The 43345-nt window shown below is 57.2% G+C and carries 36 protein-coding genes; 10 read left to right on the forward strand and 26 right to left on the reverse strand.

Features of this window, described 5'->3' with window-relative positions:
* Positions 1-299 precede the first annotated feature (299 nt).
* The gene (locus tag Q672_RS29950; protein WP_022986214.1) at positions 300-830 is read left to right on the forward strand and encodes a glycine zipper 2TM domain-containing protein; all 531 of its coding nucleotides are present in this window, start codon (positions 300-302) and stop codon (positions 828-830) included.
* A 57-nt stretch (positions 831-887) separates the two neighbouring features.
* Here Q672_RS29950 and Q672_RS29955 read toward each other — a convergent pair whose 3' ends face one another.
* The 3 genes from Q672_RS29955 to Q672_RS29965 all read right to left on the reverse strand — a co-directional run bounded on the left by Q672_RS29955 (position 888) and on the right by Q672_RS29965 (position 4281).
* Positions 888-1796: an oxidoreductase gene (locus Q672_RS29955; RefSeq protein WP_022986215.1), complete on the reverse strand. Its 909-nt coding sequence runs from the start codon at positions 1794-1796 to the stop codon at positions 888-890.
* 110 nt (positions 1797-1906) lie between these two features.
* Positions 1907-2509 (reverse strand): DNA-3-methyladenine glycosylase I, encoded by a 603-nt coding sequence (locus tag Q672_RS29960; protein WP_022986216.1) that lies wholly within the window; start codon positions 2507-2509, stop codon positions 1907-1909.
* Positions 2506-4281, reverse strand: a complete 1776-nt coding sequence (locus Q672_RS29965; RefSeq protein ID WP_022986217.1) for an alpha/beta fold hydrolase — start codon at positions 4279-4281, stop codon at positions 2506-2508. The genes Q672_RS29960 and Q672_RS29965 overlap by 4 nt, the downstream gene beginning before the upstream one ends.
* Before the next feature lie 146 nt (positions 4282-4427).
* On the opposite strand from Q672_RS29965, the gene Q672_RS29970 reads away from it, so the two are divergent.
* Positions 4428-4868: a thioesterase family protein gene (locus tag Q672_RS29970; RefSeq protein ID WP_022986218.1), complete on the forward strand. Its 441-nt coding sequence runs from the start codon at positions 4428-4430 to the stop codon at positions 4866-4868.
* A gap of 6 nt (positions 4869-4874) precedes the next feature.
* Here Q672_RS29970 and Q672_RS29975 read toward each other — a convergent pair whose 3' ends face one another.
* The 10 genes from Q672_RS29975 to gltS all read right to left on the reverse strand — a co-directional run bounded on the left by Q672_RS29975 (position 4875) and on the right by gltS (position 13765).
* A complete protein-coding gene (locus tag Q672_RS29975) occupies positions 4875-6065 on the reverse strand; it encodes an NAD(P)/FAD-dependent oxidoreductase (RefSeq protein WP_022986219.1) in 1191 nt (396 codons plus the stop codon).
* Positions 6066-6138: 73 nt separating this feature from the next.
* Positions 6139-6405 (reverse strand): hypothetical protein, encoded by a 267-nt coding sequence (locus Q672_RS29980; protein ID WP_022986220.1) that lies wholly within the window; start codon positions 6403-6405, stop codon positions 6139-6141.
* Between the two features lie 116 nt (positions 6406-6521).
* Positions 6522-7490 (reverse strand): cysteine synthase A, encoded by a 969-nt coding sequence (gene cysK / locus Q672_RS29985; RefSeq protein WP_022986221.1) that lies wholly within the window; start codon positions 7488-7490, stop codon positions 6522-6524.
* 31 nt (positions 7491-7521) lie between these two features.
* Positions 7522-8544: a CNNM domain-containing protein gene (locus tag Q672_RS29990; RefSeq protein WP_022986222.1), complete on the reverse strand. Its 1023-nt coding sequence runs from the start codon at positions 8542-8544 to the stop codon at positions 7522-7524.
* A 72-nt stretch (positions 8545-8616) separates the two neighbouring features.
* Positions 8617-9357 carry an S-methyl-5'-thioinosine phosphorylase gene (locus Q672_RS29995; RefSeq protein ID WP_022986223.1) on the reverse strand — a complete coding sequence of 247 codons (741 nt, stop codon included), beginning with the start codon at positions 9355-9357 and terminating at the stop codon, positions 8617-8619.
* Positions 9357-9929, reverse strand: a complete 573-nt coding sequence (locus Q672_RS30000; RefSeq protein WP_022986224.1) for a hypoxanthine-guanine phosphoribosyltransferase — start codon at positions 9927-9929, stop codon at positions 9357-9359. The genes Q672_RS29995 and Q672_RS30000 overlap by 1 nt, the downstream gene beginning before the upstream one ends.
* Positions 9916-11070: a mechanosensitive ion channel family protein gene (locus tag Q672_RS30005; RefSeq protein WP_022986225.1), complete on the reverse strand. Its 1155-nt coding sequence runs from the start codon at positions 11068-11070 to the stop codon at positions 9916-9918. Before Q672_RS30005 ends, Q672_RS30000 begins: the two co-directional genes overlap by 14 nt.
* Positions 11067-12086, reverse strand: coding sequence for a beta-N-acetylhexosaminidase (nagZ, locus tag Q672_RS30010; RefSeq protein ID WP_022986226.1), 1020 nt, complete (start codon positions 12084-12086; stop codon positions 11067-11069). The genes Q672_RS30005 and nagZ overlap by 4 nt, the downstream gene beginning before the upstream one ends.
* 21 nt (positions 12087-12107) lie before the next feature.
* Positions 12108-12578: a L,D-transpeptidase gene (locus Q672_RS30015; RefSeq protein WP_022986227.1), complete on the reverse strand. Its 471-nt coding sequence runs from the start codon at positions 12576-12578 to the stop codon at positions 12108-12110.
* Positions 12579-12580: 2 nt separating this feature from the next.
* A complete protein-coding gene (gene gltS / locus Q672_RS30020; protein WP_022986228.1) occupies positions 12581-13765 on the reverse strand; it encodes a sodium/glutamate symporter in 1185 nt (394 codons plus the stop codon).
* A 93-nt stretch (positions 13766-13858) separates the two neighbouring features.
* On the opposite strand from gltS, the gene nth reads away from it, so the two are divergent.
* Positions 13859-14497 carry an endonuclease III gene (gene nth, locus Q672_RS30025; RefSeq protein WP_022986229.1) on the forward strand — a complete coding sequence of 213 codons (639 nt, stop codon included), beginning with the start codon at positions 13859-13861 and terminating at the stop codon, positions 14495-14497.
* Here nth and Q672_RS30030 read toward each other — a convergent pair.
* Positions 14478-16400, reverse strand: a complete 1923-nt coding sequence (locus Q672_RS30030) for a DUF748 domain-containing protein (protein WP_022986230.1) — start codon at positions 16398-16400, stop codon at positions 14478-14480. The two genes, nth and Q672_RS30030, sit on opposite strands and share 20 nt — an antisense overlap.
* Before the next feature lie 130 nt (positions 16401-16530).
* Here Q672_RS30030 and Q672_RS30035 point away from each other — a divergent pair, with 130 nt between their 5' ends.
* Positions 16531-16998: a hotdog fold domain-containing protein gene (locus Q672_RS30035; protein WP_022986231.1), complete on the forward strand. Its 468-nt coding sequence runs from the start codon at positions 16531-16533 to the stop codon at positions 16996-16998.
* Between the two features lie 205 nt (positions 16999-17203).
* The gene (locus Q672_RS30040; protein ID WP_022986232.1) at positions 17204-18532 is read left to right on the forward strand and encodes a rhomboid family intramembrane serine protease; all 1329 of its coding nucleotides are present in this window, start codon (positions 17204-17206) and stop codon (positions 18530-18532) included.
* On the opposite strand, the gene Q672_RS30045 is transcribed toward Q672_RS30040, so the two are convergent.
* From Q672_RS30045 to Q672_RS30080, 8 genes are all read right to left on the reverse strand, one after another.
* The gene (locus tag Q672_RS30045; protein WP_022986233.1) at positions 18507-19913 is read right to left on the reverse strand and encodes a tetratricopeptide repeat protein; all 1407 of its coding nucleotides are present in this window, start codon (positions 19911-19913) and stop codon (positions 18507-18509) included. The genes Q672_RS30040 and Q672_RS30045 overlap by 26 nt on opposite strands.
* A gap of 20 nt (positions 19914-19933) precedes the next feature.
* Positions 19934-20551, reverse strand: a complete 618-nt coding sequence (locus tag Q672_RS30050; RefSeq protein WP_031226840.1) for an alpha/beta fold hydrolase — start codon at positions 20549-20551, stop codon at positions 19934-19936.
* Positions 20548-21171 carry a TetR/AcrR family transcriptional regulator gene (locus Q672_RS30055; RefSeq protein ID WP_022986235.1) on the reverse strand — a complete coding sequence of 208 codons (624 nt, stop codon included), beginning with the start codon at positions 21169-21171 and terminating at the stop codon, positions 20548-20550. The genes Q672_RS30050 and Q672_RS30055 overlap by 4 nt, the downstream gene beginning before the upstream one ends.
* On the reverse strand, positions 21168-21929 hold the full coding sequence (locus Q672_RS30060; protein ID WP_022986236.1) for an SDR family NAD(P)-dependent oxidoreductase: 762 nt from the start codon (positions 21927-21929) through the stop codon (positions 21168-21170). Before Q672_RS30060 ends, Q672_RS30055 begins: the two co-directional genes overlap by 4 nt.
* 106 nt (positions 21930-22035) lie before the next feature.
* The gene (locus tag Q672_RS30065; protein ID WP_022986237.1) at positions 22036-23100 is read right to left on the reverse strand and encodes a PA0069 family radical SAM protein; all 1065 of its coding nucleotides are present in this window, start codon (positions 23098-23100) and stop codon (positions 22036-22038) included.
* Positions 23101-23210: 110 nt separating this feature from the next.
* Positions 23211-28010, reverse strand: coding sequence for an NAD-glutamate dehydrogenase (locus Q672_RS30070; RefSeq protein WP_022986238.1), 4800 nt, complete (start codon positions 28008-28010; stop codon positions 23211-23213).
* 116 nt (positions 28011-28126) lie between these two features.
* The gene (locus Q672_RS30075) at positions 28127-28441 is read right to left on the reverse strand and encodes a DUF2288 domain-containing protein (protein ID WP_022986239.1); all 315 of its coding nucleotides are present in this window, start codon (positions 28439-28441) and stop codon (positions 28127-28129) included.
* Positions 28442-28687: 246 nt separating this feature from the next.
* Entirely contained in the window at positions 28688-30100 is a 1413-nt protein-coding gene (locus Q672_RS30080; RefSeq protein WP_022986240.1) for an alkaline phosphatase D family protein, read from the reverse strand.
* Positions 30101-30182: 82 nt separating this feature from the next.
* Between Q672_RS30080 and Q672_RS30085 the strand changes: the two genes are divergently transcribed.
* A complete protein-coding gene (locus Q672_RS30085; RefSeq protein WP_031226844.1) occupies positions 30183-32981 on the forward strand; it encodes a hybrid sensor histidine kinase/response regulator in 2799 nt (932 codons plus the stop codon).
* A 112-nt stretch (positions 32982-33093) separates the two neighbouring features.
* Here Q672_RS30085 and Q672_RS30090 read toward each other — a convergent pair whose 3' ends face one another.
* A complete protein-coding gene (locus Q672_RS30090; protein ID WP_022986242.1) occupies positions 33094-35169 on the reverse strand; it encodes an ATP-binding protein in 2076 nt (691 codons plus the stop codon).
* A 187-nt stretch (positions 35170-35356) separates the two neighbouring features.
* Here Q672_RS30090 and metG point away from each other — a divergent pair, with 187 nt between their 5' ends.
* The gene (gene metG / locus Q672_RS30095; RefSeq protein ID WP_022986243.1) at positions 35357-37393 is read left to right on the forward strand and encodes a methionine--tRNA ligase; all 2037 of its coding nucleotides are present in this window, start codon (positions 35357-35359) and stop codon (positions 37391-37393) included.
* Positions 37394-37698: 305 nt separating this feature from the next.
* Here metG and Q672_RS30100 read toward each other — a convergent pair whose 3' ends face one another.
* Positions 37699-38538, reverse strand: a complete 840-nt coding sequence (locus Q672_RS30100) for a polysaccharide lyase family 7 protein (RefSeq protein ID WP_022986244.1) — start codon at positions 38536-38538, stop codon at positions 37699-37701.
* Between the two features lie 316 nt (positions 38539-38854).
* Entirely contained in the window at positions 38855-39550 is a 696-nt protein-coding gene (locus tag Q672_RS30105; protein ID WP_022986245.1) for a Crp/Fnr family transcriptional regulator, read from the reverse strand.
* 128 nt (positions 39551-39678) lie between these two features.
* On the opposite strand from Q672_RS30105, the gene Q672_RS30110 reads away from it, so the two are divergent.
* The 3 genes from Q672_RS30110 (at position 39679) to Q672_RS30120 (ending at position 42654) form a co-directional block, all read left to right on the forward strand.
* Positions 39679-40464: a class II aldolase/adducin family protein gene (locus Q672_RS30110; protein ID WP_022986246.1), complete on the forward strand. Its 786-nt coding sequence runs from the start codon at positions 39679-39681 to the stop codon at positions 40462-40464.
* Between the two features lie 11 nt (positions 40465-40475).
* Complete coding sequence (locus tag Q672_RS30115; protein ID WP_022986247.1) at positions 40476-41069, forward strand: HD domain-containing protein; 594 nt, start codon at positions 40476-40478, stop codon at positions 41067-41069.
* 226 nt (positions 41070-41295) lie between these two features.
* The gene (locus Q672_RS30120; protein WP_022986248.1) at positions 41296-42654 is read left to right on the forward strand and encodes an oxygenase MpaB family protein; all 1359 of its coding nucleotides are present in this window, start codon (positions 41296-41298) and stop codon (positions 42652-42654) included.
* Between the two features lie 37 nt (positions 42655-42691).
* Here Q672_RS30120 and Q672_RS30125 read toward each other — a convergent pair whose 3' ends face one another.
* On the reverse strand, positions 42692-43123 hold the full coding sequence (locus Q672_RS30125) for a hypothetical protein (protein ID WP_022986249.1): 432 nt from the start codon (positions 43121-43123) through the stop codon (positions 42692-42694).
* Between the last annotated feature and the right edge of the window lie 222 nt (positions 43124-43345).

Here is a 43345-nt window from a genome sequence, read left to right on the forward strand (position 1 = left end):
GCGCAGCAGATGGGCGCTCCAAGCCGCGCCTTTATGCTCGTCAGGGTACGTAGGGTCTTCCAGGCTGGCCCGCACTCGTTGTTGCGCTTCTTTCGAAGGTGAAGAGCCGATGGATGGACATACACCTTCAAAATCGCGCCCCTCTTTACCTTTTGACCCATACAGGGGCGAACCAGCCTGAAAGACTGAGCACACAAGGAGCTATTCAGAGGCTCCTTAACATTCTTTTGCAACTGTCCACGAACGGATTGCTCCGCCCTGCACTCCAAACCGGAAATAACCGAAATAAGGAGTGAGCCATGAAAAGCGCAGCTATTGCCGGTCTGGGTATCGCAGGTGCCGTGGCTATTGCAGGGGTCGGGTACGGCGCCTACGAGGCCATGACGCCAGCAAAATCCGGATACGCCACCGTCACCAAGGTGGAACCCATTGTTGAACGCTGGGAAGAACCCCGGGAGGTTTGTCAGGATGTCACCAGCACACGGCAGAAACCCGCCAAAGATCAGCACCGCGTGACGGGCACCGTTGTTGGCGCCGTTATCGGCGGGGTGGTTGGTCATCAATTTGGTGGCGGCAGCGGCAAAGATGCTGCCACGGCCGGCGGGGCCATTGCCGGCGGCGTGGCGGGCAACCAGATCCAGAAAGGGATGCAACAACGCAACACCGAAACCGTGACCGAACAACAATGTCGCACCGTCATGGAAAGCCGTAGCAAGACCGAAGGCTACGAAGTGACCTACGTCTTCAATGACAACGAAGACACCATCCGCCTGGACAAGAAGCCTGGCAAACGCCTGCGGATCGAAGACGGGGATGTGGTCACCCCCTGACAGGCTGTTGAACCCTCGTTCGAGAACCTGACCCGGTTCTCGAACGACGGACCGCAATCAGGGGTTCAGATAGTGAACCCCTGTCATATTCTCCGATACCTGCCACAACCGCTGTGCCACTTCCGGGTTATCGGCGATCCGGCGGGCATAGGCTTTGGCCGGATAGCCACGTAGCTCCAGCAGCTTGCCATCGGGTCCGTAATATTCCCCGGCCTGCACATCCGCACTGGTCGCCGCCATCACACCCGGCAGGCAACCCATCTCAGCGGGTTGCGCTATCATCGCGTTGAACAACCCTCCGCCAGGTACGGTATCCTGCAAATGGGTCGCGGAGTAACCGGGGTGAGCCGCAAAGGCCCGGATAGGGGAACCGGCCGCCAGTAAGCGTCGATGCAACTCACGAGCAAAGATCAGGTTCGCCAGTTTGCTCTGCGCATAGAACGGCCAGCGCCAGTAGGATTTCTCGGCATTGAGGTTATCCCACATGATCTTGCCGCCCCGATGCACCACACTGGATATCTGCACGATGCGTGGTGCCGGTGCCGCCTCCAAGACCGGCAGTAGCTGCCCGGTCAGCGCAAAATGGCCAAGATGATTGGTGCCAAACTGAATCTCAAATCCGTCTTTGGTGCGCTGCAGTGGTGGCGCCATCAAGCCGGCATTATTGAGCAGCACATCCACCTTGTCGAAACGGCCACTAACCTCCTGCGCAAATTCTTTAACGGAGGCCAGATCAGCCAGATCCAGCGCCATGATCTCCAAACTGGCGCCCGCGGTTTCGGCCATCACCTGCTCGGCCGCAGCTTGCGCTTTGGATGCATTCCGGCACGCCATGATCACCTGCGCGCCATTGGCCGCAAACAGCTTGACGGCCTCCAGCCCAATACCACTGTTCGCGCCGGTCACCAAAATGGTCTTATTGCTCAAATCCGGAATATGGTCCGGCCGCCAGGTGGATCTTCCCATCTCATGCTCCTTGCAGAGACTCGTGTCTCGTCCGATTTCGGTAGCGCTATAGTGCGCATTCAGCACACCAATCAAAACCACCCAAACATGCATTGTCCCGGTATAACCGGTCAGTCAGGTTTCACGAACACTCGCCGGGCAGAGACTACCTGGCCGCGCACCGCGCAGTCCGGATGATGATCATTCACCAACCCCATGGCTTGCATGAAGGCATAGCACGTCGTGGGACCAACAAATTTCCAGCCTCGGCTTTTCAGTGCTTTAGACAGTGCTTGGGACCGGGGTGAGGTGGTTCGGGTAACGGGCTGCGCATTGGTCGGCTCCTCAAAGCGCCAGAAGAACGCGGCCAGTGAGCCCTCCTCTTTAATCATGTCCCGTGCGCAACGGGCGTTGTGAATAGCCGCTTCTATTTTTCGGCGATTCCGAATCAGGCCACTATCGGTCAGCATTCTCTCAATCTGTACTGGTCCGAAAGCCGCCACAGATTCGATATGGAAATCGCAGAAGGCACGGCGGAAGTTTTCCCGTTTCTCCAGGACGGTGCGCCAGCTCAAACCACACTGAAAGGCTTCAAGGCAGACCTTTTCGAACAGGTGACGATCCTCCTTCACCGGAAATCCCCACTCGGTATCGTGATAGCGCTGAAAATCCGGTGCAGCAGTGACCCAGGCGCAACGACACAGGCCATCGCTTCCTACAACGGTCGCTGTCATCCTGACGCCTTGTACGTGGGTGCTGCGGTGGCAGGGAGCTCAAGCAACTCGACAAGAAAATCCTGCCAATGGGTATAGACCATAAACCGGCCATAGCCAGGAAAACTGCGGAAGCGGACATTGGGAATAGAGGAAGCCAGTCCACGGGCACTTCCGATGGAAATAATGCGGTCGTCTTCACCATGCCATTGCAGAACCGGTATTGAGATAGTGCCCAAGTCCACTTGCCAGGGTTCCTGCATTCTCAGATATTCCTCCAGATGGACCCTGGCACCCTGAAACTGGCTGTGGCGCATGCGCTTGATGGTGCGGGACAACAGCTCCTCATCCGCAAAGATTTTTTGATCCGCCAGGCAAAGATTCTTGGCCATGCGAACATAAAACCTTTCCGGGGCCTTCTGTACGCCACGGATCGCTAATCGGCCAATCAGCAGAAACAGCCGAGGGTCTCGCCGAAATACGCGCAATAACATCTTGTGTAGCCGGTCCAGCTTATCGAGCTCGAAATGCTCAATCGGGACAGTACTGGCAAGAATCCCCAAGCGACTGAACAACTCTGGATCCTGTGCAGCTGCACACAGGGCGTAAGGCCCGCCACCGCAATAGCTGGCCATAGGAGGGCGTTCAATCCCGAGGTGCTGGCAAAGGAAGCGGATATCCGCCCCCAAATTGCCGAACTGCAGGTCGGGATTGTAGGTAGAAATCCCATAACCGGGACGCACGATCAAAATTACCCGCAGATTCTGCTCCCGATACCAGCGATCAAACCAGGCATGGTCCGGAAGCGACGAACCGAGATTATCCAAGGTCAGTACCGGCGCGCCATCCGGGGCGCCGTATTCCATCCAGCTCAGCACCCGCCCGTCCGGCAAGGTCACCGTATATTCCTGCTCCGTCTGTTCGGCGGGCAGGTTAGCCCCCTGGACAAGCGCATGCCCCATCACACGGCTGACCAGCTGCACCTGGCTGTTGGCCTCCAGCTTGGCCATGGTCGACTTCAACTGGGTTCGCGCTGTATGCACGCTGATATCGAGAAGCGCCGCGCTCTGATTCAGATTGCCGACTTTGCACAGCACGTGCAGCAATCGTGCTTCTGCTGGTGAGATGGCAAACAACGACTGCAGCCTCTCTGCGGATGGGGTGACGATACTGTGACCGGACAATACCCAGAGTATCGTGCGTACTTGAGAAATGTTGCCGGGAGCATCGGATTTCTGCACTGGAACACAAAGCAGTGAGACGCTCTCTTCCGGCGCGCTCAACAGCTGGGTGTTTCTACCTTCCGCCAGTTTATTGACTTGCACCAGAGCCTGACGCAATTTTCGATCATGAATGACTAATTGGCCGCTACTTGTCAGTTGCACGACCCCTTCCGCCAGCACCTGATGGGCAATCGCATTACACTCCACGACCTGCATCCATTCATCAAGCATCAGCATGGGCCAGGGCATCTGGTTATATAAGGTATTGAGCACCTGACACCGGTCTTCCAGCGCATGCATATAAGCACTGCTTTTGACAGCTCGCTCAAGATGCTCGATCAAGTGCTCCACTTCCGGCCTGACGGAGGAGTTACCCACTACGGCCCTGGTCACCGCAGGGCGTCCAGGGTTATCTCCTGCTGGGCTTTCCTCCTCAGAATCCGGTGTTGCCTCACCGTGGCCAGCCCACTCTGCCAACGTATCCAACAGGTCCACCCAGTCACCCGGGGCAAGCGCGGTGTCATAGATCTGGGCGATCACATCATTATCGTTCTTGTTTTTCTTGCGCACGGCGGCATCCACTCACGGGTATGCAGTTATAGTAAAAAGCCCCGACCGAAGGTCAACCTCTTACAACAATTCAAAATATGGAACTAAGTTTCACAAAATGATGCCCTCGGCGTAACATACCGCCTCACCGCCCCGGAGGACGCGCTATGGCACGAGTTCAACTGGAGCTGCCCGAGCAGTTTCTGTATACCCACACCATTAATGTTCGCATGACCGACCTGAACACAGGCAAGCATGTGGGCAATGACCAGATGATCTCGTTACTCTCCGAGGCCCGCTACCGGTTCTTCTGCGACGTTGGTTTCGACCAGTTTGAGCGTCAGGGACAAAGTATCGTGGTGACGGACTTGGTGGCGACTTACAAGGCGGAAAGCTTTGCCCAAGACGATCTGCAATTTGAAGTCGGCCTGATGGATTTCAACAAGTACGGCGCGGACCTGATTTTCAGGGTGACCAAACAACCATCTGGCCAAGTGGTGGTTCTGGCAAAACAGGGCTTCGTTTTTTTTGATCATGCCCGGCATGGAGTCATTCCGGTACCCGATAACTTTCGCCAGCAGTTTGCCTCGATTGCTGACCAGGCCTGATGGTGGCTACAACGCCATCCCGGTACACCAGCCACTGGCCCAGGCCCATTGGAAATTAAATCCGCCCAGCTGACCGGTGACATCCAGAACTTCACCGATGAAGTGCAGTCCCGGGACCGTTTTGACTTCAAAGTTTCGGGAAGAGAGACCGTCGGTATTCACCCCCCCCAGCGTCACCTCTGCGGTACGGTACCCTTCTGTCCCTGAGGGCTTGAACTGCCAGCCCTTGAGCACTGCGGCCACCCCGCCAAGACGGTCATTGCTGAATTGCTGAAGGTGGCCTTGCCAGCCGAATTGCTCCACCAGCGCAGCAGACAAGCGCTGGGAAAAATACTGGCGCAACCAACGCTCCAGCCCCCGATTGGGGTGCGCATTGCGTTCCTGAATCAAGACCTGAAGTGGGTCTTCCAACTGTGGAAGCCAGTCCACGGTGACCGCGGTGCCCGGCGCCCAGAAGCTGGACACCTGCAACATGGCCGGCCCGGACAGCCCCCGATGGGTAATCAGCATCGGCTCAGCGAAACGTGCCTTTCCCGCCTCGGCCACCACCTCCGTGCTGATCCCTGATAACTCCGACAACCAGGCCTTGTGCTCGGGAGGCAGCGTAAACGGCACCAGACCGGCCCGGGTGGGTAACACCGACAGACCAAACTGCTCTGCCAGCTGGTAACCAAAACCACTGGCGCCCATGGTCGGAATCGACAAGCCCCCGCAGGCCACCACCAGTGACTGGCATCGCACCGTTTCCCGGGTAGTGGTCAATTCAAAGCCAGAGTCTGTCCTGACTACCCTGCGGATTCCGGTATCCAGCTGTATCTCTGCCCCGGCCCACTCACACTCCGTCAATAACACCGCCAGCAAGGCCTTGGCACTGTCGGCGCAGAACAATTGCCCCGGCGCCTTCTCCACATGCTCTACACCATGGCGTTCCACCAGTTCCAGAAAGTGCCAGGGGGTGTAACGCTTGAGCGCAGATTTACAAAAATGGGGATTGGCAGAAACGAAATGTTCCGGCGTGGTATTCAGGTTGGTGAAGTTACAGCGACCGCCGCCGGACATGAGAATTTTCTTGCCAGCCTTGTTGGCATGGTCGATCACCCGCACGCGATGCCCTTGGTAAGCCGCGGTAGCGGCACACATCAGACCCGCCGCACCGGCACCGATCACAACAACATCAACGACACTGGAAACAGTCATGTAAGCTCCAAAATCAAGGAGCGAAGGATAGCGGGATCGGGCTATACCAGAAAGGTATAGCCCCGGAAAAACATTAGCGGATGACCGACGCCTCCATTGATGCGGAATAATTCTCGCTGCTGGCGTCGTTTACGGTCGCGGCTCCGTTCGCGATCTGAACCTGACTCCGGTAACGACCGCTTGCCATTACCTGTTCGCCGGGCAACAAGCGGGACGACGGTGGTTCAGATTGCCCATATTGCGGTTCAGCCGGACGATCACTGCTGCTTATATCATCTTCCTCGAAATAACAGCCTGCCAGCAAACCGGCAATGATTGCACTCAAGATCAGTTGCTTCATCTTTCCCCCACGGTCTGCCACGACCAAAATGTCCGTTTCCCGGATCGTCTGCTGTTATACCCCGGCGCGCACTGGTCCGGCAAGCCAGCCGGTCAGAGCTGGCTTGACGAAGCCTGTTATTGGCTGAGTTCCTGCTCGCTGAACATGTCTGCGAACAGCGGCGAAGTCAGGTAGCGCTCCCCGGAATCGGGCAAGATCACCACGATGGTCTTGTCCTTGAACTCGGGCAGCTGGCTGATACGGTCCGCCACACACATGGCCGCACCGCAGGAAATACCGGCAAGGATGCCCTCTTCCTGCATCAGCTTGTGGGCCCAGGCCATGGCGTCCTCGTTGCTCACTTGTTCCGCGCGGTCCACCACACTCAGGTCCAGATTCTTTGGCACAAAGCCGGCACCGATGCCCTGAATCTTGTGCGGGCCGTGGGTGGGCTCTTCACCGTTCAGCCCGGCGGTAATCATGGTCGAAGAGTCCGGCTCCACAGCGATACTGGTAATGGCCTTGCCCTGGGTCTGCTTGATATAACGGGACACGCCAGTGATGGTCCCGCCGGTACCCACACCCGCCACCAGCACATCAATATCGCCACCGGTGGCCTCCCAGATTTCCGGGCCCGTGGTCTGTTCGTGAATAGCGGGATTGGCCGGGTTCTCGAACTGTTGCAGCATCAGGTGCGTATCAGGGTTTTCCTCAACCAGCTCCTGCGCCCTGGCAATGGCACCCGGCATGCCTTTCGGGCCGGGAGTCAGGACCAGTTTGGCACCCAGTGCCTTGAGAATCTTGCGACGCTCCAGACTCATGGAGTCGGGCATAGTCAGCACCAGATCGTAACCACGAGCAGCGGCCACGTAGGCCAGGGCAATACCGGTATTGCCGCTGGTGGGTTCCACCAGAGTCATGCCTGGCTTCAGTTTGCCGCTTTTTTCCGCATCCCAGATCATGGAGGCACCGATCCGGCACTTGACGCTGCCCGCCGGGTTACGCGACTCCAGCTTGGCCAATACATTGCCCTTGGTAATGCGGTTAATTTTCACCAGCGGGGTTTTGCCGATGGTCTCGCTGTTGTCCTTGTAGATCTGTGTCATGTTGTCTCCTTGGTATGCGATAAGCGCAAACTCAATTCCCGGAATCTTTTTTCAGCTTGCGGCTCCAGCGCTGTCTGGCGTAAAGACGCATATCTGCCACATTGTCCGTTTCATCCATGATCTCGCGGCCAAGGATGCTTTCCAGAATATCCTCAAGGGTGATCAGTCCCACCCAGGTACCATGCTCGTCGTAGACCACAGCCATATGCTGACGTTGGGTCAACATGGCATGAAACAAGTCCTCAATACTCAACGAGGTGCTCACCATGGTAACTTCGTGAGCCAGCACCGTCATGGACTGCTCCAGAGGAACCCCCAGCAAGTCAGACTTGTGGATATAGCCCTGCGCTTCGCCACTGGCCGTCATCACCGGGAAACGGGAAAAGGGCTGGCCTTTTTCTCTCTCGATGAAATCTGCGACTGACATGTCCGGGCTGACAACCCGGCACACGGTACGCGGTGTCATGATCGCTCCCACCTTCACGTCATGCAGGCGGAGAATGTTCTTGATGACCTTGTACTCATCTTCCTGCAGGGCCTCCTGATCCTTGCCCATGGCCGCCAGCGCACGAATCTCTGCCCGCACATCCACATCATGCTCGTTACCACCAATCTGGCTGGTGATCAGTTTCGACAACCAGACAAAGGGCGCCAAGGAAACCATGATGAACTTGAGCATGGGCGGCAAAAGGGGGGCCAAGGACCGCCAGTACTTGGCGCCGATGGTCTTGGGAATAATTTCTGAAAGAATCAGAATCGCCAGGGTCATCACCCCCGATGCCGCCGCCAGCCAGGTTTCACCAAACACCACAGCAACCTGTGCTCCCACCCCTGTGGCACCCACCGTGTGGGCAACGGTATTCAGCGTCAGGATCGCGGACAGCGGTTTATCGATATCGTCTTTGAAGGCCCTTAACGCCTTGTGGAGCGCCGGGCGTGTATCTCGCAGACCGGCAATAAAACTTGGCGTAATGGACAACAGTGCAGCTTCCAGCACGGAGCACAAGAACGAAAAACCAATGGAAATGGCGGCAAAGATGATCAGCAGGGTCAAGGGAGCAGACTCCTTCTGCAACTGGCGGCAGCCCCTGACACGCAAGGCCTGCCGTTTGCGAGAACGGTTAAATCAGGGGCGATAATCACTGGCAAACTCTGCCAGCAACTGGCACACATTCGCCATCCCATCATGAATCACCGCCTCAATTTCTTCCATGGTGATTTCATGGGTGGATTTGCCCGCGCCGGGGTTGACCACCAGCGACAGCATGGCATAGGGAATGCCCAGTTCACGGGCGAGTACCGCTTCCGGCATGCCGGTCATGCCGACAATATCGCAGCCATCACGCTCCATGCGGGCGATTTCTGCGGCGGTTTCCAGCCGGGGCCCCTGGGTGGCACCATAGCAACCCCCATCGCTCCACTTGAGATCAGAGGCGGCAAGGCGGGCTTTCAGGGCATCGCGCAGGGCCGTATCAAACGGCCAGCTGAAGTCCACATGCACCAGCGGGTCAGCCGGATCGTCAAACAGGGTGCTCTCGCGACCCCAGGTGTAATCAATGATCTGGTCCGGTAGCACCAGCGCACCGGTGGGCGCCAGCGTGGTGATGCCACCTACCGCATTGGCCGCCACAATCGCCGTCGCACCGGCCTCTTTCAGCGCCACCATGTTGGCCCGGTAATTCACTTGGTGAGGCAACAGCACATGGGGGTCGCCATGACGGGCCAGAAACAGTACCCGCTGGCCATCCAGTTCACCTTCCACCACCGGGGCAGAAGGCTCACCAAAACGGGTGGTAATGGCATGTTTGTCGACAATGCGCAGGTTATCCATGCGCGTCAGGCCGGTGCCACCGATAAATGCCAGCATCAGCTGTCGCTCTCCTTCACTGCGTAGATACCCGGCGCGTTACGCCAGAAGCCCTTGTAGTCCATGCCCATACCGAACAGGTAATAATCCTCGGCTTCCAGAGCCGTGAAATCGGCTTTCAAACCCGGTCGGGCCTTACGGTCGTGTTTCTTGTCGACCAGCACACAGGTCTTCACCGACGCCGCGCCCTGGGCGTAACAGGCTTCGATGATCGACAACAGGGTCGAGCCCACATCCAGGATGTCATCGACAATCAACACATCGCGGCCCGCCAGACTGGCATTGGGGGTGACGATCCATTCCACGGCACCGCCGGAGGTGGCCCCGAGATAGCGGCTGGCATGCAGGTAATCCATCTCCAGTGGGAAATCCAGGCGTTTGACCAGCTCGGCCGCGAAAATCATGCCGCCATTCATGATAGTCACGAACACTGGCACTTTGCCGGAGTAGGCCTCGGTCACCTCGAACGCGAGTTTGGCGATGGCTTCCTGAACTTGATCGGACGAATGCAGCTCGATGGCCTCGCGGCGTACCCGCATCAGTTCCTGTTGTACGTCGTTAGCGCTGGACATGTGTAGTTTCCTCGGCGTTGTCGTCCTCCAGCCCGGTGGCCGGATGGTCGTTGTCGCTGATCAGATGCAGGGTGCGGGTCGGGAAGGCGAACTCGGCACCGTGCTCATGGACAATGTTCATGATTTTCATAAGCACGTCCTGCTTGATCTCATGGTAACGCACCCACTGGGTGGTTTCGGTGAAGGTGTAGATGAAGAACTCCAGGTGTGACGCCCCATAACTGTCGAAATTGACAATCAGGGTACGCCCCTCAGTATCCAGTTCTTCATGGGCAACCAGCATGGCTTTTACCGCTTCCACGATACCCGGCATTTTTTCCCAGTCGTCGTAACGGATACCAATCTTCTCGTAGATACGGCGATTGAGCATGCGGGACGGGTTTTCCAGCACAATGGAGGTAAACATCGCATTAGGGATATACAACGGTCGCTGGTCAAAGGTGCGGATGCGGGTCAGACGCCAGCCGATATTCTCCACCGTGCCTTCAATGGAACGGTCTGGCGAGCGCACCCAGTCGCCGACACGGAACGGCTTGTCCAGATAGATCATCATGCCGCCAAAGAAGTTGGCCAGCAGGTCCTTGGCGGCAAAAGCCACCGCCATGCCACCAATACCGCCAAATGCCAGCACCCCGGAAATGCTGTATCCGAGTGTCTGCAGAATAATCAGTGCAGCGGTAATGATCACCGAGACCCTCAGCAGCTTGGCAATGGCCGCTGCGGTGGACTGGTCCATGGGCTTGCGCATGCGCTCCGGATCGATGAGGTTTTTCTGGGTATAGGAGATAAACCGGTTCAGGAACATGGCAATAATGATGATGAAGGCGATCCGCCGCGCCTGGGGCACCATGTCAAAGATCAGATTTTCTTCTTCGCTGACGCTCTGCATCAGCTCAACGCTGATCGAGAGGCCCACCACCCAGAAGAACAGCCGCACCGGGATCCGGGCCGCTTCCAGCAAGGCATCATCCCACAAGGTATCGGTTTTGATGATCAGACGTTCGATAACATCGATCGCCCGCATCAGGATAAAATTCACCGACACAGTACATAACACCACAATAAAAAGCTGTGTCAGCCAGATATCCGAAGGGGTATCTAGCGTCGGCCAGACCAGCAACTGCTGCCAATCCCAGTTCATGTGTTCTCCTCAATCAATCGTGTTGCCACTGCTTCAGCGGCCTGCCGCCGGCCGATGTCCATGGCATGCCGTGGTCGGCAACGCAGGCCGCCGACCGCAACCTGCCCCTGATGGCCAGCGGTTTCCAGATAGCCAAGCACCTCTTGTGCCCCTGACTGGCAATTGCAGGCCAGCACCATGTCGCAACCTGCCTTGAGCGCCGCCTCGGCACGTTGGGCATAACCGCCCGCCCCATGGGCCCCCGCCATGGACAAGTCATCGGAAAAAATCACGCCACGAAAACCGAGACGTTCTCGCAATACGGTTTGCAACCAGAACGGCGAGAACCCGGCGGTCTGGTTCTCCACTGCACTGTAAATCACATGGGCAGGCATGATGCCATCCAGCCGCGACGCCAGTGCCGCAAACGGACGCAGGTCCGCTTGCTCAATCTCATCCATGGGGCGCGGGTCTACCGGCAGCTCCAGATGGGAATCTGCTACCACATGGCCATGACCAGGGAAGTGCTTTCCGGTCGCGGCCATACCGGCAGCATTCATGCCATCAATAAACGCCCCGGCCAGCGCTATCATCGCCTGCGGATCACCATGAAAACTGCGATCGCCGATCACCGTGCTGGCCCCATAATCCAGATCCAGCACCGGCGCAAAACTGATATCGATATCCAGCTCGGTCAATTCGGACGCCATCAGCTCGCCGATAAGTTTGGCATCCTGCAGCGCCTGCTCAGGCCCGCACGCGTAACCCCGCCCCAGTGCAGCCATGGGAGGCAAGCGCACAAAGCCTTCCCGAAAACGCTGCACCCTGCCCCCTTCCTGATCGACAGCGATCAGCATGTCTGGGCGGATTTCGCGAATCTGGCGCACCAGCTCAGCCAGTTGCTGCCGGTCCTGATAATTGCGGGTAAATAGAATCAAACCACCGGCTCCAGGATGAGCCAGCATGTCTTTCTCCACCGGGGAGACCGACAGGCCTTCCAGGTCGAGCATTAAAAGCGGGGAAACCGTGTCAGACATGACAACCCTGATTGGTCACTGTTATTCCGTGATAGTCACGGCGGTACCCACCGGCACCTGATCGAAAAGCTGCACCACATCCGCGTTGCGCATACGGATGCAGCCGTGGGACGCCGGCACCCCCATAGGCTCGGAGTCCGGTGTGCCGTGAATATAAATAAAGCGCCGAAAACTATCCACGTTACCGCCCTGATTGTGCTCTGGCTCCATCCCACCCAGCCAGAGAATACGGCTGAGCACCCAGTCGAGGTCAGGATGCGCCGCAGACAAGGCTGGGCCATGAGTTTCACCCGAAAACTTGCGGCCAGTCAGCACGGCGCCTTGCGGCAAACCGGCACCAAAACGTGCCCGTACCAGGTGGCGTCCCAGCGGGGTCGCTTCACTGCCCATGACCTGGCCGGCACCATTGCGGGCCGTGGAAACCGGGTAACGGACAGGCTGCGGGCCTCGCAGCTCCAGCCACTGCCCGCTGAGATTGATGATGATGTCCATCGTTAACCTGACAACACGCTGACAAAGGTCTGAATGATGGTGGCGTTGGCAATATCGACTATAAAGCCCCCCACCACCGGCACAATGATAAACGCAAGCGGCGACGGACCATGGTGCTGTGTCACCGCCTGAATATTGGCCACCGCCGTTGGCGTCGCGCCCATGGCAAAACCGCAATGCCCGGCACACAGTACTGCAGAGTCATAATTGCGGCCCATCAACCGGAAGGTCACAAAGGTAATAAAACTCAGCGCAAGCATCACCTGCACCAGCAACATGGCGAGCATGGGCAAGGCCAGATCCACCAGCTGCAGCAACTGCAAACTCATCAGGGTAATGGCCAGGAAAATACCCAGGGCAGTATTACCGACCATGTCGATGGTGGCATCGTTCACGTGCCACAAACGCCGTGCGGTATTGCCCAGCAAGATGCAGACAAACAACACCCAGACAAAGGTGGGCAGGCGAAAGACCTCGGCAAACTGCTCAGCCGCCACGGAACCCACCACCACCCCGACAGAGAGCAGCATGAGAATGCGGATCACACTGGCTGCCGCAATGGGGCGTGCTTTCTCGGCCTGGTCATAGCGTTCATCGCCCTCCCCGGCACCATGGGCTGGAGCGGACAACCGATAACGGCGTATCAGAAACATGGCAAGAGGCCCGCCCAGCAAGGCACCAAACACCAGCCCGAAAGTGGCCGAAGCCGCCGCCAGTTCCGACACCCCGGTGAGCCCGAAGTCACGCTGGAACACTTCTGCCCAGGCAGCACCGGTACCGTGCCCGCCCGTCATGGTCACTGACCCGCCGATCAGGCCGTAATACGGCTCCAGCCCCATCACGGTGGCCATGGTCACACCAACCAGATCTTGCAGGGCCACCAGCACGATCACCAGAATGGCGAAGATCAGCATGGCCCAGCCGCCCTGCTTAAGCAGACGGAAATCGGCCGCCAGCCCCACCGCCCCGAAGAAGAAAAGCATGGCCGGGGTTTTGAAGCTTTCATCGAAAGTGAGGTTAATCCCAGCCAGTTGCAGACCGGTCACGATCAGGGTGGCCAGCAGTCCCCCTACCACCGGTTCAGGCATATTCAGTCGGGAGAGAATCCCGACCTTGTGCACGATCCACTGACCCGCCCCCAGCACCAGCAGGGCGACCATCAGCGATTCCATGGCAGAAAACTGCATCTAAACTCCTTATCCGGCCCGATTGAACGCAGGGGCCAGGCGCCACACAACGGAATGGATCCGCTATACTGCCCGCGAAATCAGGATACGGCCATGAATCGCGAGAAACGGACTGAAATTTTTACCCGATTACGGGATCAGAACCCCAACCCCACCACCGAACTGGAGTACAGCTCCGACTTCGAGCTGCTGGTTGCCGTGGTGCTATCTGCCCAGGCCACCGATGTGGGTGTCAACAAGGCCACCGCCAGGCTCTACCCGGTAGCCAACACCCCCGAAGCCATTTATGCGCTGGGACTCGAGGGCCTTAAAGAGTACATCAAGACCATCGGCCTGTTTAACTCCAAGGCCGAGAACGTGATCCAGCTGTGCAAGATTTTGATCGAGCAGCATGACAGCCAGGTGCCCCGTACCCGCGAAGAACTGGAAGCCCTGCCTGGCGTCGGTCGAAAAACCGCCAACGTGGTACTCAATACCGCCTATGGCATGCCGACCATGGCCGTGGATACCCACATCTTCCGAGTCTCAAACCGCACCCGCATTGCCCCCGGCAAAAATGTGCTGGAGGTCGAAAAACGGCTGCTTCGACTGGTGCCGGACGAGTTTCTGCGCGATGCTCACCACTGGCTGATTCTGCACGGTCGCTATGTGTGCATGGCACGTAACCCCAAATGCGGGGACTGTCTGATCGCCGACCTGTGTGAGTTTCCGCTCAGTAAACGACCGGGCTAACGGAGGCCCGGCCCAACCCGTTGAAAGGATGCATTATGAAAACCGCGTTGCCGTTGATTCTTTCCCTCGGACTGTTGTCCCCGTTCAGCCACGCCATTGAACTGACCCCTGGCAAATGGGCCATCACTGTGGAGATGAATGCTCCCGGTATGCCCGAAAACATGCGTACCCAGGTCCAACAGGACTGCGTGACCGCTGAAGAAGCCGCCAACCCGGAAGACGCCATGCGTGAAAGCTGGAAAGAAGACAATAGCGCAATCTCGTTGATGCCAACTTGCTGGTTGGCACTGGACAACGAGAGCCCCTTGATTCGGGTCTGGTTCAGTTTGAGCAGCGGGCTACCGTTCTCCAGCAGGTTCAGCCCATCCACCGCCACATCCCCTGTTACCGTGAAATCCGGTGATTCCCCTTCCACTGCGGTGTTCAATTCAAGACCCAGTGAGCCCGCCGCCAGGCGCAGCGGCATCTCCCGCTCCAGCCACGGCGACAAAGGCGCCAGCGGAAGCGCCGTCAGGGAAGCCGACGTATTGATGGACAATGGGGCGAGCTGGCCTTTCCCGGTGTGACTCAGCTTGCCTTCACCCAGTACAGTGGCCGCGCCTTCCCAACTGAACGGCGATTCTTCTCCGACCACCAGATCCTTGAGCGTAAACACGCCCTCTTCCAGCATCACGGTTTGCGCCGGATTCAGGGTGCGATCCACAAACTCGAACCGGTTACCATCCACTTTCAAGGCATCCAGGTGAAGCACCCACAGGGTTTCTGCTTCAGCAATTCTCTCTGCCGCCTGCTGGGCTTTTTCCTTGACGACCTGTTTACGCTCTTCAGCTTCATCGGGATCCGGAGGCAGAAACAGCGTCGCCAGATCAAGGCCCGCACTCCCCAGGATGGCCCGAATATGCGGTTGATTGATCAGCACCTCGGGAATATTCACCGTCTGTGAAAGGGTATCTACCGCAACACCGGACACCTTTACCTGAGGCAGCAACAGGCTTGGGGTCTCCTCGGCAGGGTTCTGAATCGCCAGATCGCGCAGCACCACCTGGCCCTTGCTGACCATCAATTGAGCATCAGGCTCGGCATTAAAGGCATATTCGGCTTCCACATCGAGCTCGCCCGAAGGCACAGTGAAGCGCACCTGTTCTGCCCCGAGCCTGGCCAGTGAAACCAGGTCTACCCCTTGCACCTGCAACCGGCCATTGGCAACAAAGGGGCTGAATTCGAAATGGCCATTCCAGTCGAACACCCCGCCATCCGGGCCTTCCAGGCGAATGGCATAATCATTCTGACCCTCGCCCTTCGATACCGTCGAGAAATTGCTGACGGTAAATGCCACGGGCAAAGTCAGTTGATGCGGCTCCTTGCCGGTGGCCTCGGTATAGCGCAGGTCACCATTGGTGAGCGTCATGGTGGCAATAGCCAGGCTCGGCAACCCGCCCTCATCCTCATCGCTCCCCACTGGCTCAGGCTCTGCCGGGTCCTCGGCAAACTGCGCCTGGGCGTGGGCGATCACATCATCGAAATTGAAAACGGATTCAGGATTCCGCTGGGCCCGTAATGTCAGGCCCTCTACGCTGATCTCGTCGAAGTACCAGGTCCAGCGGAACAGGGAAGAGAGCTGAAAATTCACATACAGACGATCAAAACCGGCCAGCACCTCAGTCTGCTCATCCGCAATGGCAAAGCCATCGACCTCTGCACTGAGTACCAGAGGGTTAAAACGCACTTCGGAAATGGTGACGTCGCGGCCCGTCAGATCAGCCAGCGCCTGTCGGGCGTTATCCTTGACCAGCCCCGGCACCACAAAGAAACCCACCAGGGTATACAGCACGAACAACAACGCCAGAACCACCAGTGTTTTGCCCTTCCAGCTGGCGCTTTTCCAAGATTGCGTGACCTTCACTACCCCACCTCTTGTACTGATTCTGATCCTGACGCCATGGTAGCAGTTGAGCGTGACAATGGCGCGCTAAACCCATTGCAGCCCTCCCCTTGGCGTGGACAATGGCGGCAATATCCACGGGAGAACCGTCATGAGTGACAACTACCTGCTCAACCTTTATGAAAAAACACTGAAACTGCCTGCCGGTCGCAAGCTGTTTTCCATGGTGTTCAGCCGCAAGGCCCCCTATTTTGCCACCATCACGCCGGTCATCACGGAATTGCGCCCCAACTTCTGCGAAGTGAAATTCAAAAAACGCAAAGGGGTGGAGAATCACATCCAGACAGTCCATGTGATCGCCATTTGTAATGCCCTGGAATGCGCCATGGGGGCCATGGCGGAATCGTCGATTCCCAAGCACCTGCGTTGGATCCCCAAAGGCATGAACGTGAATTACACCGCCAAGGCCAGCAGCAACATCACCGCCACTGCCGAGGTAAAACCGGAAGACTGGAAGCCCGGTGACCTGCCTGTCACTGTCAAGGCCATGCGTGACGACGGCACGCTGGTCGTAGAAGGCACCATTAACCTGTGGGTCAGCGAAAAGCCCAAGAAATAACCTGACTCGGGCCACCCCTCAGGTGGCCCGGCTTTCCCTCCGGTTCCAGACTCAAGACCTCCACCCCAAGCCAACATAACGGTACACTGCATCGCACAAGCCTTTTAGGCACACAATAAAACTAACGTGCCAACGCCCCACAGAAAGGCATCACCAGGGTTGAACGCAGGATGCGTTGGCTCGAGACATGAGGGGAAGGATAACCATGCTGATTTTGCCCGTTGGCGAAAAAGAAGGGCATCGCGCGCCACCGTGGGTCTGCATTTTTCTGATCATACTTAACACGCTGGTTTACGCGATCTGCACCCATCAGGACCATCAGCTGGACGACCCCTTCAGCGAAGAGCAAGCCAACATACTAGCCGAGTATGAATCCGGCCTCTTGCTCGAGTGGCTTGCCCAGGGCGATGCCCGTACCTACTCCGATGCTTTAGCCATGGGCGACCGAGGCCCCGACTTCATGTGGCAATACGGTTGGTTTGATCAGGCCTTTGCCCAAGTGATCCACGCACACTGGCAGCAACAGCCGCCCACTCATCAGTGGCAGGAACTACGCTCTCAGCTGGAGGAGTGGACAGCCACCCTGTCCACTTTCCGGTGGGGACTCACGCCCAACTCGACCACACCGACGACCCTGCTCTCATCAATGTTCATGCACGGCGACTGGTTCCACCTGCTTGGCAACATGGTATGGCTGATCATTTTTGGTATTGCCATGGAACGCTACTGGGGCTCCAGGCGCTTCCTTGGCGCCTACCTGTTATCCGGGATCGGTGCCGGTGTGTTTTACGTGTTGTTGAATCAGGAAAGCGGTATCCCACTGGTGGGAGCGTCCGGGGCTATTTCCGGCCTGATGGGACTCTATGCCGGCACCTACCGCCTTAAGAAGCTGGAATTTTTCTACACACTGGGGTTTCTGTTCGGCAGCTTTAAAGCGCCAGCGCTGGTACTGTTTCCTGTCTGGCTGGGTTGGGAGCTGGTGCAATCGGCCACAGTACAAAGCAATGTAGCCTACCTGGCCCATGCCGGCGGCTTGATCAGCGGCGTCCTTATTGCCGCGGCACTTCCCTGGACCGGTCAACCTCGCCATCAGCGGGCAGGAAGCAACACTGACAGTAATGAGCGGGAAGTCCCTGAAAGCTGCCTCCAGCTTGCCGAGCAACTGCGCTTTGATGAAGCGGGTCAGCGCTGCAGGCAACTGCTGGAGCAGCACCCTCAAAGCCGGCCCTTGTTGGGCTTCTTCCTCTTGATGGGGCTGCGCCAACAGCAGCTTGATAGCAACATGAAAGATGCCATGAAGAAGCTTAACACTCTACCCGCCAGTGCCGGCACGCTTTGGTGGTTATGGGAAGAATTTGAAAGACTGGGTGGCGATGTCGCAACGCTCCCCCCCCCTTTTCGGCTCTTGCTGGCAGAACTGGCCTGGAAACAAAAACAGGTCGCCAAAGCCAAAGCGCTGGTAGCGAACCTCCAGCAGCAGCAATGGCAGCACCCACGACTGGATAAACTCAGTGCACAGATTGCGGGCTGCTGAGACGATGGAATAGCGACAGGACCTGCGTCCCCTCGTCACTTTCCAGCGTGCCAGGAGACTGACGTTTCACAAAGCCCAGCAGTTTCCCGGCAGTGCCTGCATCTCCCTCTTCCAGATACAAGTGAGCCAGCAACAAATACGCCTCCGCAAGCCCGCTGAACCCGGGAGACCATTTGTGCATGTTCACCAGTAATCGTCTCGCTTCCGGCACCCGCCCGCGCTCATGCAACGAACGGGCAAGCGACACACTCAATGCCGGATCATCCTCCAGGCGCATCCCGGACTCCTGCTGTAGCGCTTCCAGCCATATCTGCACCGCAGTCCCCTGATTGCCCATGCTGTGCTGGGCACGAATGAAACGCATAAGATGCTCTTTCCAGGGTTTCTCCTTCCCGAGCAGTCTTAGCAACCGCAGGCGCCGCCAGTTAAGCTCCTGGTGCATGGGTGCGGTGCCAAGACCGCGGTTGATCAATCTCAACGCATCATCAAGACGACCTTCCTGAGCATAGATATGAGCAATTCCAAGCGACTCGGCAACCTCATAATCATCCGCGGACAGTGAGCGCCCTCGATCTTCATCAGCCGCCAGACCGAGTTCTCTTGCCTTCTCATTCAACAGCGCACCCATCATCGCCGCAGCCACCAATGTGGTATAGGCAGAAAAGACGCCGCCCGCAAAAACAAGCGGAGCGGTGGCATCCCCGGACTCCAGCATGGCCGGCGCCGCGGAGACTGCCATGACCGCGAGCCATAACAAAAGATATGACCCTCCGACGGTTACTATCAGTTGCAGCCAGCGCAGCGGGTTTAGAGCGCTTCGCAACGACCGGCTAACCGCAAGAATCATCAGAACAGCTGGCATAATCAGTGTAGCCAACGCCAGCAAACCCAACGTCAGAACCATCGACGCCCCCGCCAACAAAGCCGGTCCAACAAATAAAACCAACATCACACCAATCTGGCGTACCAGTAGCCCGCCCTCACTAATGGCATCCATCGGAGATGGCGGCGTCCACTTATCACCGGCAACGTCTGCAATCACCAGCAACGAGTACACCGACAACAGCATGGCAACAAACAGGAACAGAAGCAGGGTGGGTAGCCCACCGATGGCCGCATTTGCGCCACCAAAGAGTAATACCAGCCATAGCGCAGGCAGCTGCACAGGGTAACGAAGAATATCTTTTGAACGTTTCCAGAACGGCAAGCCGGGCTGACCGTCACCGCGCCACTCCAGGCGTTGGCTACATAACGGGCAGCGTGGCTGGCCGGCCGCAAAGTTGGCTTCTCCACCGGGTACGCACTGGGTACAGTAGGGTTTGTTGCACCCCTCACAGACCCAGCTTGCCGGTTTACGCGAATGGTAACCACATGCTTCCATGCATGCCCCCTCAGACTTGATTATCGTTTGATAAAGGCCGCCGTTATATCTGCCGCCATGTTGATAAGATCCTGTTGATCCAAACCGCTGCGTTTGAGTGGCTTGAAATCATGATCCCCCGAAGGCAGCCAGTGTACCTCAATCCCGCCCCCCAACGGATACTCGCCAACTTCATCCGGTTTCCCAAACGGATCACGCTCACCCTGACAAATCAGCATCGGCACCGCGAGTGAGGCCAGGTGTTCCGTTCGGGTGTTTTCGGGTTTGCCGGGAGGATGAAACGGGTAGCCAAACGCGACGACACCATCGATCTCGCTCGCGCCCTCCGCTGCCAGCATTGATGCCATCCGACCGCCCATGGATTTCCCGCCGACCCACAAGGGCAGGCCTGACCGCTCAACGCTGGCCACTTGCCTGGCAAAGGCCTCCAGCAGTTGGGGGGCGCGATTCGGGGGAAACTTGCGCTGTTCCTCGCGTCTGCGCTGCATATAGGGGAATTCAAAGCGCACCACCTGAATTCCCCGGTCAGCCAACGCCTCTGCCAGCGATTCCATAAACGGGCTGTCCATGGGAGCCCCTGCGCCGTGAGCCAACAACAGGGTAGCCACGGGGTTTTTGGCGGAACTGATTAGTGTCATAGCGCGTCTTCGAGTGCTTTCAGATGGGCTTGCAAGGCTAGCCTGAAATCCACCTGGAACAGATCAAGGGGAGGTTGTTTGATAACGTCCGCCACCACGGGAGCAGGGTGACTCAGGGCCCAGCAACCGATAAGCGCCTGCTGGACCTGCAGCAGATAAGTGCCGGCCTTGTCGACAGGCAACCCGAAGTGATCCGACAACCGCTGGGCTAAAATCGTGAAATGTTGCAGTAACGACGCTTTAAACCGGCGCGCCTGATCCGCATCCAGGTTTTGCTCCAGCACACTGTGAAGAATTGCCGTCAGCCGACAGAACAGGGGTCTGCTCAGCAATAGCTCGCTGAGGCGTTCCCACATGGGGCCCGCCTGCCCCTCCGGCAATGGCACTGCCACCATGTCTTCCAGTTCACCGAGGTACAGCGCCAGAAACAGGGCTTCCTTGGAGGGGTAATACCGATAGAGCGCAGCCTTGGTGACACCGGCCTGACGTGCGATATCGACCAGACTGATGGTCTCGAATCGTTGTCGTGAAAAATATCCCGCCGCAGCATCAAGTATCTGCGCACGCCGCAGGGCCTTCTGCTCTGGCGAGCGGGCTCGCTGGAAGCGGCACTGATTCATCGCTGCAACAGACCAGCCAGCTTGCGCGTCACTGCCCGTGGCGACACCTTGCCCAGCCAGACGGTGATCAGGTTTTTCCAACCGGGGATAACAATGGCTTTGCGTCTTCCGGCTAACGCCTTGCTGACCACTGCTTGCGGGGTCATGGTTCCTGCCTTGAATAGCAGGGTATTGGTCATATTCGCTTCGCTGGCGAATTCAGAATCCGTGGCGCCCGGACACAAGGCACTGACCGCAACGCCCTCTCCCTTGAGCTCTTCATGCAGGGCTTCACTGAAGGAAAGCACAAACGCCTTGCTGGCATAGTAGACCGCCATATTGGGCCCGGCCTGAAAGGCCGCGGTAGACGCCACATTGATGACAAAGCTGTTAGGCCGGGACTTGAGCCCCGGCAGCAGCCGCCAGGTCAGATCCACCAAGGCCGTGACGTTCACCTGAATCATATCCAGCTGTCGCTGAAGTGATAACGCCTGAAAACCCCCGCGGTCGCCAAAACCGGCATTATTGATCAATCCGCCAAGGCTGATACCGCGCGTGTCCAGCTCACTCACCAGGGCCTGCGCCGCGCCGGCCACTGCCAGATCTGAAGCAATACAGGCAACCTCGATGTTATGACGCGCCTTCAGCTCACTGGCCAGGGCCTCCAATCTATCCAGACGCCGTGCCACCAGGACAAGGTGCTGTCCTTCTGCTGCCAACTGACGGGCAAATTCTTCTCCGATCCCGGCGCTGGCACCGGTAACCAAAACAGCATGCATACCACTCTCCCGAATAGACTGTCGTGGGGCAGCATGTCGACGAGTCCACCACCCCAATAAGTAACCTTGGGTAACTAATTTACCACGACAGCCCATTCACCCCCTGTCACCGTGGGCCAATCACCGCGCTTTGCGCGTCCCAGAGTGCCAATTGACCGTGGGGGCCCGGCGCTACGAAACCGCTAGTGTCCAGCGCCAGTGTCTCTCGCCCCTGTAGTCCAGCCGCACGACAGGCGGTGTCAAAGCGCTGGCGCAGCAGGTGTGACCAGGCACCCTGCCCCGACTGCCGCTGATGCCAGCGGCTGTTGTAGATGGCCCCCCCATGCAAATCACGCATCACAGACATGACCTTCTCTGCCCGGTCAGGGTAGTGCTCCGCCAGCCACTCTTCCCACAAGGGGCCCACCTCATGAGGCAACCGCAACACCACATAGCCGGCATGCTCTGCCCCGGCCATGGCCACCTGCCCGACAATATCTTCCAGTTCGTGATCGTTGATAAAAGGAATCACCGGCGCCACCAACACACTCACAGGCACACCCGCACGGCTTAACTCGCGAATGACCCGCAGTCGGTCCTTGCCGCCACTGGCACGTGGCTCCAGTTGCGCCTTGAGACGATTATCCAGGGTCGTGACCGACACCGTCACCGAAGCACGTCCAGCCCGTGCCATCGGTGCAATCAGATCCAGATCCCGCAGCACCAGGGTACTCTTGGTAATCAGGCTGAAAGGATGCTGGCTATCCGCCAGTACCTGAAGCATCTCCCGTGTCAGTCGTCTCTCACGTTCGGCGGGCTGGTAAGGATCGGTGGCAGTACCCAGAACGACGGGCAGGCATTGATAGCCCGGCTTGCGAAGGCTTTCGCGCAACACCTCGGCGGCATTTTCCTTGCAGAAAATTTCGCTTTCGAAATCCTGCCCGGGAGAGAGATCCACATAGGCATGGTTCGGGCGCGCGTAACAATAAATGCAGCCATGTTCACAGCCGCGATAGGGATTGATGCTCTGGGAAAAAGGCAAATCCGGACTGCGGTTGGTCACAATAATACTTTTGGCAATTTCCCGGTGGTAGCGGGTGGGCCGATTCTGGGGCGCCTCGTCCAAATCACTGTGACGGCTGGCGAAGCGCCCGGGAATCCGGCTAAGAGTGCCACGGTTGACAGCTGGCATAATCGCCCCCTCAATATGCTGACCATATGAACAGTATATTAGCGAGGGTCCGGGCTCAAGTCTGTTGCACCATTACGGCCATCAACACAGTCACCTCAGAGCGTTTTCACCTACAGGCTGCGTAACTTGCGCAATTCACGCACCCCTACCGCCAGTGTCATGAAATCATGGGGACTGTCCGCCTGCAGACTCTGCAGCCGGTGCATGCCGAACTGTACCTTGTTGCGGGATTTCTCCTGCCAGGCCGTGAACCGGGCATCGGCACTATCGCCTTCCTGCTCCAGTACCTTGGCCGCCACCTGCCGATGCAGGCGGTAGGTATCCTCGCGCAGATTGGCCCGGGCCAGCGCCTGCCATTTCCCTTGCACATTCAGATCAATGATCGCCGACAGCAGCCAGAGAATATTGAGCCGGTCGCCTACCGCGAAGTACACCTGAGCCGCCATGGCGAGGGGCACCTGTGCCTGCGAGGCGAGCTCGACAATATCCGGCGCGCTACCCAGCACCATGGTGTTGGCCAACAATCGGGCTTCTTTGGCAGGAACCCCATCGTCCCCCATGCCCTCTACCGCCTGCTGCCATTCTTCCCGGTAACTGCCCGGCAGGACCTCTGGCAGCATGGCTTCCAGCTCGGCGATGGGCTTTCGGTATCGATTCACCGCCTCCGCCACCGGGCGACGCCCCCACTTGTAGAACAGCAACCAGGTGGTCATGTGCTTCATGAGCCCAATCACCCGGCCGTACAAGCGCAACTGCACCTGACTGTCCACCTGCCCATCCAGACCATCCACCGGTGCCCAGTAGAGGTCGCCATCAAAAACGGCATGGGCCATGGCGTACGCTTTCACCATACGATGCCGGGACAAGCCATGCTCATCGGCGAAACGATGCACAAAGGCAAATCCCATGCGGTTAACCACAGCATTGGCCAGCACCGTGGCAATCAACTCCCGGCGCAGGCCATGTTGCAGCAAGTCGTCGCGATAGTGCTGAACCATTTCGTCCGGGAAATAGTGAAGCACATCCTGATCGAAGAACGGGTCGTCTGGCACGTCCGACGCCAACACCGCATCAAACAGCGCATTCTTGGTGTACGACAGCAGCACGGACAGTTCGGGGCGGGTCAGCCCCATGCCTCGGGTACGACGCTCACCAAGACTTTCATCATCCGGCAGGTATTCCACAGCCCGGTTGAGGATACCCTGTCGCTCCAGCGTCCGGAGGTGGTTGGCGTGCTCGTCGAGACGACTTTCGGCGTCGTATTCCAGCAGGCTTAACGCCAGGCTTTGTACATAATTATCCCGCAGCACCGAGCTCGCCACGTCGTCGGTCATGCGCTCCAGCATGGGATCACGGGTGTCCCGATCAAGGCGGCCATCGCGCATGCGCTGGTTGAGCGGAATCTTGATGTTCACTTCCCGGTCGGAACTATGCACACCACCGGAATTATCAATGGCATCGGTATTGATTCGCCCACCGTTCAAGGCATATTCAATGCGCCCGAGCTGAGTCAGCCCCAGGTTACCGCCCTCACCCACGACTTCGCAGCGCAGTTCACGGCCATTGATGCGAATCGCCTCATTGGCCCGGTCACCCACCTGGGCATGGCTTTCATTGCTGCCTTTGACATAGGTGCCGATCCCGCCATTCCAGAGCAGTTCCACTGGTGCCTTGAGAATCGCCGTGATCAATTCAGCCGGGGTCAGGGTCCGCTGCGCGATCCCAAGGGCTTCGCAGGCTTGCTCACTGAGCGTCAGGCTCTTGGCACTGCGAGAATAGACTTCTGCACCCTCAGACAGGCAAGTACGATCGAAATCATCCCAGCTGGTACCACGGGTGTTGAACAGCCGCTGGCGCTCCACGAATGTGGCCGCCGGATCAGGATCAGGGTCGATAAAAATGTGCAGGTGGTTAAACGCTGCCACCAGCCGAATCTGTTCCGACAACAACATGCCATTGCCGAAGACATCGCCTCCCATGTCGCCAATACCGGCCACTGTAAAGGGCTGCCTCTGGATGTCCTTGCCCTTTTCACGGAAGTGCCGCTTCACACTTTCCCAGGCGCCGCGGGCGGTGATGCCCATCTTCTTGTGGTCGTAGCCTGCCGAGCCGCCAGAGGCAAAGGCATCACCCAACCAAAAACCGTATTCGTCCGCCAGACCGTTAGCGATATCCGAGAAAGTCGCGGTCCCCTTGTCGGCAGCCACGACCAGATAGGGGTCGTCCTTGTCGTGGCGCACCACCCCAGGGGGCGGCACGACCGTCTCCCCTTCCCGGTTATCGGTGATATCCAGCAGGCCACGGATGAACTGCTTGTAGCAGGCGATCCCTTGTTTCTGCCAGGCATCACGGTCCGCCGGGTTCCCCTGCTTGACCACGAAACCGCCCTTGGCACCCACCGGCACAATGATGGCATTCTTGACCATCTGGGCTTTGACCAGGCCCAGCACTTCAGTGCGAAAATCCTCGCGACGATCTGACCAACGCAACCCGCCACGGGCCACCGGTCCGCCACGCAGATGGATACCCTCCATTTGCGGGGAATACACAAAGGTTTCAAACATGGGCAGCGGTTTGGGTAATTCGGATACCACCGTCGGGTCCAGCTTCAGGCTGACCCAGGACTTGTTATCCCCGTGCTCATCCGGTTGATAGAAATTGGTCCGCAAGCCTGCCCGCACAACGCTCAGGAACGCCCGCAATACCCGGTCCGCATCCAGAGAGGCCACCTGATCGAGGTGATGGTCCAGCGCCTGGGCCAGTTTCACGCCGTCATCCCTGCGCTGGCTGTCGCTACAGGAAGGATCAAAACGGTTCTCGAACAATTGCACCAACAACCGCGCAATCACGGCATGGTCCGCCAGCAACTGCTCCATATAGCTTTGCGAATACGGCAGCCCGGTTTGCACCAGATACTTTGTCAGGGTGCGCAGGCAAACCACCTGCCGGGCATCCAGCCCCGCCAGCAACACCAGTCGGTTGAGCCCATCGTTTTCGATGCGTCCCTGCCAACAGGCAAGAAAGGCTTCCTCGAAATAGCGCTTCTGCTGGACCGGACCCAGCGCGCAATCGCCGGCGACGCGGACATCAAACACCTGGATCCACTGATCGGCTTCTTCACGCACGCTCACCCGGGTCGGATCCTGACTGACCACTCGCAAGCCAAAGTGCTCCAGCATGGGCAGCACATCCGACAGACCAATCGGTTTTTCCCGGGAATAGAGTCGCAAGCAGGTGGGACAGGCAGGCCCTTCCTCACTGGACACCGCCAAAGACGGCAACACCGGCTGGTCAGCAGACAACTGCGACAGGTAGTGAATGTCAGCGGCAGCCTCCATGGCACGGGTGGTTTCCTGATACCCCACCGGAAAGGCGCTGGCATAACGTCGCGCCAGGCTCACTCCCTCATCGCCATCTTCGTGCAGCACCTCCCGTAATTGATCCGACCAGGACCGCGTCACGGATACCAGTCGCTCCTCCACCTGGCTTTCGCTCATGGCCAGATGCGTTCCCTGGGGAATACGAATAATGCAATGGATGCGCGCCAGCCCTTCACGGAGGAAGTCCACCGTGCGCTCCACCGACAAGCCATTACACAAGCTCTTCAGCTCATTGGTAACGTGGTCACGTAATTCACGGGAGTAGCGCTCACGACTGAGGTAGACCATGCAGGAGTAAAAGCGACCGTAACGATCACGGCGCATGAACAGGCGCAAATGATGACGGTCACGCAGGGCCCGGATGCCCATGCAAATGTGATAGAGCTCTTCTTCACTGCACTGAAACAATTCATCACGGGGCAACTGGTAAATGATGTCTCGCAAGTGCTTGCCGGAATGGGAGCGCTCGGGCAACCGTGACCGCTCCAGCACGTAGTTCACCTTGCGGCGAATCAGCGGAATATCCCGGGGACGATTGATATAGGCATCCAGGGAAAACAGGCCGATATAGCGGTCCGTGCCCTCTACACTTCCGTCCTGCGCCAACCGCTTGATGGAAATCACATCCATATAATGGGGATGATGGATCGAAGAACGGGCGTTGGCCTTGGTTACGACCACCAGCCGGCCATGGCTGATGTACTTGGCCATTTCATCATGGGGGGCGATAAACTCATCCGCATCGGCATAACGGCTGCCATGCCTGGCAATGCCCAGCCCGGCCTCATTTTCCAGATGCAGTCGCATGCCATCATCCACGACCTCTGCATGGGAGCGGGCATAGCCGAGAAAGGTAAAGTGGTCCAGGCTTAACCACTCGATAAACGCCCCCGCTTCTTCCAGTTCTTGCTGGTCCCGTTGTGGAAAATGACCAGAAAGATTCTCACGGGTTGCCTGCAGGTTGGCGAGCATTGCCGGATAATCCGCGACGACCACCCGCAACTCCCCCAGCACCAGCTCCAACTGCTCCTGCAAGCGTGCATAGGCCTCAAGGCTGCCCAGCGGCTCGAATTCGACATGGATCAGCGATTCCGCCGGGTGTTCACCGTCGCTCACCCCTTGCACCTGGATGATCTGGCCTTTGTCATCGCGCCGTAGCTGCAATACTGGATGAATGGTCCAGTCGATGGCGGTACCCGCATCCCTCACCGCCATCGCCACCGAGTCCACCAGAAATGGCATGTCGTCAGCCACGGTCCGCAGGCAAGCCATGGCCCCGGAACGGGACGGGGGTTCAATCTGAATCAGTAATTCGCGGTCCCGGTGTCGGGCCAGCAGCCAATGCTGCCAGGCCATCTGGAAAAGCTGTTCGGGGGGCCGTGCAGTCAGCGCGGCAAGACTGGCCATTTCGAAATAGGCGGCGAGAAAGCGGCGGAACAGGCTTTGTTCCTCGGGGTTGACCTGGGCAGCAACGAGGCTTTCCAGCTGCGCCTGCAACAGGGCCTGACGCTGGGCGATGTCATCCTGCATCGAGTCCTCCGGCATCCGTCAGAGTGAGGGCATCACAGCCCTTTTGTTCACTCTATACCGGGGTTGATGACGATTGCCACCCTTGCGAAAGCGACGGGGAAGACCGTGCTTGCGGACTACTGTAGCTGTTCTGGCTGTACCAGCACCCAGGGCATGACCACCACACTCCAGAGAGTCTGGTCGGCGCCATACCACTGTGTCGCCTGCGTGTCCGACACCTTGTCGACCAGACCCTTTTCACGCCACAGACTGATCTCGGCGGCGTTATCTTCCGAAAACGCCACGGCCACATCGACCAGATCCAGCCCAGGCGCCACATAGATGGTTTGACCACGGGCGAAAAAAGGCTGCAATTCGGCCCAGCTGGCCTTGGCGGTTTCCTGGTTGAGTTTGGCTTTCAGGATATCGCGGTCTTCACCGTTAGCAGACATGGTCGCCTCCGTATTCTGGGGCGGGCATTATCCTTGATGGAATGTGAAGTGGCAAAACGGGGGGGTAAAAAGAAACGCCCGCCATCTTTGGGGGTATGGCGGGCGGGCTGTACCGGGCCGAAATTGAACATCCGTGTTCTATCGCGTCCTTGCGAGATCCACTGTAGCGTTGTCGCCACGACGCCTTAAGTCGCAAATCGCCCGACTTCCTGTAAGCCTTTTGCCATAAGCGCCACAGACATAAGCTTACGACCAACGAATCTCCTGGCTCGCCTCCGCCACATGCCGGCGTCTGCGGTCATAAAGATCAAAGCGGGCTCCTTCTTCAGTGAAGGCCACCATGGAAAACGCATTGTCACTGAACACCTGTCCTGGCACATTCACTTGCCCCAGTGGACGCCCCCAGCCGCCATAGAGCAGGCCAGGCACACGGATCATCGGACGATACCAACGGAAAGCCATCAGTGCGGTGGGCCAGAACAGGCCGGAACAGGTCCAACTGTGCACCTGCTTGCCCCCATTGAGGGTGAGATTTGCATAGAGTGACGCATGGACATCACCACTGAGGACGACCAGTTTGCGACTGCGACTTTGCGCCATGGCCGTCAGCAAACGCTGCCGCTGATAACGGAAGCCTTCCCAGGCATCTTTGCCACGGAACGGGCGGCGCTGCTCCGGAAACAGCACCACAGAGGTCACCAGCACCTTGATCCTGTCGGGATCCGTGTCCAGCCAGCGCACAAAGGCCTGCTCCTGCTCTTCGCTGATCATGCGCCGCTGCCAGGACCAGCGGCTCAATACCCGCTCAGTACGAACATCCATCACAAAGAAATCAGCAGGCCCACGGGAAAAGGTGTACCAGAAGCGATCCGGATCACGATCCAGGTAGGTGCCAGCCTCATTGAGCGGGGCCGCCGGGGAATGGGAGGCCTGATAAATCTGGTACGCCTTGATGGCCGCCGGGTACTTGCTGGTCCAGCGGTCGGCATTGGCTCGTTCCGGCCAGTTATTCTCGATCTCATGATCATCCAGGATCATGTAGCTGTTGGTTTCCCGTAACAGCCTGGCCAGCTTGGGCTGGGCAAAACTTTCCCGGTACAGGGAAGAAAACTCTCCGCGATTATCCGCCGCACCAATGTTGTAAAGGGAGTCGGCGTAAACCTGATCGCCCCCAAACAACACAAAATCGGGCTTTTCGCGGGTGGACAGGTCAGACATTTCGGCAAAGATCTTGTCGGCTCTGTCGTCCTGGATCTTGCCGTCAAAACCCACAAACCGGTAGCAACAGGAGCCAAACAGAAAGCGGGTCTGATCTGCATCCGGCTGGTTGGTCACAAAACTGCCCTCACTGGCAGCAGACCAATCCAGTTCTGCGGGCTCCTCATCCGACACCCAACCCGCCTGATATTCATACCGGCCACCAGGCCGGAGGCCGTTGAGAATGACCACGCCCGACCCATCAAAATTACCGTTCAAGCGAAAGCGTCGAACATCAGACCATTGCGACTGACCTTCCTCACGCCAACGAATCCGGCCCCAGAGGAATTTTTGTCCCGCCGTCAGCCTTCCCTGGGGCAATGCCCCAAACACACGTACATGGGTATCACCAGACTCCCCGACAATGGGCCCTACCGCAAAGCGCTCAACTATCCTTGTCATTCTTTTCCTCTCGATTGAGCCCCCCGGCCCACACTGCTAGCATTCCAGTAGTTTACCCACCTTTTGCCAGGATCAATTCATAGTGTGCAAGGACGCTGGATACGCCCTCTACTTCGTTGTTGGCATCATGCTGATGTGCCTGACCTCTGGCAGCTTGGCCAGCAGCACAGGTACGCAGATTATTGCTGAACAGCAACAGAATCTACAGCCCTACCCTGGGGTGCAATATTTTTGTGCTTCAGAAGAGGATGTGCCCGACATCACCGGCATCAGGATGCGTAGTGATCTTCACTGGCTTTCGGCAGGCGCTGCCGCTCCCAACCTGGGCTTTACTTCTCAACATTGTTGGTTCCATTTTTCGGTTCGTAACCTGAATCATCTCCATACCCAATGGCAGCTTCGTGTTGACTACGCCATGCTGGGGGAGATTGATGTTTATCAGCTTGATGCCGGAGGAAACCTGGTTTCCCATTATCAAGCCGGAATGGACCGTGAATTTTCCCTGCGTCCGAATCTGCAACCCTCACCCGTATTTCCTCTGACTCTACCCACAGGTCAGAACAGCGACATCTATCTGCTTGTCGCCTCCGCCCACAGCATTCAATTACCCCTGACCTTGCAATCCGAGGAGCAATTCGCCAAGTACTCGCAGAATATGACCATGGTCCAGGGCATCTTCTTCGGTGGAATGCTGGTGATGATTCTGTATAACCTGACCCTGTTCTTCTCGGTACGGGAAAAAGTGTATTTACTGTATGTGTTCTGGTCAGCCGCCATAACGCTTTTTCTTGCCATCCTGCATGGTTACGCACAGCGATATCTGTGGCCAGACTCACCGCTGGTAAGCAGTTATATCATTCATTTTCTGTTGCCCCTGCTTGTCATTCTCCCGTCGCTTTTCACACTCCATTTTCTGTCACTGAAGGACAAGGCTCCCAGAATGGCAGTATGGCTACGTGGACTTGTCCTGGTTGGCACCCTTCTCTTTCTCGCGGCTCCCTTCAGTAGTCGCGAGGCACTGATCCCGGTCTCTGTTTTCGCCATCCTGGCCATGGATTTCAGCATCCTCACCATCGGCTTGATTCGCTTGCGGGCAGGGGATCCTGACGCCCGCATTTTCACCGTTGCCTGGGGCTGTTTCATGGTCGGTGCAGCAACCATGGTGCTCAACAAGTATGGGATCATCTCTCGCAACAGCGTTACAGAAAACCTGGTACAGATCGGCGTCTTCCTGGAGGTCGTATTACTCTCTCTGGCTCTAGCACGACGAATTAACCGGTTAAAAGAAGCTCACTCAGATTCTATTCGTGAAAGAGCCATTGCCGAGATGGAAGCATTCAAGGCAGGAGCTCGTAACCATGCGAAAAGCGAGTTCCTGGCTACCATGAGCCATGAAATACGAACACCGATGAACGGAATCATGGGAATGACGGACTTGCTTCGTCGAACTCCATTAAGCCAACAGCAGGCTCAATACGTCAGCACGATCTATCAGTCGACCCAATCACTGCTCACCGTCATCAACGACATCCTGGACTACTCGCGGATTGAATCGGGCAAACTGGAACTGGATTATCAGACTGTTGCCGTGGAAAGCGTGGTCGATGATTGTGTCAGGCTTTTTGCGCTGCGTTCCAGCGAAAAAAGAATCCCGCTGTATATGCACATAGACAGCCGGGTTCCCGAGCAAATCCGCACTGACCCCATCCGCCTCAAGCAAATCATTACCAACCTGCTCAGTAATGCTTTCAAATTCACCGAGCGCGGCAATATCGCTTTACACCTGACGCTGAAACAACCTGTAAATAGCCAGAACCAATGCGTGTTGATGATCGAAGTTGTCGATACAGGTATTGGCCTGGATGAGGGCCAGCAAAGCACGCTGTTCCAAACTATCAACGAGCGCCCCAATCGTAGCAAGCATGGCGGCGCAGGCCTCGGACTGGTCATCTGTAAACGACTGACCGACCTGCTAGGTGGCGATATAGGCGTGTCCAGCTCGTTAGGACGCGGTGCAACGTTCTGGTTATCCCTCCCTGTGGAGGCGATCAAGTCACGGCAACAACCCGCACTGCGAAACCGCTCTGCGGTGGTTATTTCCAGCATCCCCGCCCAGCTTCTCAGTCTCTCGCAAATTCTCAGCCGCTGGGGCGCCTCTACCCATGAGTTTCGGGATGTGGAAACGGCACTGGATCCAATCAATCCCTCCCGCTCGGTGGATTTCGTAATCGCTGATCTGGCGGTGATGGAAAATCCGCATTATGTGGAACGTTTAAGGACTCATTACCAGTCTCCCACGCTGCTGTTGTTACACCCTACCGGAGAACCTCTCAGCGAAACGCTGCCAGAAGACCTTTTGATGATCGAAACACCGTTTTCCTGTCAGGCTCTCAAGCGCAGTTTGCTAACAGGGAAAGACGAGACAGGAAGCGACTCTTCGCCATACGAAGCCAGGGCGATAATCCTCGATAAAGCGAATCACCTGAATGTAATCGTTGCAGAAGATAATCCTGTGAATCAGCTTGTGATTGACAGTATTCTCAAATCCCTCGGGATTCAGGCTACGTTAGCAAGCGATGGAGGGCAGGCACTGTCATTGCTTCGCGAGCAACCGGATTACTGGGATATCATCTTTATGGACTGTGAAATGCCGGTGCTGGACGGCTATCAGGCGACTGGCGAAATCCGGGAAATGGAAGCGCAACTAGGCAGCCACCCTCATTGCTGGATCATCGGACTGTCCGCCCACGCCACCAATGAGTATGTTCAGAAAGCCCGAGATGCCGGGATGGATGATTACCTGAGCAAGCCGGTGTCCCAGCAACAGGTCAGCGAAGCCCTGAAACGAGCGCAGCTATCCATGTCTAAAGGTAGCGACTAGTCTCGCCACACAATGGCATAACGTAACTGACGCACGCAGAGCCGTTTTATTCGGATCACCAGAGCAAGGCGACTGCCAGTCCGTGATGTCCCTGACGGCCCAACCTCAGGGACTATGACTCGATCAGCGACGGCTCAAGCAAATCAGCACAGGCCACCAGCAAGTCGCGGCTACGAACCGGCTTACCCATAAACGCGTCGCAGCCGGCATCAAGACAGCGCTGGCGGTCCACAGCCAGCACGTTTGCAGTTAATGCCAGTACCGGGCCCTCAAATCCTTTATCACGCAATGCCCTGGCTGTCTCATAGCCATCCATCACCGGCATCTGCATATCCAGTACCACCAGAGAATAATGGCTGTCATTCTGATATGCCTCGCAGGCCTCTCGCCCATTTTCCGCTTCGACGACCGTCATGCCGGCACGTTCAAGCAAGGTCTTCACCAGCAAGCGATTAACCTGATTGTCTTCCACCAGCAAGACACGGCCATTAAGCTGAGGCAACGGCTGAGCCTGTTCCCCCGCAGGCAAAACCGAAGGCGCTACTGTCGCATCCAGGGCGAGCTCGAAAGGCATCTCCAACGTAAAACAGCTCCCTGTGCTATCGCTGGTGACGCTGATATCCCCGCCCTGGGCTCGGGCGAGTTCACGGGCAATACTCAACCCCAGCCCGGAGCCGGTGTAACGGCGAGTGTGAGATACATCGGCCTGCGTAAAGGGCTGAAATATGCTCTGCAACTGGGACTCTGTAATGCCAATACCCGTGTCCTCAACGCGGATGCTGAGCCGCTGATCCGGACGCTGCCACACTACGCGTATTCGGATCGTCCCCTGCTCAGTGAACTTGACCGCATTCCCCACCAGGTTGACCACGATCTGGCGTAGACGGAAAACGTCTCCGTTCAATGCAGCCGGCATGGTCCCATCCATTTCCAGGGCAAGTTCAATTCCCTTTTCAACGGCACGCAGGCGAAAGCTTTCAACAACCTCCTGCAACAGTTCTATTACCGAGAATACCGATTCCTCGCGATCCAATTGCCCTGCTTCAATTCGCGACAAATCCAGCACGTTATTAATCAGCGCCAACAAGGCATCCCCATTGTGCTGGATAATATTCAAATAATGCTGGCGATCGGCATCACTACCGCGCCCTTCTCGTAATAGCTCGGCATACCCCAGAATAGCGGTCATAGGCGTGCGAATTTCATGGCTCATGTTGGCGAGGAACTGGCTTTTTGTCTTGCTTGCAGCTTCCGCCTGGCGACGGGCAGATGCCAACTGGTTTTGGGCATGATCAATGCTGTCGACCATGGCATTGAAGTCCTCGGCAAGCTCTCCAATTTCATCGTTGCCCAGCACCGGGACCCGTTGGTCAAGCGTTCCGCCGCGGGCAATCGATCGAACCGCATTGTGTACCGAGCCCAGGCGGCCGAATAACAGCCCCTGGATTCGCCAATAGACTCCCGCCACAGTCATTGCCGCAAGAATGCTGAGAATCAAGGCCATGAGAAGGATGACGGTACTCTTCAACCCCTGCACATCACTTGGTAATTCCACAACGATTTCAAGGGGTTGGCCGTCAAAGAAGTCAGGAATCGGAAAGCGCCCCCTGAGTAGCCCCTCAGCATCTGAGAATAGCCCCCTTTCCACGCCCCCCTCCTGCGATAACTCTCTCACATAAAGTGCATGCCCAACCCTGTCAGAGAGATACTCAAGCCAGTAACCGTCAATCCAGATACCCAACAGGTAGGCCTGACAATTCTGCTCCACCGCAGTACTAAAAAGCAGCGGGCGTCCGTTTACCCGTACCACCCCCCAGATGGGGGCACAGCCCTCCGCCTCAAAACGGTCTGCCAGACGCTCGAATACCGGCAGTGCGGGCTCCTCAACCCCAAGGGCACTACCGAGACGCCCCCCATCCAGAGACAGCATGAGATCAAGCTGACCTACCCCGCCCAGATTCCCTGGAGGGGAGTCCGGCTGACGGCTCCAATCTTCAGCCCGGATGCGCAATACTGAAAGCTGATCAAGAAATGCACTCTCAACCACACTCAATTCCCGCTCAGCAGACGACTCCAGCATGGATTCCAGCAGGCTGTGATTGACCCTGGCCAGAGCCAGCAGCGCAACGCACACACAGGCCGCGGTGGACAGTATCAACAACCACCGAATACGGGCACGAAGCGTCATTGCCGGTTTTCCCCTCTGAATCACCAAGAACACAAACCCCAACCATGCCACACAGGTACACAAAAACGGTAGCCCCGTCCCTGCTCAGTGGACTCACGCTCATCACTAACGGAAGGCACGGGATGAAAATAGTGCAGTCTCGCCGTATCATAGGCGCCCCATTTCCCGGATAAATGACACCGTTCTCATGAGTGACACGCCACGCAAGATCCTGGTGACCAGCGCCCTGCCCTACGCCAATGGCCCGATCCATCTGGGCCACCTGCTTGAATACATCCAGACCGACATCTGGGTGCGTTTCCAGAAGCTCCGCGGGCAGATGTGCACCTATGTCTGTGCCGATGATGCCCACGGCACCGCCATCATGCTCAAGGCCGAAGAGAACGGTATTACCCCGGAACAGCAGATCGCCCAGGTGAAGGCCGATCACGAGAAGGACTTTGCCGACTTCCAGATTCGTTTCGACAACTACTACAGCACCCACAGCCCGGAAAACCAGGCGCTGTCAGAGATGGTCTTCCAGCGAAACAAAGACGCAGGCTACATCATCGAGAAGACCATCACCCAGCTTTACGACCCGCAGAAAGGCATGTTCCTGGCCGACCGTTTCGTCAAGGGCACCTGCCCGAAGTGCAAGGCGGAAGACCAGTATGGCGACAACTGTGAAGTCTGCGGTGCGACCTACTCCCCTGCAGAGCTGATCGAGCCCTACTCTGCCGTCAGTGGTGCCACCCCGGTAGAGAAGGACACCACCCAGCTGTTCTTCGACTTGCCCAAATTCGAGCCGCTGTTGCGCGAGTGGACCCGTTCCGGCGCCTTGCAAGAACAAGTCGCCAACAAATTGCAGGAATGGATCGAAGACCTGCAGCCCTGGGACATCTCCCGGGAAGCGCCCTATTTTGGTTTCGAGATCCCCGGTTACCCCGGCAAGTATTTTTATGTCTGGCTGGATGCCCCGATCGGGTACATGGCGAGCTTCAAGAACTACTGCGACCGCGAAGGCCTCAGCTTCGACGACTACTGGGCAGAAGGCTCCAACGCCGAGCTGTATCACTTTATTGGCAAGGACATCATCAATTTCCACGGTCTTTTCTGGCCGGCCATGCTGGACGGTGCCGGTCTGCGCAAACCCACGGCTATCTACAGCCATGGCTTTGTCACCGTGAACGGCGCCAAGATGTCCAAGTCCCGCGGCACCTTTATCAAGGCCCGAACCTATCTGGATCATCTCAGCCCTGAATACCTGCGTTATTACTTTGCTGCCAAGCTTTCCAGCCGTGTGGATGACTTTGACCTCAACCTGGAAGACTTTGTCCAGCGGGTGAATTCAGATCTGGTAGGTAAACTGGTAAACATCGCCAGCCGTACCGGTAACTTTGTGAAAAAGTTTGGCGGCACCTTGAGCGCCGAGCTGGATAACCCACTGCTGGTTCGCGAGGTGCAGGAAGCCGCTCCGCGGATTGCCGAGTTCTACGAGCAGCGTGAGTTTGGCAAGGCCATGCGGGAAATCATGGCGCTGGCCGACCATACCAACGGCTACATCGCCGAAAAGGCTCCCTGGTCACTGGCCAAGGAAGAAGGCAAGGAACAGGAGGTGCTGGCCATCTGCACCACCGCCATCAATGTCTTCCGTCTGTTGGTGCTGTACCTGAAGCCAGTACTACCGGCACTGGCCGAGCGCGCAGAGGCGTTTCTGCAGATCGACCCGCTCCGCTGGGACGATGCCGGGCAGCTTCTGCTGGAGCATGACATTGCCAAGTTCAAGCCCTTGCTTGGCCGGGTAGAAAGCAGCCAGATCGATGCCATGCTCAGTGATTCAAAGGAGGTTACGGCCGCCGCCAAGGCTTCGACCGCCCCGGCAAAAGCCAGCAACAAGATGGACGACACGGTGGATGACACCATCAGCATCGATGACTTCCTGAAGGTCAAACTGCGCGTGGCGCGCGTTGCCAAGGCCGCTCACGTAGAAGGCGCCGACAAACTGCTGCAACTCACCCTGGATGTGGGAGAGCTGGGCGAACGCAATGTCTTTGCCGGCATCAAGGCCAAATATCAACCGGAGCAGCTGGAAGGCAAACTGGTGGTCCTGGTCGCCAACCTGGCGCCGCGCAAGATGAAGTTCGGTGTCTCAGAGGGGATGGTGCTGGCCGCAGGCCCTGGTGGCGAAGACATCTACGTACTCAGCCCCGATAACGGCGCCAAACCCGGGATGGAGGTGCGCTAACCTGCTCACCCTCTTCCTCTGCTGTGAAAGCAATCAGGCCCCACGTGCCGGGGCCTGTATTGTTTCACGGCAGCCTCTGGGTAAACCCCCTGCATGCCTGGCGTGGTCAGGAGCACGCAGAGGTTGTTGCTTGCCTCGACGGCAGGCTGGCCTGCACTCGTTGTCCCATGTCCTTCGAAGGTGATGAGTCGATGGATCGACATACACTGTCAACACCGCCCCCTCTTGGCCATGGCAGAGGGGCCAAGCCAGCCTGAAAAACTGAACTCGCCAGGTATTATTCCGAGGCTCCCTCAATGAACTAACTACTGATGGCTGTACGCGAGCTGGCTCATGCTGACTCTGGCACGCCCTTCTGCCGCCGCACTACCAGACAGGTACAACCCCGCCTTGAAATAGCACTTGTAATCAGCCCAATCAGACACATTTTCCACATGGACCAGATTTCCATTCAGGCTAATAAAAACCTGATGATTATAAACCCTGAGTTCAGCCTGAATTTCCTGTCCAGTACGCGGTACCAATGGCACTTTTTTGTAGCCCGTTTTTTCGTGATAAAACACCGCCACAAGATAGTCTTGGTATACCTTCCCGCCAATGCTCTGCGCTTTGGCCCAGGTTAACCTCAGAGGCGGTTTGACTGACGTTTTTTCCTTACGGTGCAATTGCATCCAGGTGTACTCATTGATGGTGGAATCGCTGAGCCTAAGGGTTGCCGTCATTCGGTGATTTCCCGCCACTGACCACTCTGGGTATTGGCGCAACTCCGAGCGTTTTTTGGGTTTACCCTGCCGGGTCAGATCGAACACCACATTATCGTTTTCAAAATAAAAATACTCCATTTCGGGGTATGTCAGCAGGGTCTCCGTGTCGGTTGTCACCTTACCGGTTTTCCCATCTGTCACTTCATACTGCAATACGCTGGAAGAAAAAGGATCAGCAAACTTTTCTTTTCCGGACGCCTGAGATTCCTCATTTTCAGCAGCGTCCGTTTCCTCAGTTTCTTTCCCATACGCAGGCGACGTCACGCCAACACTGCTTTCCTCGTTATCTGAAGAAACCACTGCGGGCGCCCCACCACCGCCACCGCAACCAAGCACATTGAGAGTAAAAATAAAGACGAACGTTTTATATAAAGAACACATTTTTTATTCCTGAAAACTCTCCTTAATACCTACGGAGGTAGACCTTCCCTGTGACTACCGCAAGAGAGGGTAAGACTTTATTCTTATCCCTGTGTATCGCAGAGAATCCTAGCCACGAAGCAAAGCCCGCTCTACGGGCTTTTCGTTAAAATGTGATTTAAAACGTCTAAGTAATTTAACTTAAAATCTGTCAACGGGATTTGAGGAAGAAATTGCTATAACACGAAAAAGGAATAGACCATTCGCCGATTAAAAATAGCCAAAGGTATTAATTTTAATCGCCTATAAAATATTTTTGTTAGCCAAAAGAATTACCTTAATCTGGACAGCAATCCAGATAGCGTCGCAAGGCATCTTCGCTGCAAATGGTGACCTGCCCGTAACCCAGCTCAACCAACCCCTCACGCTGAAACTGCTTGAGCGTGCGATGAACCCCTTGGCGGGTCATCCCCATCATGTTGGCGATGTGCTCACGGGTCAGCCGCACAGTGACCGGACCGCCCGGCTCTGCTCCCCCGCGCTGCATGTCGCACAGAAATAACAACCGCCGTCCGATCCTGACCGTGGTCCCGCGCAAGGCGTCTTCCTGGATGACCGTCATGGCCGACCAGAGCCGACGGCTGATGCACTCGAGCACGACCGGATAGCACTGCGGGTAGCGACTCATCAGGTCCCGAAAATACGCCCCGGGTAATTCCACCAGTGTTGCCTGCGTATGTGCCGTGGCACCGTAAACCCGATCGGCACCGGGCGCGAAGACCGCATCGCCCACCCAGGCCCCCTGGTCAAACACAATCAAGACCGATTCCCGACCTTCCTGGTTGACCGAATTGATCCGCACCATTCCTCTGGCGATGACACACAGGAATGTCTGGGGCTCCCCTTTCTCATAGATCACCTCACCCGGCTGGAAATGGCGGATACGGGCATGACGTGCAGCCTCGTCCAGTGCCGCTTCGGGAAAACCGGCGAACAGGGGGCAGTGTTGCAAGGCATCAAGAGCAATAGACATACGCCAATTGTAAACAGGTTGACAGTCTTGCCAAGAAAAAGCGGCCTACACTCCCGTCATGTCCTATCGACACATCACGGGGAACACCGTGACACCCACAACAATCTGTCTCCAGGGAGAGCGCTACAATGAACAGCCAGGTAAAACTTGACCCAGCCGCCATCACCTCCAAGCAAGCGGATGTCAGCCCCGAAGAGTGGCAACTGCGGGTGGACCTCGCCGCTGCCTATAGACTAGTGGCCTTGTATGGTTGGGATGATCTGATCTTCACCCATCTGTCCGCCCGAATCCCGGGCGATGAGCACCATTTCCTGATCAACCCCTACGGCATGATGTTCGACGAAATCACCGCATCAAGCCTGGTGCGCGTCGACCAGGACGGCAACAAGCTCAACGCCGGCGATTTCGACATCAACCCGGCGGGCTTCACCATTCACAGTGCCATTCATGCCGTACGTGAGGACGCTGTCTGCGTCATGCACACCCACACCACCGCCGGCGTGGCTGTGTCTGCACAGAAAGAAGGGTTGCTTCCCCTGTCACAACAAAGCCTGTTTCCGCTCTCTGGGTTGTCGTATCACGACTATGAAGGGGTCGCACTGCGCGATGACGAAAAAGCCCGCCTGCAGGCCGATTTGGGCAGCACCAACTTCATGATTCTTCGTAACCATGGCTTGCTCACGGTGGGCAGCACCGTGGCGGACACCTTCCTCAACATGTTCATCCTGCAACGGGCCTGTGAGATCCAGCTACAGGCCTTATCGGGCAATCGCCCGCTGACCCCGATTCCTGATGGCATCGTCAACACCATCAAACAACAGGCCTCTCAGGTCACCAAGGGCATGGGGGGCAACCTGGCCTGGCCGGGCCTGCTACGCAAGCTGGACCGGGAAAACCCCGGTTATGCAGACTGAGGGCTACCGCAATGAACGACATGACACAACCCCGTGCCGCCTTCACCCACATGAAGGACGGCCAGGCCGAGGACTGGAAGATCATTGCCGAGAATTTTGGCGAGTTCAGCAAAGGACTGCCGGACCGGATCATGGCGCACCTGCGACTGCTGGAAGGCGATTTCGGCGGGTTCAGGATCGACCGATTCCAACACTGCCTGCAAACTGCCACCCTCGCCCATCGCGACGGCAAGGACGATGAATACGTCGTCTGCGCCTTGCTGCATGACATCGGCGATACCCTTGGCACCTTCAACCATGCGGACGTGGCAGCGGTTTTGCTGGAACCCTTTGTCAGCGAAGCCAATCACTGGATGGTGAAGCATCACGCCATTTTCCAGGGGTATTACTTCTTCCATTATCTGGGCATGGACAGGGACATGCGCGAGCACTTCCGCGAACATCCCTTCTATCGGCAAACGCTGGAATTCGTCAGCAAGTACGATTCTCCGGCGTTCAATCCGGATGGAGAGATTCTGCCACTGAATTACTTCGAGCCCATGCTGCGGCAGGTTTTCGCCAGCCCGCGAAAGTCACTTTACAAGGACGCCATGAGCAACGACTGAGGCGCCTCACTGACGCCCTCCCTGGCGGGAGGAGCGTCAGTCCCAACCTGGCCCGCGACACGCAAAGTGAACAGTCTTGACCTCACTGTTTCCTTTCCCGCCAATCTCCCTGTCATTGCAGGCCAAAAACCCGCAAGTTCTCTACGTGAAATCTTCGGTCATTGTCACCGACCCAGCGTAAACGCTATGTATAAGGGCAATATCGCGCTTTCACGACGAGGTCGTAATGACACAGTCTCTGGATGCACTCTGGGAACAGGTGCGTGCACAGAAAACCCGGATTCCCTCCCTGTATGGCGACATTGATTTTGATGTCACCCCGGAGCGTTTTACCGACGACATCCACACCCGCAGCGCCCTGCCCGAAAAATTCGCAGGCAAGTACCGGGGCAAGATTCTGGCCGACAAGGAAAAAGTGGAACGGGCCCGCGCCTATACCCTGCTCGGTGACAATGTGGCCGATGCATATGCCGCGCTGATGCCCGAATACGGGTTCCGCAACCTGATCACCATGCTCAAGACCGCCTGCGACAAGGGACTGGATGCGGTAGATAATCCGCCCCAGGAACTGAGCGATTTCATTCAGGCCATGGAAGCGACACCGGACTGGGTAGACATGGATCTGGTTCGCGAGGGCGCGCGCCTGAGCCGTAACCAGATGGTCAACCTGGCACCCTATGTTATCCGTGGCGCGTTCGTCGCCACCTTCATGAACAAGTACTCCGGGTTGCCCATGGCCATCACCGGCACCCTGGCCAACGAGTCGGTGAACCAGCGGATCAATGAGACCGCCAGTTTCTTCACCACCGCCACCCTGCCTGGCGCTCTGGAACGCTTTGGCCCAGGCTTCAAGGCGGCCGCCATGGTGCGCCTGATGCACTCCATGGTGCGTTTCAACATCATCAAGCGGGCGACCACCGACAAGGGCGGCCCCTGGGATCCCGCGGTCTACGGCATACCTATCCCGCAGGTAGACCAGATGCCGGCCGGCACCATGCCCGCCTACCTGACGGCGTTCAAGGCCATGCGCAAGGGCCGCAAACATTTCACCCGGCAAGAACGGGCGATCGTGGAACTGTCGCGTTACGAGTGTTTTCTGCTCGGTCTGCCTGCAGAGTTGCTACCCGCAGAAGCCCCGGACATCATCGACACCATGCTCACTTATTCCGGCACGCTGCGTGAAGGGTATGACGACAGCACCTGTGGTGAGCTGACGCGGGCAACCATGTCCGTCTATCGTCCCAAGGATGACAAGCTGATCAGCAAGGTTCACAACGCGGTGGAGCGCAGTTTCTCGAAAGTGTTCTTTACCCAGGCGTTTCTCGGCAAGAAGGACAAATCAAAGGCTGAAGAGATGGGCGTGGCACCCCACGCGCTGGACTATGCCCTGTTCAGCGTCGGCAATCTTTTCATCATGCCGCGCCTGCTGGCCTATCGCACCCTGCAGGATATTCCGGTGGCCAACAAGGTTGCCGACCGCATTCTGGTCAAACGCATCAAGCAGCTGCTGGTGGATTACGGTCATGCCGAATACACCACCGATGCCAACCAGTACGCCCCGACCACCAGCGAACCCGCTGCCTGACCCTGCCCGCTGCTGTGGGCGCCGGCCTCTGCCACGCCTACAGCAGCAAACCTGCCACCAACAACGACAGTGCCATCAGCCCGTGGGGCAGAAACACGTGGCGCCACCCAAGGATCCGCAACAACTCACGGCTTCCCCCGGCACGCCGGCTACGTTCCCAGCTATCGGCGGTCTGGAACGGCGCGATGTCATCCACCTCACCACGAAAGTGCGCTTCAATTTTTTCTATGCGCGCATAGTGCGCCGACTGAAACGCCTTCCAATGGCCTTCCACCAGCCAGAACATCAGGCTACCCAGCATCCCCACCCAAAGCAGGGACGGACGATCAAAGAACGCGCCCGATCCGGCCAGAATGCCGGCAAGCGTGACACTCCAGGCCTTGATCGTCAGGGATTTCTGATCGAAAGAATCAATCAGGTGAGTGAGATGGAAGTACTCCGCTTCCAGCTGCTGGTCTCGTTGCGTCACGACTGTCCCCTGTTCATTAATGCCTCGCACCGCGCCATTTAACCTGATCCCCCGGCGCTGCACAAAAACGCATTGCGGCGTTATTGAACATGGCCCTTAAGGAGCCTCTGAATAGCTCCTTGCATGCTCAGCGTGACTTGGAGCGTGCAGCTGTTGTGTCTTGTCTCGACGGTAAGGGTGGTTCCCTTTCCTAGAGGCAAGGCGCAGCAGATGGGCGCTCCA

The organism is Alcanivorax sp. P2S70 (assembly GCF_000475295.1).
Taxonomy (GTDB): Bacteria; Pseudomonadota; Gammaproteobacteria; order Pseudomonadales; family Alcanivoracaceae; genus Alcanivorax; species Alcanivorax profundi.

Excerpts from the sequence above, each read along its gene's own strand:
- Q672_RS29950 (WP_022986214.1), top strand. The coding sequence starts at position 300 with ATGAAAAGCGCAGCTATTGCCGGTCTGGGTATCGCAGGTGCCGTGGCT.
- Q672_RS29955 (WP_022986215.1), bottom strand. The coding sequence starts at position 1,796 with ATGGGAAGATCCACCTGGCGGCCGGACCATATTCCGGATTTGAGCAAT.
- Q672_RS29960 (WP_022986216.1), bottom strand. The coding sequence starts at position 2,509 with ATGACAGCGACCGTTGTAGGAAGCGATGGCCTGTGTCGTTGCGCCTGG.
- Q672_RS29970 (WP_022986218.1), top strand. The coding sequence starts at position 4,428 with ATGGCACGAGTTCAACTGGAGCTGCCCGAGCAGTTTCTGTATACCCAC.
- Q672_RS29975 (WP_022986219.1), bottom strand. The coding sequence starts at position 6,065 with ATGACTGTTTCCAGTGTCGTTGATGTTGTTGTGATCGGTGCCGGTGCG.
- Q672_RS29980 (WP_022986220.1), bottom strand. The coding sequence starts at position 6,405 with ATGAAGCAACTGATCTTGAGTGCAATCATTGCCGGTTTGCTGGCAGGC.
- cysK (WP_022986221.1), bottom strand. The coding sequence starts at position 7,490 with ATGACACAGATCTACAAGGACAACAGCGAGACCATCGGCAAAACCCCG.
- Q672_RS29995 (WP_022986223.1), bottom strand. The coding sequence starts at position 9,357 with ATGCTGGCATTTATCGGTGGCACCGGCCTGACGCGCATGGATAACCTG.
- Q672_RS30000 (WP_022986224.1), bottom strand. The coding sequence starts at position 9,929 with ATGTCCAGCGCTAACGACGTACAACAGGAACTGATGCGGGTACGCCGC.
- Q672_RS30005 (WP_022986225.1), bottom strand. The coding sequence starts at position 11,070 with ATGAACTGGGATTGGCAGCAGTTGCTGGTCTGGCCGACGCTAGATACC.
- nagZ (WP_022986226.1), bottom strand. The coding sequence starts at position 12,086 with ATGTCTGACACGGTTTCCCCGCTTTTAATGCTCGACCTGGAAGGCCTG.
- Q672_RS30015 (WP_022986227.1), bottom strand. The coding sequence starts at position 12,578 with ATGGACATCATCATCAATCTCAGCGGGCAGTGGCTGGAGCTGCGAGGC.
- gltS (WP_022986228.1), bottom strand. The coding sequence starts at position 13,765 with ATGCAGTTTTCTGCCATGGAATCGCTGATGGTCGCCCTGCTGGTGCTG.
- nth (WP_022986229.1), top strand. The coding sequence starts at position 13,859 with ATGAATCGCGAGAAACGGACTGAAATTTTTACCCGATTACGGGATCAG.
- Q672_RS30035 (WP_022986231.1), top strand. The coding sequence starts at position 16,531 with ATGAGTGACAACTACCTGCTCAACCTTTATGAAAAAACACTGAAACTG.
- Q672_RS30040 (WP_022986232.1), top strand. The coding sequence starts at position 17,204 with ATGCTGATTTTGCCCGTTGGCGAAAAAGAAGGGCATCGCGCGCCACCG.
- Q672_RS30045 (WP_022986233.1), bottom strand. The coding sequence starts at position 19,913 with ATGGAAGCATGTGGTTACCATTCGCGTAAACCGGCAAGCTGGGTCTGT.
- Q672_RS30050 (WP_031226840.1), bottom strand. The coding sequence starts at position 20,551 with ATGACACTAATCAGTTCCGCCAAAAACCCCGTGGCTACCCTGTTGTTG.
- Q672_RS30055 (WP_022986235.1), bottom strand. The coding sequence starts at position 21,171 with ATGAATCAGTGCCGCTTCCAGCGAGCCCGCTCGCCAGAGCAGAAGGCC.
- Q672_RS30060 (WP_022986236.1), bottom strand. The coding sequence starts at position 21,929 with ATGCATGCTGTTTTGGTTACCGGTGCCAGCGCCGGGATCGGAGAAGAA.
- Q672_RS30065 (WP_022986237.1), bottom strand. The coding sequence starts at position 23,100 with ATGCCAGCTGTCAACCGTGGCACTCTTAGCCGGATTCCCGGGCGCTTC.
- Q672_RS30070 (WP_022986238.1), bottom strand. The coding sequence starts at position 28,010 with ATGCAGGATGACATCGCCCAGCGTCAGGCCCTGTTGCAGGCGCAGCTG.
- Q672_RS30075 (WP_022986239.1), bottom strand. The coding sequence starts at position 28,441 with ATGTCTGCTAACGGTGAAGACCGCGATATCCTGAAAGCCAAACTCAAC.
- Q672_RS30080 (WP_022986240.1), bottom strand. The coding sequence starts at position 30,100 with ATGACAAGGATAGTTGAGCGCTTTGCGGTAGGGCCCATTGTCGGGGAG.
- Q672_RS30090 (WP_022986242.1), bottom strand. The coding sequence starts at position 35,169 with ATGACGCTTCGTGCCCGTATTCGGTGGTTGTTGATACTGTCCACCGCG.
- metG (WP_022986243.1), top strand. The coding sequence starts at position 35,357 with ATGAGTGACACGCCACGCAAGATCCTGGTGACCAGCGCCCTGCCCTAC.
- Q672_RS30100 (WP_022986244.1), bottom strand. The coding sequence starts at position 38,538 with ATGTGTTCTTTATATAAAACGTTCGTCTTTATTTTTACTCTCAATGTG.
- Q672_RS30105 (WP_022986245.1), bottom strand. The coding sequence starts at position 39,550 with ATGTCTATTGCTCTTGATGCCTTGCAACACTGCCCCCTGTTCGCCGGT.
- Q672_RS30110 (WP_022986246.1), top strand. The coding sequence starts at position 39,679 with ATGAACAGCCAGGTAAAACTTGACCCAGCCGCCATCACCTCCAAGCAA.
- Q672_RS30115 (WP_022986247.1), top strand. The coding sequence starts at position 40,476 with ATGAACGACATGACACAACCCCGTGCCGCCTTCACCCACATGAAGGAC.
- Q672_RS30120 (WP_022986248.1), top strand. The coding sequence starts at position 41,296 with ATGACACAGTCTCTGGATGCACTCTGGGAACAGGTGCGTGCACAGAAA.